This is a genomic window from Pseudomonas saudiphocaensis (assembly GCF_000756775.1).
GTDB classification, from domain to species: Bacteria; Pseudomonadota; Gammaproteobacteria; order Pseudomonadales; family Pseudomonadaceae; genus Stutzerimonas; species Stutzerimonas saudiphocaensis.
Genome location: NZ_CCSF01000001.1, coordinates 1,929,673 through 1,985,199, shown reverse-complemented (window position 1 = coordinate 1,985,199; position 55,527 = coordinate 1,929,673). Strand labels below are relative to the sequence as shown.

54 protein-coding genes and 1 pseudogene (1 of these 55 only partly in view) are annotated in these 55,527 nt (G+C 63.2%); 29 read left to right on the top strand and 26 right to left on the bottom strand.

Going from position 1 to position 55,527, the window contains the following annotated elements; translation table 11 throughout:
- The first annotated feature begins 82 nt into the window (after window positions 1-82).
- The 13 genes from BN1079_RS09275 (at window position 83) to BN1079_RS17350 (ending at window position 11,716) form a co-directional block, all read left to right on the top strand.
- Window positions 83-1,348, top strand: coding sequence for a glutamate-5-semialdehyde dehydrogenase (locus tag BN1079_RS09275; RefSeq protein ID WP_037023871.1), 1,266 nt, complete (start codon window positions 83-85; stop codon window positions 1,346-1,348).
- Entirely contained in the window at window positions 1,348-2,007 is a 660-nt protein-coding gene (nadD, locus tag BN1079_RS09270) for a nicotinate-nucleotide adenylyltransferase (RefSeq protein WP_037023870.1), read from the top strand. Before BN1079_RS09275 ends, nadD begins: the two co-directional genes overlap by 1 nt.
- A gap of 14 nt (window positions 2,008-2,021) precedes the next feature.
- A complete protein-coding gene (gene rsfS, locus BN1079_RS09265) occupies window positions 2,022-2,381 on the top strand; it encodes a ribosome silencing factor (protein ID WP_037023869.1) in 360 nt (119 codons plus the stop codon).
- A 7-nt stretch (window positions 2,382-2,388) separates the two neighbouring features.
- Window positions 2,389-2,856, top strand: a complete 468-nt coding sequence (gene rlmH / locus BN1079_RS09260) for a 23S rRNA (pseudouridine(1915)-N(3))-methyltransferase RlmH (protein ID WP_037023868.1) — start codon at window positions 2,389-2,391, stop codon at window positions 2,854-2,856.
- A gap of 18 nt (window positions 2,857-2,874) precedes the next feature.
- Window positions 2,875-4,764 (top strand): penicillin-binding protein 2, encoded by a 1,890-nt coding sequence (gene mrdA, locus BN1079_RS09255; RefSeq protein WP_037023866.1) that lies wholly within the window; start codon window positions 2,875-2,877, stop codon window positions 4,762-4,764.
- A gap of 38 nt (window positions 4,765-4,802) precedes the next feature.
- Window positions 4,803-5,906, top strand: a complete 1,104-nt coding sequence (rodA, locus tag BN1079_RS09250; protein ID WP_171819329.1) for a rod shape-determining protein RodA — start codon at window positions 4,803-4,805, stop codon at window positions 5,904-5,906.
- 81 nt (window positions 5,907-5,987) lie between these two features.
- A complete protein-coding gene (mltB, locus tag BN1079_RS09245) occupies window positions 5,988-6,926 on the top strand; it encodes a lytic murein transglycosylase B (RefSeq protein ID WP_052114526.1) in 939 nt (312 codons plus the stop codon).
- Window positions 6,923-7,915, top strand: a complete 993-nt coding sequence (locus tag BN1079_RS09240; protein WP_037023862.1) for a septal ring lytic transglycosylase RlpA family protein — start codon at window positions 6,923-6,925, stop codon at window positions 7,913-7,915. The genes mltB and BN1079_RS09240 overlap by 4 nt, the downstream gene beginning before the upstream one ends.
- A 62-nt stretch (window positions 7,916-7,977) precedes the next feature.
- Complete coding sequence (locus BN1079_RS09235) at window positions 7,978-9,138, top strand: D-alanyl-D-alanine carboxypeptidase family protein (RefSeq protein ID WP_037023860.1); 1,161 nt, start codon at window positions 7,978-7,980, stop codon at window positions 9,136-9,138.
- Window positions 9,139-9,202: 64 nt separating this feature from the next.
- Window positions 9,203-9,487 carry a DUF493 domain-containing protein gene (locus tag BN1079_RS09230; protein WP_037023857.1) on the top strand — a complete coding sequence of 95 codons (285 nt, stop codon included), beginning with the start codon at window positions 9,203-9,205 and terminating at the stop codon, window positions 9,485-9,487.
- A gap of 61 nt (window positions 9,488-9,548) precedes the next feature.
- Window positions 9,549-10,205: a lipoyl(octanoyl) transferase LipB gene (gene lipB, locus BN1079_RS09225; protein WP_037023854.1), complete on the top strand. Its 657-nt coding sequence runs from the start codon at window positions 9,549-9,551 to the stop codon at window positions 10,203-10,205.
- Window positions 10,202-11,176 carry a lipoyl synthase gene (lipA, locus tag BN1079_RS09220; protein WP_037023853.1) on the top strand — a complete coding sequence of 325 codons (975 nt, stop codon included), beginning with the start codon at window positions 10,202-10,204 and terminating at the stop codon, window positions 11,174-11,176. Before lipB ends, lipA begins: the two co-directional genes overlap by 4 nt.
- 195 nt (window positions 11,177-11,371) lie before the next feature.
- The gene (locus BN1079_RS17350) at window positions 11,372-11,716 is read left to right on the top strand and encodes a hypothetical protein (protein ID WP_074436832.1); all 345 of its coding nucleotides are present in this window, start codon (window positions 11,372-11,374) and stop codon (window positions 11,714-11,716) included.
- Between the two features lie 83 nt (window positions 11,717-11,799).
- On the opposite strand, the gene BN1079_RS09210 is transcribed toward BN1079_RS17350, so the two are convergent.
- The 5 genes from BN1079_RS09210 to leuS form a co-directional block, all read right to left on the bottom strand.
- Window positions 11,800-13,101: a lytic murein transglycosylase gene (locus tag BN1079_RS09210; RefSeq protein WP_037023851.1), complete on the bottom strand. Its 1,302-nt coding sequence runs from the start codon at window positions 13,099-13,101 to the stop codon at window positions 11,800-11,802.
- Between the two features lie 61 nt (window positions 13,102-13,162).
- The gene (gene arfA / locus BN1079_RS09205; RefSeq protein WP_037023850.1) at window positions 13,163-13,321 is read right to left on the bottom strand and encodes an alternative ribosome rescue factor ArfA; all 159 of its coding nucleotides are present in this window, start codon (window positions 13,319-13,321) and stop codon (window positions 13,163-13,165) included.
- Window positions 13,322-13,438: 117 nt separating this feature from the next.
- Window positions 13,439-14,467, bottom strand: a complete 1,029-nt coding sequence (gene holA / locus BN1079_RS09200) for a DNA polymerase III subunit delta (protein ID WP_037023849.1) — start codon at window positions 14,465-14,467, stop codon at window positions 13,439-13,441.
- 40 nt (window positions 14,468-14,507) lie between these two features.
- The gene (locus BN1079_RS09195; protein WP_037023848.1) at window positions 14,508-15,113 is read right to left on the bottom strand and encodes an LPS-assembly lipoprotein LptE; all 606 of its coding nucleotides are present in this window, start codon (window positions 15,111-15,113) and stop codon (window positions 14,508-14,510) included.
- A gap of 44 nt (window positions 15,114-15,157) precedes the next feature.
- Complete coding sequence (gene leuS, locus BN1079_RS09190; protein WP_037023845.1) at window positions 15,158-17,764, bottom strand: leucine--tRNA ligase; 2,607 nt, start codon at window positions 17,762-17,764, stop codon at window positions 15,158-15,160.
- A 241-nt stretch (window positions 17,765-18,005) separates the two neighbouring features.
- Between leuS and BN1079_RS09185 the strand changes: the two genes are divergently transcribed.
- Together BN1079_RS09185 and BN1079_RS09180 are read left to right on the top strand one after the other, a co-directional pair.
- Entirely contained in the window at window positions 18,006-18,455 is a 450-nt protein-coding gene (locus BN1079_RS09185) for a hypothetical protein (protein WP_231850774.1), read from the top strand.
- A gap of 242 nt (window positions 18,456-18,697) precedes the next feature.
- Window positions 18,698-19,468: a YdcF family protein gene (locus BN1079_RS09180; RefSeq protein WP_037023844.1), complete on the top strand. Its 771-nt coding sequence runs from the start codon at window positions 18,698-18,700 to the stop codon at window positions 19,466-19,468.
- A 300-nt stretch (window positions 19,469-19,768) separates the two neighbouring features.
- On the opposite strand, the gene lnt is transcribed toward BN1079_RS09180, so the two are convergent.
- The 10 genes from lnt to BN1079_RS09130 all read right to left on the bottom strand — a co-directional run bounded on the left by lnt (window position 19,769) and on the right by BN1079_RS09130 (window position 29,362).
- Complete coding sequence (lnt, locus tag BN1079_RS09175; protein WP_037023842.1) at window positions 19,769-21,289, bottom strand: apolipoprotein N-acyltransferase; 1,521 nt, start codon at window positions 21,287-21,289, stop codon at window positions 19,769-19,771.
- 127 nt (window positions 21,290-21,416) lie between these two features.
- Complete coding sequence (locus BN1079_RS09170) at window positions 21,417-22,265, bottom strand: HlyC/CorC family transporter (protein ID WP_037023840.1); 849 nt, start codon at window positions 22,263-22,265, stop codon at window positions 21,417-21,419.
- A gap of 39 nt (window positions 22,266-22,304) precedes the next feature.
- Window positions 22,305-22,757 (bottom strand): rRNA maturation RNase YbeY, encoded by a 453-nt coding sequence (gene ybeY / locus BN1079_RS09165; RefSeq protein ID WP_037023839.1) that lies wholly within the window; start codon window positions 22,755-22,757, stop codon window positions 22,305-22,307.
- Window positions 22,754-23,734 (bottom strand): PhoH family protein, encoded by a 981-nt coding sequence (locus BN1079_RS09160; RefSeq protein WP_037023838.1) that lies wholly within the window; start codon window positions 23,732-23,734, stop codon window positions 22,754-22,756. Before BN1079_RS09160 ends, ybeY begins: the two co-directional genes overlap by 4 nt.
- Before the next feature lie 155 nt (window positions 23,735-23,889).
- Window positions 23,890-25,218, bottom strand: a complete 1,329-nt coding sequence (gene miaB / locus BN1079_RS09155; RefSeq protein ID WP_037023836.1) for a tRNA (N6-isopentenyl adenosine(37)-C2)-methylthiotransferase MiaB — start codon at window positions 25,216-25,218, stop codon at window positions 23,890-23,892.
- A 65-nt stretch (window positions 25,219-25,283) separates the two neighbouring features.
- A complete protein-coding gene (locus BN1079_RS09150; RefSeq protein WP_037023835.1) occupies window positions 25,284-25,808 on the bottom strand; it encodes a tetratricopeptide repeat protein in 525 nt (174 codons plus the stop codon).
- Between the two features lie 119 nt (window positions 25,809-25,927).
- Window positions 25,928-26,566, bottom strand: a complete 639-nt coding sequence (locus BN1079_RS09145; RefSeq protein ID WP_037023833.1) for a hypothetical protein — start codon at window positions 26,564-26,566, stop codon at window positions 25,928-25,930.
- Window positions 26,563-27,846 carry a glutamate-1-semialdehyde 2,1-aminomutase gene (gene hemL, locus BN1079_RS09140; protein WP_037023831.1) on the bottom strand — a complete coding sequence of 428 codons (1,284 nt, stop codon included), beginning with the start codon at window positions 27,844-27,846 and terminating at the stop codon, window positions 26,563-26,565. Before hemL ends, BN1079_RS09145 begins: the two co-directional genes overlap by 4 nt.
- A gap of 66 nt (window positions 27,847-27,912) precedes the next feature.
- Window positions 27,913-28,554 (bottom strand): thiamine phosphate synthase, encoded by a 642-nt coding sequence (gene thiE, locus BN1079_RS09135; RefSeq protein WP_037023830.1) that lies wholly within the window; start codon window positions 28,552-28,554, stop codon window positions 27,913-27,915.
- A 13-nt stretch (window positions 28,555-28,567) separates the two neighbouring features.
- The gene (locus BN1079_RS09130) at window positions 28,568-29,362 is read right to left on the bottom strand and encodes a bifunctional hydroxymethylpyrimidine kinase/phosphomethylpyrimidine kinase (RefSeq protein ID WP_037023829.1); all 795 of its coding nucleotides are present in this window, start codon (window positions 29,360-29,362) and stop codon (window positions 28,568-28,570) included.
- Window positions 29,363-29,558: 196 nt separating this feature from the next.
- On the opposite strand from BN1079_RS09130, the gene BN1079_RS09125 reads away from it, so the two are divergent.
- The 3 genes from BN1079_RS09125 to amn all read left to right on the top strand — a co-directional run bounded on the left by BN1079_RS09125 (window position 29,559) and on the right by amn (window position 34,010).
- Complete coding sequence (locus BN1079_RS09125; RefSeq protein WP_037023828.1) at window positions 29,559-31,205, top strand: acyl-CoA dehydrogenase family protein; 1,647 nt, start codon at window positions 29,559-29,561, stop codon at window positions 31,203-31,205.
- Window positions 31,206-31,354: 149 nt separating this feature from the next.
- Window positions 31,355-32,452 (top strand): penta-EF hand family protein, encoded by a 1,098-nt coding sequence (locus BN1079_RS09120; protein ID WP_231850773.1) that lies wholly within the window; start codon window positions 31,355-31,357, stop codon window positions 32,450-32,452.
- A gap of 85 nt (window positions 32,453-32,537) precedes the next feature.
- A complete protein-coding gene (amn, locus tag BN1079_RS09115) occupies window positions 32,538-34,010 on the top strand; it encodes an AMP nucleosidase (protein WP_037023827.1) in 1,473 nt (490 codons plus the stop codon).
- 834 nt (window positions 34,011-34,844) lie between these two features.
- On the opposite strand, the gene BN1079_RS09110 is transcribed toward amn, so the two are convergent.
- Together BN1079_RS09110 and BN1079_RS09105 are read right to left on the bottom strand one after the other, a co-directional pair.
- On the bottom strand, window positions 34,845-35,342 hold the full coding sequence (locus BN1079_RS09110) for a GNAT family N-acetyltransferase (protein WP_037026729.1): 498 nt from the start codon (window positions 35,340-35,342) through the stop codon (window positions 34,845-34,847).
- A 105-nt stretch (window positions 35,343-35,447) separates the two neighbouring features.
- Window positions 35,448-36,185 carry a class I SAM-dependent methyltransferase gene (locus BN1079_RS09105; protein WP_037023825.1) on the bottom strand — a complete coding sequence of 246 codons (738 nt, stop codon included), beginning with the start codon at window positions 36,183-36,185 and terminating at the stop codon, window positions 35,448-35,450.
- A 141-nt stretch (window positions 36,186-36,326) separates the two neighbouring features.
- On the opposite strand from BN1079_RS09105, the gene BN1079_RS09100 reads away from it, so the two are divergent.
- The 3 genes from BN1079_RS09100 (at window position 36,327) to BN1079_RS09090 (ending at window position 39,003) form a co-directional block, all read left to right on the top strand.
- Window positions 36,327-37,193, top strand: coding sequence for a DMT family transporter (locus BN1079_RS09100; protein WP_037023823.1), 867 nt, complete (start codon window positions 36,327-36,329; stop codon window positions 37,191-37,193).
- A 100-nt stretch (window positions 37,194-37,293) separates the two neighbouring features.
- Window positions 37,294-38,157: an isocitrate lyase/PEP mutase family protein gene (locus tag BN1079_RS09095; RefSeq protein WP_037023821.1), complete on the top strand. Its 864-nt coding sequence runs from the start codon at window positions 37,294-37,296 to the stop codon at window positions 38,155-38,157.
- Window positions 38,158-38,370: 213 nt separating this feature from the next.
- Window positions 38,371-39,003, top strand: a complete 633-nt coding sequence (locus BN1079_RS09090) for a pseudouridine synthase (RefSeq protein ID WP_037023819.1) — start codon at window positions 38,371-38,373, stop codon at window positions 39,001-39,003.
- A 16-nt stretch (window positions 39,004-39,019) separates the two neighbouring features.
- Here the strand turns inward: BN1079_RS09090 and BN1079_RS09085 are convergent, their stop codons facing one another.
- The 3 genes from BN1079_RS09085 to BN1079_RS09075 form a co-directional block, all read right to left on the bottom strand.
- Window positions 39,020-39,238: a DUF2788 domain-containing protein gene (locus BN1079_RS09085; protein WP_037023817.1), complete on the bottom strand. Its 219-nt coding sequence runs from the start codon at window positions 39,236-39,238 to the stop codon at window positions 39,020-39,022.
- An 80-nt stretch (window positions 39,239-39,318) separates the two neighbouring features.
- Complete coding sequence (locus tag BN1079_RS09080; RefSeq protein WP_037023815.1) at window positions 39,319-39,690, bottom strand: globin; 372 nt, start codon at window positions 39,688-39,690, stop codon at window positions 39,319-39,321.
- Window positions 39,691-39,909: 219 nt separating this feature from the next.
- Window positions 39,910-40,389: an Lrp/AsnC family transcriptional regulator gene (locus BN1079_RS09075; RefSeq protein WP_037023813.1), complete on the bottom strand. Its 480-nt coding sequence runs from the start codon at window positions 40,387-40,389 to the stop codon at window positions 39,910-39,912.
- Window positions 40,390-40,857: 468 nt separating this feature from the next.
- Between BN1079_RS09075 and BN1079_RS09065 the strand changes: the two genes are divergently transcribed.
- Genes BN1079_RS09065 through BN1079_RS09055 form a run of 3 tightly spaced genes read left to right on the top strand, consistent with a single transcriptional unit; the run spans window position 40,858 to window position 43,954 of the window.
- The gene (locus BN1079_RS09065; RefSeq protein WP_037023809.1) at window positions 40,858-42,036 is read left to right on the top strand and encodes an efflux RND transporter periplasmic adaptor subunit; all 1,179 of its coding nucleotides are present in this window, start codon (window positions 40,858-40,860) and stop codon (window positions 42,034-42,036) included.
- A 3-nt stretch (window positions 42,037-42,039) separates the two neighbouring features.
- On the top strand, window positions 42,040-43,260 hold the full coding sequence (locus tag BN1079_RS09060; protein WP_037023808.1) for an ABC transporter permease: 1,221 nt from the start codon (window positions 42,040-42,042) through the stop codon (window positions 43,258-43,260).
- Window positions 43,253-43,954 (top strand): ABC transporter ATP-binding protein, encoded by a 702-nt coding sequence (locus BN1079_RS09055; RefSeq protein WP_037023806.1) that lies wholly within the window; start codon window positions 43,253-43,255, stop codon window positions 43,952-43,954. Before BN1079_RS09060 ends, BN1079_RS09055 begins: the two co-directional genes overlap by 8 nt.
- Window positions 43,955-43,963: 9 nt before the next feature.
- Here BN1079_RS09055 and BN1079_RS09050 read toward each other — a convergent pair whose 3' ends face one another.
- The gene (locus tag BN1079_RS09050) at window positions 43,964-44,854 is read right to left on the bottom strand and encodes a cation diffusion facilitator family transporter (protein WP_037023805.1); all 891 of its coding nucleotides are present in this window, start codon (window positions 44,852-44,854) and stop codon (window positions 43,964-43,966) included.
- A gap of 10 nt (window positions 44,855-44,864) precedes the next feature.
- Window positions 44,865-45,281, bottom strand: coding sequence for a hypothetical protein (locus BN1079_RS09045; RefSeq protein ID WP_037026727.1), 417 nt, complete (start codon window positions 45,279-45,281; stop codon window positions 44,865-44,867).
- Window positions 45,282-45,468: 187 nt separating this feature from the next.
- Here BN1079_RS09045 and hrpB point away from each other — a divergent pair, with 187 nt between their 5' ends.
- A complete protein-coding gene (gene hrpB / locus BN1079_RS09040) occupies window positions 45,469-47,976 on the top strand; it encodes an ATP-dependent helicase HrpB (protein WP_037023803.1) in 2,508 nt (835 codons plus the stop codon).
- Window positions 47,977-47,988: 12 nt separating this feature from the next.
- Here the strand turns inward: hrpB and BN1079_RS09035 are convergent, their stop codons facing one another.
- Window positions 47,989-50,331 (bottom strand): FdhF/YdeP family oxidoreductase, encoded by a 2,343-nt coding sequence (locus tag BN1079_RS09035; RefSeq protein WP_037023801.1) that lies wholly within the window; start codon window positions 50,329-50,331, stop codon window positions 47,989-47,991.
- A 114-nt stretch (window positions 50,332-50,445) separates the two neighbouring features.
- On the bottom strand, window positions 50,446-51,333 hold the full coding sequence (locus BN1079_RS09030; protein WP_037023799.1) for a LysR family transcriptional regulator: 888 nt from the start codon (window positions 51,331-51,333) through the stop codon (window positions 50,446-50,448).
- Between the two features lie 118 nt (window positions 51,334-51,451).
- Here BN1079_RS09030 and BN1079_RS09025 point away from each other — a divergent pair, with 118 nt between their 5' ends.
- Window positions 51,452-52,294, top strand: a complete 843-nt coding sequence (locus BN1079_RS09025; protein WP_037023797.1) for an SDR family oxidoreductase — start codon at window positions 51,452-51,454, stop codon at window positions 52,292-52,294.
- On the opposite strand, the pseudogene BN1079_RS09020 reads toward BN1079_RS09025, so the two are convergent.
- Window positions 52,287-52,460 (bottom strand): annotated as a pseudogene (locus BN1079_RS09020) (VOC family protein); the annotation flags it as partial. The gene BN1079_RS09025 and the pseudogene BN1079_RS09020 overlap by 8 nt on opposite strands.
- 286 nt (window positions 52,461-52,746) lie before the next feature.
- Window positions 52,747-53,421, bottom strand: a complete 675-nt coding sequence (locus BN1079_RS09015) for a membrane protein (protein WP_037023795.1) — start codon at window positions 53,419-53,421, stop codon at window positions 52,747-52,749.
- A gap of 208 nt (window positions 53,422-53,629) precedes the next feature.
- Between BN1079_RS09015 and BN1079_RS09010 the strand changes: the two genes are divergently transcribed.
- The 3 genes from BN1079_RS09010 to BN1079_RS09000 all read left to right on the top strand — a co-directional run.
- A complete protein-coding gene (locus BN1079_RS09010; protein WP_037023793.1) occupies window positions 53,630-54,106 on the top strand; it encodes a LabA-like NYN domain-containing protein in 477 nt (158 codons plus the stop codon).
- Between the two features lie 107 nt (window positions 54,107-54,213).
- Entirely contained in the window at window positions 54,214-54,618 is a 405-nt protein-coding gene (locus BN1079_RS09005; protein ID WP_037023792.1) for a DUF1330 domain-containing protein, read from the top strand.
- A gap of 77 nt (window positions 54,619-54,695) precedes the next feature.
- Window positions 54,696-55,527: the 5' portion of an RNA helicase RhlE1 gene (locus BN1079_RS09000; RefSeq protein ID WP_037023790.1), read on the top strand. Its footprint extends 497 nt past the window's final position; only the first 832 of its 1,329 coding nucleotides appear in the window; its start codon is at window positions 54,696-54,698; its stop codon lies beyond the right edge, outside the window.

Here is a 55,527-nt window from a genome sequence, read left to right as displayed (position 1 = left end):
CCGTTCGAGCGCTTCGCTGTGCGTAGGCTGCGCGGGAAGGCTATAATCTGTCGCTTTCTCTTCACTTCAGGCCAGCCAGACCATGACCGAGCCCGTACAGGACTACATGACCCGCCTCGGCCGCGCCGCGCGTGAGGCGTCACGCGTGCTTGCGCGTGCCTCTACCGCGCAGAAGAACCGCGCGCTGCATGCGGCGGCTGCTGCGCTGGATGCAGCACGCGACGAACTGCTTGCCGCCAACCAGCTGGATCTCGATGCCGGCCGTGTCAACGGCCTCGATGAGGCCATGCTCGACCGCCTAGCACTGACCCCGGCGCGTATCGACGATATGATCGAAGGCTTGCGCCAGGTCGCGACCCTGCCGGACCCGATCGGCGAGATCCGCGACATGCGCTATCTGCCTTCCGGCATCCAGGTCGGCCGCATGCGGGTACCGCTGGGCGTGGTTGGGATCATCTACGAATCGCGTCCCAACGTGACCATCGACGCCGCCAGCCTTTGCCTGAAGTCGGGCAACGCCACCATCCTGCGCGGCGGCTCCGAGGCGATCCACTCGAACCAGGCGATTGCCCGCTGCATCCAGCTGGGCCTGGCCGAGGCCGAACTGCCAGCCGCTGCCGTGCAGGTAGTCGAAACCACTGATCGTGCCGCCGTAGGGGCGCTGATCAGCATGCCCGAATTTGTCGATGTCATCGTCCCGCGCGGCGGCAAGGGCCTGATCGAGCGCATCAGCCGCGATGCCACCGTGCCGGTGATCAAGCACCTGGATGGCATCTGCCATGTCTACATCGACGTGGCCGCCGATCTGGACAAGGCCATCCGTGTCGCCGACAACGCCAAGACCCAGCGCTACGCGCCCTGCAATGCCATGGAGACGCTGCTGGTACACGCTGACATCGCGCCACGCGTGCTGCCGCCGCTGGCTGCCATCTACCGTGACAAGGGTGTGGAGCTGCGCGGCTGTCCGCGCACCCGCGAGCTGCTGGGTGCAGAGGTGCTGGTTGCCACAGAAGAAGACTGGGGCACCGAATACAACGCGCCGATCCTCTCGATCCGCGTGGTCGACTCGCTGGATGAGGCCATCGAACACATTAACCGTTACGGTTCGCAGCATACCGATGCCATCGTCAGCGAGAACTTCAGCGACGCCCGCCGCTTCATCACTGAAGTGGACTCGGCGTCGGTGATGATCAATGCTTCTACCCGCTTCGCCGATGGCTTCGAGTACGGCCTGGGTGCCGAGATCGGCATTTCCACCGACAAACTGCACGCGCGCGGCCCGGTTGGGCTGGAAGGCCTGACCAGCGAGAAGTACCTGGTCTTCGGCGACGGTCACGTGCGTACTTGATGGATTCGACTCGTACACCACGGCGCATCGGTCTGCTCGGGGGCACCTTCGACCCCGTGCATATCGGCCATTTGCGAGGTGCGCTGGAGGTGGCCGAATACCTTGGGCTGGATGAGGTTCGCCTGCTGCCCAACTTCCGCCCGCCGCATCGCGAGACGCCCAGCTGCTCGGCGCAGGATCGCCTGGCCATGGTGCGCCTGGCGGTGGAAGGCTTGCCGTTGCTGGTAGTCGATGCGCGCGAGCTGGAGCGTGACAAACCGTCCTACACCATCGACACACTGGAGTCCGTACGTGCCGAGCTGGATGCGGACGACCAGTTGTTTCTGATCGTCGGCTGGGATGCCTTCTGCGGTCTGCCCAGCTGGTATCGCTGGAGCGAGCTGCTCGATCACTGCCATATTCTGGTGATGCAGCGTCCGGACGCCGATAGCGAGGCGCCCGAGGAGCTGCGCGATCTGCAGGCGGCACGCAGCGTCAACGATCCGCTGGCCTTGACCGGCAGCGGCGGGCAGATCGCCTTCGTCTGGCAGGCACCTCTCGGGGTGTCGGCCACGCGAATCCGTCAATTTCTGGCCAGTGGTCGTTCGGTGCGTTTTCTGGTGCCCGATGCCGTACTGGCTTATATCAACGCGCACGGACTTTACCGGGCGTCGAACTGAGGTTGTTGCAACTTATGCAGAATGAAGCTTTGGTCCAGCTGGTGGTAAACGCCCTGGAAGATCTGAAAGGCACCGATATCACCACCATCGATGTGCGCGGCAAGACCAGCGTCACCGATTTCATGGTGATCGCCAGCGGTACTTCCAGTCGCCATGTGAAGGCGCTGGCCGACAACGTGCTGGAGAAGGTCAAGGAGCAGGGCGTGCGCCCGCTGGGCAGCGAAGGCCTGGAAGGCGGCGAGTGGGCGCTGCTCGATCTGGGCGATGTGGTGGTGCATGTGATGCAGGTGCCGACGCGCCAGTTCTATGACCTTGAACGCCTCTGGCAGGGTGCGGAGCAGAGCCGCGCACAGCACGCGGGCGAACAGGAATAATCGAACCGTGCGGATCAAGCTGATCGCGGTGGGTTCGAAGATGCCACGCTGGGTCGAGGACGGCTGGCACGAATATGCCCGCCGCCTGCCGTCCGAGCTGCCGTTGGAACTGCATGAAATACCACTCAACACCCGTGGCAAGAATGCCGACGTGGCACGGTTGATTCGCCAGGAAGGCGAGGCCATGCTGGCCAGGGTTCAGCCAGGTGAACGTATCGTCACCCTCGAAGTGACGGGGCGGCCCTGGAGTACCGAACAACTGGCCGCCGAGCTGGAGCGCTGGCGGCTCGACGCACGCAACGTCAACCTGATGGTGGGCGGCCCGGAAGGGTTGGCGCCAGAGGTATGCGCGCGCAGCGAGCAGCGTTGGTCATTGTCACCCCTGACCCTGCCGCATCCACTGGTGCGTATTCTCGTCGGTGAGCAGATTTATCGTGCCTGGACATTGCTGTCAGGGCACCCTTATCACAAGTGAAGTCAGTAAAAGCCCCGGATGTCCCAGCCAATAACCCTGAAAGACCATGAAAAGGATGCCCAGCTGGTGCGTCGGCGGGTCTTCGTGGGTGTTGCGATTGTGCTGGCGATGGTCGGGGTGCTTATTGCGCGGATGTACTACCTGCAGGTGGTGCAGTATGAGCACCATTCGACGCTGTCGGAGAACAACCGCGTTCATGTGCAGCCGATCCCTCCCAACCGCGGGCTGATCTTTGACCGCGATGGCCGCATCATCGCGGACAACCGGCCGAGCTTCAGCCTGACCGTGACCCGCGAGCGTGCCGGCGATTGGCGTCAGACTCTGGATACCGTGGTCGAGGTGCTGCAGCTGACCCCTGAAGACCGCGAGCTGTTCGAAAAACGCGTGCTGCAGGGGCGGCGACCCTTCGAGCCGGTACCCATCATGTATGAGCTGTCCGAGGAGCAGATCGCCCGGATTGCGGTCGATCAGTTCCGACTGCCCGGCATCGAAGTGGCGGCGCAACTGGTACGCCACTATCCGCAGGGTGAGCATTTCGCCCATTCGGTCGGCTATGTCGGACGCATCAACGAACAGGAGCTCAAGCAGCTCGACTCGGTCAATTACAGTGGCACGCACCACATCGGCAAGACTGGAGTGGAGAAGTTCTACGAGGACGTACTGCACGGTCGGGTCGGCTACGAGGAGGTCGAGACCAACGCCCGTGGTCGGGTGCTGCGGGTGCTCAAACGCACCGATCCGATTCCCGGCAAGGACCTGACACTGACCCTCGACCTTGATCTGCAGGAAGCTGCCGAGGCCGCGCTCGGCGGGCGTCGCGGCGCGGTCGTGGCCCTGCAGCCGGCTACCGGTGAGGTGCTGGCGATGGTCAGCCAGCCCAGCTTCAACCCCAACCTGTTCGTCACCGGCATCAGCTTCAAGGCCTATGGGGAATTGCGCGATTCCATCGATCGCCCGCTGTTCAACCGTGTGCTGCGCGGCTTGTACCCGCCGGGCTCGACCATCAAGCCAATGATGGCGGTAGCTGGCCTGGATACCGGGGTAATCACCGAGACGAGCAAGGTGTTCGACCCTGGCTTCTTTCAATTGCCCAACGTCAAGCACAAGTATCGCAACTGGAACCGCGGTGGCGATGGCTGGGTGGATCTGGAGCTGGCCATTGCCCGTTCCAATGACACCTACTTTTACGACATGGCCCACAAGATGGGCATCGACCGGATGCATGACTACATGACCCGCTTCGGCATCGGTCAGCGGGTGTCGCTGGACATGTTCGAGGAAACCGCCGGCCTGATGCCGTCGCGTGACTGGAAGCGCGCACGCTATCGCCAGGCCTGGTATCCGGGCGAAACGGTGATCCTCGGCATCGGCCAGGGCTACATGCAGACCACGCCTCTGCAGCTCGCCCAGGCGACGGCGCTGATGGCCACCAAGGGCAAGTGGATTCGGCCGCACCTGGCGCGTCATTTTGAGGGCGAGCTGCCGGTCGATCCGCAGCCGTTGCCAGATATCGAACTGCGCAATCCCCGTTACTGGGACGCGGCCATCAACGGCATGGAGCAGGTGATGCACGGCTCGCGCGGCACGGCGAGAAAGGTCGGCGAGTCGTCGCTGTATCGCATTGCCGGCAAGAGCGGCACGGCGCAGGTGGTGGCGATCAAGCAGGGCGAGCGCTATGACAGCGACGCGCTCAACGAGCGGCATCGTGACCATGCCCTGTTCGTGGCCTTCGCGCCTGTCGACAATCCGCAGATCGCGGTGGCGGTGATGGTGGAGAACGGTGAGTCCGGCTCCGGCGTCGCTGCCCCTATGGCCAAAATGGTCATGGACGCCTGGCTGCTCGATGAGCACGGGCAGTTGAAGGCCGAGTACGCGCCTCAACTTAGCGCCGAGGCGAGCAATCCATGAGCGGGACTTTCGATCGGACGATTTCGAACACTGATGTAATGCGCCGCCGGGCGACACTGCTGCAACGGATGCATATCGATGGCGTTCTGCTGTTGCTGTTGTTGCTGCTGGCCACAGGCAGTCTGTTCATCCTGTATTCGGCTGGTGGCAAGAACCTCGACCTGCTGCTCAAGCAAGCCACCTCTTATGGAATCGGCCTGACGGCTATGGTGGTGGTCGCCCAGTTCGAGCCGCGTTTCATGGCACGCTGGGTGCCTCTGGGTTACCTGGTAGCAATGACGCTGCTGCTCGTAGTGGAATTTTTCGGTTACACGGCAATGGGCGCGACTCGCTGGATCAATATCCCGGGGGTGATTCGCTTCCAGCCATCGGAGATCGTCAAGATCATCACACCGATGACCATTGCCTGGTACCTGTCCACCCGCGCACTGCCGCCGGGCATCAAGCATACGGCGGTGAGCCTGTGCCTGATCCTCGTGCCCTTTGTGCTGATCCTCAAGCAACCCGACCTGGGCACGGCGCTGCAGGTGGTGGTGTCCGGTGCCTTTGTGCTGTTCCTGGCTGGTCTGCGCTGGCGCTGGGTGTTCGGCGCGATAGCAGCGTTAGTCCCGGTTGCTGTGGGCATGTGGTATTTCGTGCTGCACAACTATCAGAAACAACGCGTTCTGACCTTTCTTGACCCGGAGAGCGACCCGCTGGGAACCGGCTGGAACATCATCCAGTCCAAGGCCGCGATCGGCTCGGGTGGGGTCTTTGGCAAGGGCTGGCTGATGGGTACTCAGTCACATCTGGATTTTTTGCCCGAAAGCCATACGGACTTTATCATTGCCGTTCTGGCCGAAGAGTTCGGCCTGGTCGGCGTCTGTTTGTTACTGCTGGTGTATCTCCTGTTGATTGCACGTGGCCTGATCATTACGGTTCAGGCGCAGACGCTGTTCGGCAAGCTGCTTGCCGGTGCGCTGACCATGACGTTTTCCGTTTATGTGTTCATCAATATCGGTATGGTCAGCGGGCTGCTGCCGGTCGTAGGGGTGCCGCTGCCCTTCATCAGTTATGGCGGAACGTCATTGGTAACCCTGCTGGCGGGGTTCGGGGTTTTGATGTCGGTCCACACCCATCGTAAGTGGATCGCACAGGCTTAGGTAAAGGTCTTGAAATCATCTGTTAAAGGTCGACTGGCCGCGCTCTGTGGCGCTGGAAGCTTGAGTCTGCTGCTGGCCGGCATGCCGCTGGCCAGTGCCGCCGATTACGAGGGCGAGAAAATCGCCGAGTTCGTGCGCGAAATGACCCAGGACTACGGCTTCGCCAGCGAGCAGCTGGAAGAGCTGCTGGCCCAGGCGGAGCGCAAGCAGGGCATTCTCGATGCCATTTCGCGACCAGCCGAGCGGGTCAAACCGTGGAAGGAATACCGGCCGATTTTTCTGACCGATGCGCGCGTAGCCCAGGGCGTCGATTTCTGGCGTGAAAACGAAGCAGCGCTGGCGCGTGCCGAAAGCGAATTTGGCGTGCCTGCCGAAATCATCGTGTCGATCATCGGCGTGGAAACCTTCTATGGCCGCAACACCGGCGGCCACCGGGTTATCGACGCGCTGGCCACGCTGGGATTCGATTACCCGCCGCGCCAGCCGTTTTTCCGCCAGCAGCTCAAGGAGTTTCTGCTGCTGACCCGTGAAGAGCAGGTCGATCCACTGACGTTGACCGGCTCCTACGCCGGTGCGATGGGGCTCCCGCAGTTTATGCCGGGCAGCTTTCGCGCCTATGCAGTGGACTTCGACGACGACGGGCACATCGATATCTGGAAGAACCCGGTAGACGCCATCGGCAGTGCCGCAAGCTATTTCAAACAGCACGGCTGGAGAGCCGGCGAGCCGGTCGTCGCACGCGCCACGGTAAAAGGCGAGCGCTATGCCGACGGGCTTACCCAGGGGCTTGAGCCTGTTCTCAATGCTGCCGAGCTGCGTGAGCTGGGCTGGCACAGTGAAGATGCCATCGCCGACGATACGGCGGTGACTGCTTTCCGCCTGGAAGGGGCCGAAGGCGACGAATACTGGATCGGTCTGCCAAACTTCTATGTCATCACACGCTACAATCGCAGCGTCATGTATGCCATGGCGGTGCATCAGCTGGCTGAGATGCTCGTTGAAGCCAAGGGGGCGCAATGACTCGCCTGCCACTACGATTGCTGGGGTTGACCGCCGCCATTGTGCTGGCGGTAGGCTGCTCCTCCAAACCACCGTCCACGCCGCCCGCAGTGGCGAAGAGCGGGGGCATCAGCGGCCCGGATAACTACTCGCGGCCTAGCCAGGACGGTGCGCCTTGGTGGGACGTGGATGTTTCGGCAATTCCCGATGCGGTGCCGACGCCTCATTTCGGTCCGTTCAAGGCCAGCCCCTACAAGGTCCTGGGCAAGACCTATTATCCGATGGCCGATGGGCGCAGTTATCGGGAAACCGGCACCGCGTCCTGGTATGGCACCAAGTTTCACGGTCAGCCGACCGCCAATGGTGAAAAATACGATCTGTATGGCATGAGCGCGGCGCACAAGACGCTGCCGCTGCCAAGTTACGTTCGAGTGACCAATATCGACAACGGCAAGACCGTGGTGCTGCGGGTCAATGACCGTGGCCCCTTCTACTCGGATCGCATCATCGACCTCTCCTTTGCTGCCGCGAAGAAGCTGGGTTTCGCCGAGTCGGGAACGGCCCGGGTCAAGGTCGAGGGTATCGACCCCGTGCAGTGGTGGGCCGACCGTGGCCAGCAGCCGCCGATGGTCCTGGCGCAGCCGCAGATGGCTGCTGGCAAGCCGACCAGCAGTGCGCTTGCGCAGCCGGTCGAGACCTATACGCCGCCGCCGACCCAGCATGCCGGTGCTACGCTACCGGTTGAAGTCGGCAACAGCAGTGGCGCTGGCGCCTCCGGTCTGTTCCTGCAGGTCGGCGCATTCGCCAATCCGGACGCTGCCCAGTTGCTGCGCGACAAGCTCAGCGGCATGACCGGCGCACCGGTATTCGTGAGTTCGGTGGTCCACCGCGAGCAGGTGTTGCACCGGGTTCGCCTCGGACCCATTGCCTCGGCGGCCGAGGCCGAGCAAATCGAGCAAAGCCTGCGTCTGGCCAATCTCGGCCAGCCGCGAAGGGTGCAGGGAGACTGATGCACCTACAGCTAGCTCCAGAGAAAGATACTGTTTTGCCCCTACCCACTTTCGAGAGACCAATGACTATCACCACCTTTGTGCACCGCCTGTTTCTTCTGGTTCTGCTGACGGTAGCGCCGGTTGCCCTGGCGCAGCAGTCGATCACGCCTTCCGCTCCGCAGTTGGCGGCTAAATCCTATGTGCTGATGGATGCAGCAAGCGGCAAGGTGTTGGTGGAAAATGCCGGCGACGAACGTCTGCCGCCAGCCAGCCTGACCAAACTGATGACCGCCTATATCGCCACTCTGGAAATCCAGAAGGGCAATATCGCGGAAAGCGACATGGTCACCGTCAGCGAGAAGGCCTGGCGTACCGGCGGCTCGCGGATGTTCATCCAGGTCAATACCCAGGTTTCGGTGGATGACCTGCTGCACGGCATCATCATCCAGTCCGGTAACGACGCCAGTGTGGCCATGGCTGAATACATTGCCGGCAGCGAGGAGGCCTTCGCTGACTTGATGAATGCCGCTGCGCAGCGGTTGGGCATGACCAATACCCACTTCGTCAACTCCACCGGCCTGCCGCATCCTGATCATTACTCTTCGGCGGCCGACATGGCCAAGCTTGCACGGGCGATCATCTACGAAGACCCGGAGCACTACGGCATCTACGCGCAGAAGGAATTTCTCTGGAACAACATCAAGCAGCCCAACCGCAATCTGCTGCTGTGGCGCGACAAGACGGTCGACGGCTTGAAGACCGGCCACACGGAAGAGGCGGGCTACTGCCTGGTTGCTTCGGCGGTGCGTGATGGCATGCGTCTGATCAGCGTGGTCTTCGGCACCAACAGCGAACAGTCGCGCGCAGCCGAGACGCAGAAGCTGCTGACCTACGGTTTCCGTTTCTTCGAAACGCGCACCTTCTATCAGCAGGGTACCGAGCTGGCTACCTCTCGCGTCTGGAAAGGCCAGGAGGACAAAGTCAGTGCTGGTCTGGCGAAGGATCTGACCCTGACCCTGCCGCGCGGTCAGCTGGAAAAGCTGCAAGCCGGCATGACCTTCAACCCGGAGCTGATTGCACCTATCCAGCAGGGTGATGTGATTGGTAAGGTCGAGGTCAGGCTCAACGACGAGGTACTGCACAGCAGCGACCTGATCGCTCTGCAAACGGTTGAAGAAGGTGGGCTGTTCCGCCGCTTTTGGGATAGCATTCGGCTGTTCTTCTTCAACCTCTTCAACTGACAACCCTTGCGCGCGCCCTGGCCACCCTGCCGGGACGCGCCTGCGGATCACGAGTCCGTCACACATGAACGAACAGACAAGCGATACACAGGCACCCAAGATCGAATTCCCCTGCGAGCGATACCCGATCAAGGTGATCGGTGAGGCCGGGGAGGGCTTCAGCGAGACCGTGGTCGAGGTGATACGCCGCCACGCTCCTGACTTCGATGAAACCACGCTGGTAACGCGCGATAGCCGTAACGGCCGCTTCCTCTCCGTCCAGGTGTTGATCACCGCGACTGGCGTCGAGCAGCTGCAGGCGATTCACGTCGATCTGCGGGCAACCGGGCGCGTACAAATGGTGCTCTGATGGGCGCCGTCTTTTTGCAGACCCGAGTGCATCATTTGCATCCTGCCGACGGGGCTTCTAGATGAGCAGCTCCGTGCTGGGTGTGCGCGACCTCGGTCTGATTGAATACGAGCCTGCCTGGCAGGCCATGCAGCGCTTCACCAACACTCGCGGGCCGGGTACCGACGACGAGATCTGGCTACTGCAGCACCAGCCGGTGTTCACCCAGGGCCAGGCCGGCAAGGCTGAACATCTGCTGTTGCCGGGCGATATCCCTGTGGTGCAGGCTGACCGAGGCGGCCAGGTGACTTATCACGGGCCTGGACAGCTGGTCTGCTACTTGCTGCTGGATGTGCGCCGCCTGGGTATCGGAGTGCGTGAACTGGTGAGCCGCATCGAGCAGAGCATCATCGAGGTGCTGGCGACTTATGGCGTCAACGCCGTCGCCAAACCGGATGCGCCCGGCGTGTATGTCGAGGGCGCCAAGATCGCCTCGTTGGGCCTGCGTATTCGCAATGGCCGATCGTTCCATGGCCTGGCACTGAATGTGGACATGGATCTGGAACCCTTTCGACGCATCAACCCCTGCGGTTATGCAGGGCTGCAAATGACCCAGTTGCGCGACTTGATCGGGCCGTTGGACTTCGCTGAAGTACAGGACCGGTTGCTTGCGCAACTCGTTGGACTCCTTGGCTACGCTGAACAGAAGACCCTCACGGGCGGAATCGAAAGCATATGAGTACAGTTGAAACGCAAGCCAAGCCGGCAAAAGTGGAAGCCGGGGTCAAGCTGCGCGGTGCGGACAAGGTTGCGCGGATTCCGGTGAAGATCATCCCCACCGACGTGATGCCGAAAAAGCCCGACTGGATTCGCGTGCGTATTCCCGTCTCGCCCGAGGTTGAGCAGATCAAGCAGACCCTGCGCAAGCACAAGCTGCACAGCGTATGTGAGGAAGCCTCCTGCCCGAACCTGGGCGAGTGTTTCTCCAGCGGCACCGCGACCTTCATGATCATGGGCGACATCTGCACCCGTCGCTGCCCCTTCTGCGATGTGGGCCACGGGCGGCCAAATCCGCTGGACGCCGATGAGCCGATGAACCTGGCCAAGGCCATCGCCGATATGCGCCTGAAGTATGTGGTGATCACCTCGGTAGACCGTGACGACCTGCGTGACGGCGGCGCTCAGCACTTCGCTGACTGCCTCAGGGAGATCCGCAAGTTGTCGCCGGGAATCCAGCTGGAAACCCTGGTGCCGGATTATCGCGGACGCATGGATATCGCACTGGATATCACGGCCACCGAGCCGCCGGATGTGTTCAATCACAACCTGGAAACCGTACCGCGGCTGTATCGCTCCTCCCGCCCCGGTTCGGATTTCGAGTGGTCGCTGGATCTGCTGGAGAAGTTCAAGCAGCGCGTCCCAGGCGTGCCGACCAAGTCCGGGCTGATGCTGGGTCTGGGCGAAACCGATGAGGAAGTCATCGAGGTCATGCAGCGGATGCGCGAGCACGATATCGATATGCTCACCCTCGGCCAGTACCTGCAGCCTTCACGCAACCATCTGCCCGTACAGCGCTTTGTGCATCCGGACACCTTTGCCTGGTTTGCCGAAGAAGGGGAGAAAATGGGCTTCAAGAACATTGCTTCCGGCCCGCTGGTTCGTTCGTCCTACCATGCGGATCAACAGGCGCATGGCAATAAGATCAGCTGATAAAAGCAGCTGAGCCTTCAGAAGCCGCGTATGACACCCAGTCAGCGCGGCTTTTTTGTGTCTGGCGGAAAGCGGATTAAAAAAAGGTCCGGATGAAAATAAATGGCAAGAATATTGCGCTATTTTGCCGCATACGACTTTGGTCTATAGTGGCGCCTGTCGATACCAACTTGGCCAGCAGAGGGCCACTGACAAATGAATGATCCCCAGTTACAAAACCTGCTCGATGATCTGGATGCCACTCAAGGCGAATGCGACGCGACGAGCCGTTTGGTCGTGACGCGTCTGGCCCAGAAACGAATCCCATACCGCGTGATGATGGGGCAGGTAGAGCTGGACGGTAAGGTGGCTTCGCCCCATTTTTGGGTGGAAGCGCAAGACTGCGTAATTGACTACCGGGCGCGTCAGCGTCTGGGTAGCGATCAGCGTGTACCGCATGGGGTTGTCCGCCGCAACGCCGTACAAGCTCAGTACAAGGGGCAGCAGGTCGTTATCGATCCACTGCCTGACTACATCTACGAGCTGCTTATCAAACGCTGAAATGCTCTTGTAGGTCGTCGCTAAAAATGAAAAAACCGGCATATTGCCGGTTTTTTCGTTTTGCGCTGCCGTGCCCGGTGCGCTTAGGGCCGAGCGCGTAGTTGCCCAAGCAATTGCTGGGTAGGGTGGCCGTCGGCGGGCCAGCCCAGCTGCTGCTGGAAGCTGCGGATGGCGCTGCGGGTATTGGCACCGATGATGCCGTCCGGGGTGCCGGGATCGAAGCCTCTCGCAGCCAGACGCTCTTGCAACTCCAGCCGCTCGGAGCGGCTCAGTGGCTGCTCACCCAGAGGCCAGCTGCCGCGCACTTGGCCAGCGCCGTCAAAGCGCTCGGAGAGCAGGCCGATGGCCAGCCCATAAGACGAGGAGTTGTTGTAGCGCAAGATGGTGCGGAAATTATCCAGCACGAGGAAAGCAGGGCCGCGGTGGCCGGCGGGCAGCAGCAGGCTGGCGTTCCACGACTGTTCGCCAGCGGGCAGGCCTTGCAGCCCCAGACGTCGCCATTCATCCAGCGGTTTACGAATGCTGCTATCGGCCAGGGCGTAATCAAAGCCCTTCGGCAGTACCACTTCAAAGCCCCAGGGCTGGCCTTCTTTCCACCCCGAGGATTGAAGGTAATTGGCTGCCGAAGCCAGAGCGTCGGCGGAGCTCTGCCAGATATCGCGACGACCATCGCCGTCAAAGTCTACGGCATAGCTGTTGTAAGTGGTGGGGATGAACTGCGTCTGGCCCATGGCGCCGGCCCAGGAACCGCGTAGATTCTCGGGCGAAACGTCGCCGTGCTCCAGTATGTCCAGGGCGGCCAGTAGTTGGCTCTTGGCGAAGCCGGGGCGGCGTCCTTCATGGGCCAGGGTGGCCAATGAGCGGATCACCGATTTGTCGCCCATGATATTGCCGAAGTTGCTTTCCAGACCCCAGATGGCCACCAGCGTATTGCGGTCGACGCCATAGCGCTCCTCGATGGCTGAGAGTGTGGCCTCGTGCTGACTCAGCAGTCGCCTGCCGCTGGACACGCGCTGCGCGGCAAGGGCGCCTTCGAGATATTGCCAGACCGGGCGGGTAAATTCCGGCTGGCTGCGATCGGCAGTGATGATGGAAGGGTCGGGTTCGATGCCCGCAAAGGCACGATCGAACAGCTCTGCCGGCACGTCGGCCTGCAGGGCTTCCACGCGAAAGGCGTCGCGCCACTGGGCGAAACTCTGGTGCGGCACTTCGGCTTGGCTGTCCGAGGCAGTGGTGGCGGTAGCTGGGGCCGCTACGGCATGCTCCGGTCCAGTGCTCGGCTTGGCTTGGGAATGCGGGTCGGCCGCGCAGGCAGCCATGATGCTCAGGGCTGAAGCGGCAATCAGGACTCGTGGCAGTACAACAGGGACGAAGGTGTAAAGCATGCACCACTTCTCGACAGGACATCGGTGGGTGACATTAGCACGCTTTGGAGGGCTTGGCTTTTCAAGCTGCCAGAAGGAAAGAAGCCCCCCAGTTGTCGGACTGGGAGGCTTCGCGGCGGTAGCTGCCTTTGCCTTTTTTCGGTTGTTCCTGGCGGCTGCGGAACAGGGGTTGTGCCACCAGTGACTTGGCCTTGTTTGGCCGCTTGCGACTCTTTGCCATGGGCAGACTCTCCGGGGTGGTTGTCGGGCTGCATCATAGGCATTGAACAAAAAATGTCCAGCGGGAAAGATCAAATGAGTGCGATCCCACGGAGGATGGCGCCGCAGGCCTGCTGTACTAAAGCCCGATACGCCGTCCGCTCATCTGCAGACAAAGATTGGCCAACCCAGCCCAAGGATCGCCTGGAGCCTGTCCCTTGATCTGTTCGTCGATCAGCTGTGCGCTGATCAACAGCGCTTGCCAGCCGTTGGCATCGTGGCGCTGCAGCGCCTTGCTGACCAGCGGGCGACGCTTGTCCCAAACGGGTGGGCGCGCCTGACTAAAGGCCCGATCGAGTGGGGTGCCCTGGCTGTGCAGCAGCGCGATATTGGCTAGCTGGCGTACCTCGCGGGCAAGCATGGTCATGATGAACAATGGCTCGACACCTTCACCGCGCAGGCCATCAAGCATGCGCAGCACGTGTTCGGAGTGGCCCAGCAGCACGGCATCGATGAGGCCGAAAACGTCATAGCGGGCGCTGTCGGCGACGGCAGCCTGAACGGTTGCTGCCGTGACCTGGCCTGCTTCGGCGAGAAGCTTGAGTTTTTCGATTTCCTGCGCGGCGGCCAGCAGGTTGCCTTCGACCCGGGCGGCGATCAGTTCCACCGCTTCCTGGTCGGCGGCCAGTCCGGCCTGTGACAGGCGCTGGCGAATCCACTGTGGCAACTGCGCGGCGTCCACCGGCCAGATCTGCACAAACTGCACCTGTTTGCCATCGATCAGCGCCTTGGCCCATTTGGTTTTCTGGGTGTTGCCGTCGAGTTTCGGCAGGCTGATCAGCAGCACGGTGTCTTCGGCTGGGCGGGCCAGATAGTCGATCAGCGCCGCGGCGCCCTTGTCGCCGGGTTTGCCGTTGGGGATACGCAGCTCCAGCAAGCGCCGTTCGGCAAACAGTGAAAGGCTGGCGCCGGCTTCGACGAGTTGGCCCCAGTCGAAGCCGGTTTCGACATTAAGCACCTGGCGTTCGCTGAACTCCTGCTGGCGGCACGCAGCGCGAATGGCATCGCAGGCTTCCTGGCACAACAGGTGCTCATCGCCGCTGACTACGTAGACAGGCGCGAGTGGGCCTTGCAGATGTTTGCCGAGTTGGGCGGGGGAGAGTTTCATCGTCGATTACGAAGTCGGGAGCCGTGAGGCTCCCGAAGTTTCATTGGGCCGGCTGTTCGACGGGCGACTGCTGTGGCTGCAGGGTCTGCTGCTGGCGCTGTGCTTCGATCGCTTCGGCTTCGGCGCGCTGACGGGCTTCAGCGGTCTCCTGCAACTGGTCGAGTTGCGCTGGGGTAATGCTGCTGATGCGCATGTTCAGCTGCTGCAACAGTTCGCGGCGCATTTCGCTGCGCAGCTGATTGGCCTCCTGGTCAGAGCCGATCAGGTTGCTGCTGTCATGTACGTAGACTTTCTGCACTTCGATGCTGTCTTCCAGCAGCACGGTGTTCTGCGGGCCGCGGAATTGGTAGTCGAGAATGCTGGTCAGCTCGTATTCGGCACTGCGCGCCGAGCTGGTGTAGCTGGCAGTGCGCTGACGGTTCTGCTCGCGCACCAGATCAAGGGTGTATCGCGCACCTTGATGGACCCGCACGCCGTTGTTTTCCAGCAGCTGCTCAAGCTGACGAACCGTTTCGCCATGGCTATTGCGCGCCAGCAGGTTGATTTCCTCCAGGGCGAAATCGTCCATGCCTGTGCCGCGAAGCTGGAAGCCGCAGGCGCTCAGCAGCAGAACCATGCCGGTCATCATTACAGTGCGTTTGATCATCCTGTTATCCCCTTGCCAGCCCTGGCGCCACGCGCCACGGCAAATCAGTTAGCGACGATGTTGACCAGCTTGCCCGGCACCACGATGACCTTGCGGATCGTCAGGCCTTCGGTGAAACGCAGCACGTTCTCGTTGGCACGTGCGCTGGCCTCGACTTCCTCGCGGCTGGCGCTGGCCGGCACTTCGATCTGGCCTCGCAGCTTGCCGTTGACCTGCACCACCAGGGTCAGGTTGTCTTGCACCAGTGCAGCCTGATCCACGGCCGGCCAGGGCGCATCGATGATCGCGCCTTGCTTGCCCAGCTGCTGCCAGAGCTCGTGACAGATATGTGGCGTGATCGGTGCCAGCAGCAGGGCGACCGTCTCCAGGCCTTCCTGCAGCAGCGCGCGGTCCTGTTCAGTGGCGGTCGGGGCTTTTTCCAGTACGTTCATCAGTGTCATCACCTGGGCGATGGCGGTGTTGAACTTGTGGTGCTGGCCCACGTCGATGCTGGCCTGCTTGATGGCCAGATGCGTGGCGCGGCGCACGGCCTTTTGCGCATCACTCAGGGCAGACAGATCCAGCGCGCCTGGCAGGCCGGCACTAATGTGGGCATGAGCCAGACGCCAGACGCGGCGCAGGAAGCGACTCGCACCCTCGACGCCGGCATCGGACCATTCCAGGCTCATGTCCGGCGGCGAGGCAAACATCATGAACAGGCGGCAGGTATCGGCGCCGTACTGTTCAATCATCGACTGCGGGTCGACGCCGTTGTTCTTGGACTTGGACATCTTCTCGGTGCCGCCGATTTCCACCGGCAGGCCGTCGGACTTGAGCTTGGCGCCAATGACCTTGGCCTTGGCATCACGCTCGACTTCCACATCCGCCGGGTTGAACCAGTCCTTGCCGCCATTGGGCAGCGTGCGGTAGTAGGTATCGGCGATCACCATGCCCTGGGTCAGCAGGTTCTTGAACGGCTCATTGGAGCTGACCAGACCCTCGTCGCGCATCAGCTTGTGGAAGAAGCGTGCATAGAGCAGGTGCAGGATGGCGTGCTCGATGCCGCCGATGTACTGATCAACCGGCAGCCAGTGGTTGGCAGCTTTCGGGTCGACCATGCCTTGCTCGTAGTTCGGGCTGGCGTAGCGGGCAAAATACCAGGACGACTCGACGAAAGTGTCCATGGTGTCGGTTTCGCGCCGGGCCGGCTTGCCGCAGCTCGGGCAGTTGCACTGGTAGAACTCCGGCATTTTCGCCAGCGGTGAGCCGGCGCCGTCGGGCACGACGTCTTCAGGCAGTTTGACCGGCAGCTGGTCTTCCGGCACCGGTACGTCGCCACAATCCGGGCAATGAATGATCGGGATCGGACAGCCCCAGTAACGCTGGCGGCTGATGCCCCAGTCACGCAGGCGGAACTGAGTGCGCGCCTGGCCGAGGCCTCTCTTCTGCAAGGCTACTTCCATGGCATCGAAGGCGCCGTCGAAATCCAGGCCATCGAATTCACCGGAGTTGATCAGCTCGCCGTGTTCGCCATAAGCGTCCTGCCAGGGCGCCGGTGTTTCGTCGCCAGCGCTGGTGCGCACCACCGGCTTGATCGGCAGGCCGTACTTGCTGGCAAACTCGAAGTCGCGCTCATCGTGGGCCGGCACGGCCATCACGGCGCCTTCGCCGTAGCCCATCAGCACATAATTGGCGACCCAGACCGGCAGCAGCTCGCCAGTCAGTGGATGCTGTACGCGCAGGGTTGTAGCCAGGCCTTTCTTTTCCTGGGTGGCGATATCGGCTTCAGCGACGCCGCCACGCTTGCATTCGTCGATGAATGCCTGCAGCTCGGGATTGTTCTGTGCGGCCAGCGTCGCCAACGGATGCTCGGCGGCCACGGCCACGTAGGTGGCACCCATTAGGGTATCGGGGCGGGTGGTGAAGACCTTCATCACGCCTTCGCTGCCGATGCTGGCCACGTCGTAGGGGAAGCTGATTTCCATCCCGCGCGACTTGCCGATCCAGTTGCGTTGCATGGTCTTGACCTGTTCCGGCCAGCCGTCCAGCTCGTCCAGGCTCTCCAGCAGCTCATCCGCGTAGGCGGTGATCTTGAAGTAGTACATGGGGATTTCGCGCTTTTCGATCAGCGCACCGGAGCGCCAGCCGCGGCCATCGATCACCTGTTCGTTGGCCAGTACGGTCTGGTCTACCGGGTCCCAGTTCACGGTGCCGTTCTTGCGGTAAATCACGCCCTTCTTGTACAGACGGGTGAACAGCCACTGCTCCCAGCGGTAGTAGTCAGGTTTGCAGGTGGTAACTTCGCGGGTCCAGTCCACGGCCAGGCCCAGGCTCTTCAGCTGGGTCTTCATGTACTGGATGTTTTCGTAGGTCCACTTGGCCGGCGCCACCTGGTTCTTCATGGCGGCGTTCTCCGCCGGCATGCCGAACGCATCCCAGCCCATGGGCTGCAGGACGTTCTTGCCCAGCATGCGCTGGTAGCGGGCAATTACGTCACCGATGGTGTAATTGCGCACGTGCCCCATGTGCAGCTTGCCGCTGGGGTAGGGGAACATCGACAGGCAATAGAAGGTGTCCTTGCCGGGCTGTTCGCTCACTTCAAAGGATTTCTGCGCATCCCAGTGGGATTGCGCGGCGGCTTCGATTTCACGGGGCAGATACTGTTCGTGCATGGCTACTGGCGTTGAGAGGTGACTGGCGTTCCGACGGCTCGGCGGCTGCGAAGCGGGCTTGAAAGGCAGCAGCGCAACGGGCCGAAAGCGGAAGCGTGGAAGCGTCGTAGCATACATGACCGCCGTTCACGGAGGGAAACCCGATTTGCCGTTCGCCGGGCTACGCCTTTTGTACAAGGCCGGCGCGCTGAGCCTGAACTACCCTTTGCTCAAGGGGGCGGGACGGACAAAGAGGTGAACCATGAGTGAAGAACACGGGGCGAACGAGGGAAACCTGTATGGGCGTGTGCTGCAGCGGCTGACGCTGGCCCTGGAGGAGGCTGAGCGAACGGGAAACGCTGCAGGGGACAACGGCGGGGAGCTGGAGGTGGGCGGGCTGACGCCAGCAGAGTTTGAGTTGATCCGGGCGTATCTGCAGCAGGATGCGCGCTGGCTGTCAGGCTGGCACGCGGCCGCTGAAGAGCAGGCGCAGATCGTTCGTCAGGCTACGCGACCCACGTTGCGCAGCTTGCGTCAGCATCCTGGTAAGGCGTGCAAGCAGGCTCCCCTGGCCCTGAGACAGGTGCTGACATGTGCGATCTGCAGCGCCACGGTGAGCTGGCCGGAAGGCGCCGGGCCGGCTGCCTGCGCTTCCTGTGGCTCGCAACTGCTACGCGCGAGGCAGCGGTTGCATACCTATCCCAAACACTAGGGTCTGTTGCCGTTTCAGCGCAATCCGAAGGGCCGGGCCTGTTTTTGCGCGAGGCGGCGTTCCTCGTCGCTTATTTGGAACGACCAAACTTCGCTCCTCGTGCCTTGTCTCGCACAAAAACAGGCGCCGGCGCGGACGCGATGAAACGGCAATAGACCCTGGTGGCAATCTGATTTCATTGCGGGTGTATGTGCGCTGGCTTGAAGGGTAGAGTTGCAGCTTCCGCCACGCAGGAGCCGCGCATGCCGATACGCTATTTCTTCAAGCAGTTGATCCTGCCGCCTGGCGGCCTGTTGTTGTTGCTGTTGGTCGGCTGGTGGCTTAGACGACGTGCACCACGCTTGGCGGCCTGCTGCTTTGTACTGGGTTTCGGCGGTCTCTGGCTGATGAGCCTGCCGGTTACGGTGGAATGGGCGGGGCGGGCGCTGGAAACCGAGCCTGCGCTTGAGCAGGCGCAGTGGAGCAGTGTGGGCATGCAGGCCCAGGCAATTGTGGTGCTTGGCGCTGGGCGTGAACAGGCTGATCCAGGCTGGGGGGCGGACCAGCCCAGCCATATCGCCATCGAACGGTTGCGTTATGCCTCGCGTCTGGCGAAAGCATCGGAGCTGCCGGTTCTGGCCAGCGGCGGTCTGCATTTTGGCAAGCCGCCGAGCGAAGCCCTGCTGGCGGCGGAAGCCATGCAGCGGGATTTCGATACCACCGTGCGATGGCTGGAAGAGCGTAGCCGAACCACCTGGGAGAACGCGCTGTACAGCGCTGAAATACTCAAGGCCGCAGGCGTCCGGCGGGTGGTGCTGGTGACTTCGGCTGCGCATATGCCGCGTTCACGCTGGTGCTTTGAGCAGCAGGGCCTGGAAGTCATCGCCGCGCCGGTAGGCTTTCTCGGCGTTCCCCACGGCCGGCCCTTCGGCGGCTGGCTGCCGGAGACCCGGGCCGTCTGGCAGAACGGTATGCTGCTCAATGAGGCGGCGGGGCAGCTGGTTTATCCGTTGCTATACGCAAGGTCCGAGTAAGGGCAAGCGGGCTCTGAGGGCTAGGGAGTCGGATCATGCCTCCGGTTACTCCGGGCCAGAGGTTTGTAGGGCCGAATTTATTCGGCCAGAAGGGTGCAAAAAGGCCGAACAAGTTCGGCCCTACAGGGCGGTTTTGCTCGCCAGGTTTAGCCGTTCCTTCGTCGCCACAGCGCCCAGCCCAGCACCACCGTGCATAGCACTATCAGTGGCCAGGAGCGCCATTGCAGCGCCGTAGGGTGGATGCCGCTTTTTACATCCACCACAAGCCGCGCAGTGCACGGGTGCCGGCACAGATGAAGCTCAACGCAGGGCATTTTGCCGTCGCCACAACGCCCAGCCCAGCAGCACCACGCACAGTCCGATTAATGGCCAGGAGCGCCACTGCAGGTAGGGCGTCAATCCCTGCATGGGCGTGACCTCGCCGTAGAGCACAGCCTGCTCGAACGCTGGAATCTGCTCGGTGATACGTCCCTTGGGGTCAATCAGCACGGTAACGCCATTGTTGGTCGCACGGATCATCCAGCGACCGGCTTCCAGTGCACGCATCTGGGCCATCTGCAGGTGTTGCAGGGGGCCGATGGAACGTCCGAACCAGGCGTCATTGCTGACGGTGAGGAGAATGTCGCTCTGCGCGGCCAGACTGGCAGCGAACTCGGGATATACCACTTCGTAGCAGATAAAAGGCGCGATCTTGAACCCTTTGGCCTCTAGCAGCGCCTGCCCCGGCTCGCCACGGGCGAAGTCGGACATGGGCAGGTCGAAGAATGCGATCAGCCCGCGCAACAGCTCTTGCAGCGGCACGTATTCGCCAAAGGGCACCAGCTTCTGCTTGAGGTAAGTGCCTTGAGCATCGCCGGTGCTGGTCAGTCCGTTGTAGTAGCGCAGCTCGCCTTCAGCGTTTGGTTGCCGTACCGGAACCCCAGTGATCAGCGCCGACTGCCGGTCCTCGGCGAAGCGGCCCATCATCTCCAAATAGCCTTCAGCGTGATCCTTGAGGATCGGCACCGCCGTTTCCGGCCAGACGATGAGGTCGGCAGGGCGGCTGCGGAAGGTCATATCGCGGTAGAGCAGCAGCTGCATTTCCAGCTTCTGCGGGTCCCATTTGAGGCTCTGGGCGACATTGCCCTGCATGGCCGCAACACTGATTGGGGCGGCCTTGACGCTGGTCCAGGCGTGCTGGCCGATGCCCAGTGCGCCGGCCCAGAGAGCAACCAGTGCCACCAGAGCCGTAGCCAGCGCGGCTTTTTGCGGCAGCAGGCGCGGCAGCTGGACGAGCAAGGCTGCCGTCAGGACGATCACAAAGCTCAGCAGCCAGACGCCGCCGAGCGGAGCGAGTGCTGCCAGTGGGCCTTCCAGCTGGCTGTAACCGAGGTATAACCAGGGGAAACCGGTCAATATCCACCCGCGTAGCGCGTCCAGAGCAAGCCAGAGGGCGGCGAAGGCGAGCGCGTCGAGCAGGGGCGCATTGGCAGCTTGGCGTAGCCAGCGCGCCCAGACCCAGCCCAGCAGAGCGAAGAACAAAGCCAGACCAGCGACGAAACCCAGTGTCAGTGCGCCGGCAAGCAGGGGTGGTGCCGCGCCGAAGTCATGGATGCTGACATACACCCAGCTGACCCCGGAGCTGAACAGGCCGAAGCCATAGCACCAGCCTCGACCCGCTGCCTGCTTGCCCGCAGCTTCACGTAGTCCCAGATACAGCAACCCGACCGAAACCAGAGCCAGCGGCCAGATATCAAAGGGCGCCAGGGAAAGAGTGGTCAGGGCGCCGGCGGCCAGCGCCAGCAGATTGCCCGGCCAGCCGGAGCGGGTGATCCAGTGCATCGGGACTCCTACGGGAAGAAAAAGCGCTGGAGGTGGGTTTGTTGAGGGAAACGCATTTATCGTTCCGTCGGCCGGTCGCTGTGGTGGATGTGAAAAGCGACATCCACCCCAGGTATTCAACGGACTGTCAGCGGCTTTCCGCCAAGCGCGTAATCCGCAGCATATGCACCCGGCGACTGTCTGCGTTGAGTACGCGGAAACGGAAACGCTCGATTTCTACCACCTCGTTGCGTTTTGGCAGGTGGCCAAAGGCGTTCATGACCAGACCGGCCACCGTATCGAATTCCTCATCGGGGAATTCGCTCTGAAAAAACTCGTTGAAGTTGCCGATGGGCGTCAGCGCCTTGACCAGGAAGTCACCGCTGGGCAGCGGACGAATATAGCTGTCTTCCTCGATATCGTGTTCGTCCTCGATATCGCCGACGATCTGTTCAAGCACGTCTTCGATGGTCACCAGGCCAGCCACTCCACCGTACTCGTCGATAACGATGGCCATGTGGCTGTGGTTGGCACGGAACTCGCGCAGCAGCACGTTGAGACGCTTGGACTCCGGAACGAAGGTCGCTGGCCGCAACAGGTCCTTGATGTCGAAGTTCGAGTGCGGGTCATCCTGCAGGATCAGCGGCAGCAGATCCTTGGCCAGCAGCACGCCGATAACCTCGTCGAGGCTGTCGCCAACCACGGGATAGCGCGAATGCGCAGCGGAAATGATCGCCGGCAGAAACTCCCTCGGCGACTGGTCGGCCCGGATGCTCATTACCTGCGAGCGCGGCACCATGATGTCGCGTACCTGCAGGTCGGCGACCTGAATGGCGCCCTCGACAATTGCCAGGGCTTCGGAGTCGAGCAGTTTGTTCTGGTGGGCGCCGCGCAAAACTTCCAGCAGTTCTTCGCGGTTTTTCGGCTCATGGGCAAAAGCCTGGGTGATTTTTCCAAACCACGACTTCTGCCCGTTGCTCGATCGATCTTCGCTCATGTCTTGACTCAATGGTCCTTTAATAAATACCCAAGCGGGTCATTCGTCAGCATAGGGGTCTGGATGACCCAGTTCAGCTAACAGTTGGCGTTCGAGGCTTTCCATTTCTTCGGCCTCATCGTCTTCGATGTGGTCGTAGCCCAGCAGGTGCAGGCAGCCGTGGATCACCAGATGCGCCCAATGCGCCTGCAGTGACTTGTCCTGTTCCGCCGCTTCCCGTTCGACCACCGGCACGCAGATGACCAGATCGCCGAGCAGTGGGATATCCAACAAACCGTCTGGGACATCAGCGGGAAACGACAGCACGTTGGTGGCGTAGTCCTTCTGCCGCCAGGTGCTGTTCAATTCGCGGCCTTCCGGCTCATCGACGAGACGGATGGTCAGCTCGGAGTCGGCGCTACGCTGGCGCAGCGCCAGTTCGCACCAGCGTCGCAGATCCGCCTCGGCGGGCGCCGTACCGCTGGTGGCGTATTGCAGATCAAGCTCGATCATGTGCGCGTTCCGGGCTTTTGATCTTCGAAGGCCTCGTAGGCTTCGACGATGCGCTGGACCAGCGGGTGGCGGACCACATCCTTGGGCTGGAAATGAGTGAAGCTGATGCCGTTGACGTCCTTGAGCACCTCCATCACGTGGCCCAGGCCTGACTTGGTGCCGCGCGGCAGGTCGACCTGAGTGATGTCGCCGGTGATCACTGCGGTAGAGCCGAAGCCGATCCGGGTGAGGAACATCTTCATCTGTTCCATGGTGGTGTTCTGGCTTTCGTCGAGGATGATGAAGCTGTTGTTCAGCGTCCGCCCGCGCATATAGGCCAGTGGTGCGATCTCGATAACCTGCTTCTCGATCAGCCGAGCGACGTGCTCGAAGCCGAGCATTTCGTAAAGGGCGTCGTACAGCGGGCGCAGGTAGGGGTCGATCTTCTGCGCCAGGTCGCCGGGCAGGAAACCGAGCTTCTCGCCCGCTTCGACTGCAGGGCGCACCAGCAGAATGCGGCGGACCTGTTCACGCTCCAGTGCATCGACGGCGCATGCGACAGCCAGATAGGTCTTGCCAGTGCCTGCTGGGCCGATGCCGAAGTTGATGTCGTTGTTCAGGATCGACTGCACATAGCGCTGCTGATTGGCGCCGCGTGGGCGGATGTTGCCCTTGCGGGTGCGCAGAGAAATATTCGGCGTGGTAGAGGGGTTGGCCAGCTCTTCCATGCCCGACTCCTGCAGGAACAGGTGAACCAGATCCGGTGACAGCTCGGTGTTCTTGGCTTCACGGTACAGGCGGCGCAGCAGGTGTTCGGCGGACTTGACGATATCGCTCGGGCCGACCAGTTCAAACTGATTGCCACGGTTGCGAATCTCAAGCTTCAGGCGCTGTTCTATCAGTCGCAGATGCTCGTCGAATTGGCCGCAGAGATTGGCGAAGCGGTTGGCTTCAAAGGGTTCGAGGGTAAAACGTAAAGGTTCTGTGGGGGCGTTCAAGGGCTTTTGATTGACCGTGCTCGGCAGTTAGGAAAACGAAGAATAGCGCCGTAGGCGAAAAAAAACAGCGCAATGCGAAAAAGCAGCTTAGCGGCATTGCCGTAGGGCTGAGTTTGTTAGGCAAATACAGGGCCGAACAAGTTCGGCCCTGTAGTTCAGGAGACCAGCGTCCCGCGCAACGAATGCGGCAGCGCTTCGTCGATGTGCACGTCGACGAACTGGCCGATCAGTCGCGGGTTGTCGCAGCGGAAGTTGACGATGCGGTTGTGTTCGGTACGGCCCTGGAGCATGCCGGGGTCCTTCTTGGAGTAATCCGTGACCAGGATGCGCTGAGTGGTGCCTGCCATCCGCCGGCTGTGCTCGAAGCCCTGCTGGTTGATGCGCTGCTGCAGGATTGCCAGGCGCTGCTTCTTCACCTCTTCGGGGGTCTCATCGGCCAGATCCGCCGCAGGCGTGCCGGGGCGCGAGCTGTAGACGAAGGAGTAGGAGAAGTCGAAGCCGACCTCCTCGATCAGCTTCATGGTCTGCTCGAAATCCTTGTCGGTCTCGCCGGGGAAACCGACGATGAAGTCCGAGCTGATCAGAATGTCCGGCACCGCTGCCTTGAGTTTGCGAATGCGCGACTTGTACTCCAGCGCCGTATGGTTGCGCTTCATGCCGGCCAGCACTCGGTCGGAACCGGACTGCACCGGCAGGTGCAGGTATTTCACCAGTTCCGGCACTTCGGCGTGGGCCTGGATCAGGGCGTCGGAGAATTCCAGCGGGTGGCTGGTGGTATAGCGGATGCGGTCGATGCCATCGACGGCAGCAACGACGCGAATCAGTTCGGCCAGGTCGGCGGTGCGCCCGTCATGGGTTGCGCCGCGATAGCCGTTGACGTTCTGCCCCAGCAGCGTGATTTCGCGTACGCCGTGCTCGGCCAGGTGGATCACCTCTGCCAGAACATCATCGAAGGGGCGGCTGACTTCTTCACCACGGGTGTAGGGCACCACGCAAAAGGTGCAGTACTTGCTGCAGCCTTCCATGACCGAGACATAGGCTGTCGGGCCGTCGACGCGCGGCTCAGGCAGGCGGTCGAATTTCTCGATTTCGGGGAAGGAAATGTCCACCTGAGGTTGCTGGGTGGTACGCGCTGCATCGATCATTTCCGGCAGGCGATGCAGGGTCTGCGGGCCGAATACCACGTCCACATAGGGTGCGCGGTCGCGGATCGCGGCGCCTTCCTGGCTGGCTACGCAGCCACCCACACCGATGACCAGCTCGGGGTTGTCCTGCTTCAGTTCACGCCAGCGACCCAGCTGGGAGAAGACTTTCTCCTGCGCCTTCTCGCGAATCGAGCAGGTGTTGAGCAGAATCACATCGGCCTCGGCCGGGTTGGTGGTGATTTCGAGCGGTTGCTGCTCACCCAGCAAATCCACCATGCGCGAGCTGTCGTACTCGTTCATCTGGCAGCCGTGGGTTTCGATGTAGAGCTTGCGGGTCATGTTACGGGCCGGCGTTGTGCAAAAAATGACCGGGCATTATATGGGGATGAGCAGGGCGAGAAAAGCTATTCCCCCGCTGTCTGCAATTCCATCAGATAGCCACGGAAGATCTGGCCGAGAACCTGGGTGGCAATCTCCAGCTCATCGCGACGCATTTTTGCAGAGACCCGGTCGGCGGTGTCGAGTGCTTCTTCCTCGCCATTGACCGCAGACATTTTCAGCACCACATAGGCCTGTACATTGTTCGCCGGTACACCTTCGCCACGGAAGAACATCACCCCGAGGCGATGCTGCGCCAGTGCATGGCCTTGCAATGAGGCCTGCTCGAACCAGTACAGCGCTTTAGCAAGATCGCGAGGCGCCAGCTTGCCGTCGTAGTGGTACTCGCCCAGTTCGTAACTGGCTTGCACGTCACCGGCGCTGGCGGCCTGCTCACAGGCGTCCAGGGCCTCTCGCACGGCCTCAGGGGCGGTATTTAGCGCGCAGCGGGAAGTGGCGGGGATCAGCAGCGAGTTGCCGCCCGCGAAGACTGGCAGGGAGGTGAGTAGCAGCAAGCAGCCAAAAGCCAGGCTGCGGCCGGTGCGAGTCATGAATCAAAGCGCCTCGATGATCAGGGCGGTGATTGAAATATCGGTAAAAACGAGCCGACTGTCACATTATGGATAAGCCGTTGCCTGCTTACAAAGGCTTTCATTGGTTGGCAAGATTTTTATGCCTGTTCGAGGCTTTGCTCCTTGGCGCTGAGCGGCAGTTTGAGCAGTAGCCAGGCGATAAGCGGGCAGGCCAGTGCCAGGCAAAGCTGTTGGTAGTCAGCCAGCGGATTGCTGCCAATCGCCAGTCCGGTCCAGGGCAAGGAAGCCAGTAGCAGCATGCCGCCCAGGATTCCGGCTGCGGTTTGCCTGGGTACGGGCCCTTGCAGCAGGCCGGCATAAATGATCAGTAGGCCGCTGAACAGGCCGAGCGCCAGTGCGTAGGGATCGCTCCAACCCAGTTGCCTTGCCAGCTCGAAGAAGGCGCACAAGCCGAGCACGATGCGCCCCCAGGTCGGGCGGCTCCAGCTCCAGCGCCGGGCAAATGTCAGAGCAACCAGGCCAATCAGCGGCACACCAAGCAATAGCGTCGCCCGCAGCAGCCAGCGTTCGGCCTCGAAGGTGTCGAGGCCGAGCGCCAGGCGCGCCACTGCGCAGATGCCAACGCCCGCGGCGAGCCCGAAGGCGAGCAGCGCACAGAACAGCGCGGGTTGTCGTGGTTCGTCATAACCGCGACGGGCCAGGCCAATGCGGACGGCGCTGGCTGAGGCGAAAAGCATCAGCAGCGCCGCTTGCAGCAGTTCAGGTAGCAGGCTCATTTGAGGGTGGCGAAGGCTCGTTCGGCGGCATCCAGAGTCAGTTGCAGCTCGGTTTCGCCGTGGGCGATGGAGGTGAAGCCCGCCTCGTAGGCACTTGGCGCCAGGTAGACACCCCCTTCGAGCATGGCGTGGAAGAACTGCTTGAAGCGCTCGGCATCGCTCTGCATCACGTCATCGAAGGTGACGATGTCGTCCGCTCCGCTGAAGTAGAGGCCGAACATGCCGCCCACCTGGGTGGTGACGAACGGAATGCCGGCCGCATCGGCGCGATCCTGCAGGCCTTGCAGCATGCGGCTGGTGTAGTCGGTCAGCTCGGCGTGGAAGCCGGGGCGGCTGATCAGCTTGAGCGTGGTCAGGCCGGCGGCCATCGCCAGCGGGTTGCCGGAGAGCGTGCCGGCCTGGTAGACCGGGCCGAGCGGGGCGATGCATTCCATGATGGCGCGTTTGCCACCGAAGCAGCCAACGGGCATGCCGCCGCCGATGATCTTGCCGAAGGTGGATAGATCCGGCGTGACGCCGTAGTGCGCCTGGGCGCCGCCGAGGGCGACGCGGAAGCCGGTCATCACCTCATCGAAAATCAGCACGACGCCGTGCTTGTCGCACAGGCTGCGCAAGCCTTCGAGGAAGCCCGGTGCCGGTGGCACGCAGTTCATGTTGCCAGCGACCGGCTCGACGATGATGCAGGCGATCTGCTCGCCCTTCTCGGCCAGTGTGGCTTCGACTTCGGCCAGATCGTTGTAGGTCAGGGTCAGGGTGTGCTTGGCAAAATCCGCGGGTACGCCGGCGGAGCTCGGCACGCCCTGAGTGAGAGCGCCGGAGCCAGCCTTGACCAGCAGGCTGTCGGAGTGACCGTGGTAACAGCCTTCGAACTTGATGATGCTGTCGCGGCCGGTGTAGCCGCGGGCCAGGCGGATCGCGCTCATGGTCGCCTCGGTGCCGGAGCTGACCATGCGTACCATCTCCATCGACGGCACCATGCTGCAGACCAGTTCGGCCATCTCGGTTTCCATCGCCGTCGGTGCGCCGTAGGACAGGCCGTGTTGCAGCTGGCGACGTACGGAGTCGAGCACCTCGGGATGGCTGTGACCCAGAATCATCGGGCCCCAGGAACCGACGTAATCGACGTAGCGCTTGCCGTCCTCGTCCGTTACATAGGCGCCTTCGGCATGCTTGAGAAACAGCGGCGTGCCGCCGACGCTGCGGAAGGCGCGCACAGGCGAGTTGACGCCACCGGGGATGTGGTTCTGGGCGCTGGCGAAGAGGATTTCGGAACGGGACATGTTGGGCCTCGCGGTAATAAAGGAATCAATGATGTGCTGATGCAGCCGAGACTGTCATGAGGATGGTCAGCCGGCGGCGAACAGCGAGCTGAATGCGCGCGCGCGACGTTCAACTTCACTGGCCGAATCAGCAGCGAACAAGGCGTGGACCACCGCTACCAGGCTGGCACCACTGGCGATCAGCTGTGAGGCGTTATCCAGGGTTACGCCGCCAATGGCGACGATGGGCAGGGCGACGTGTTGGCGAGCCTGCTCCAGCAGTTCAAGCGTGGCAGCGGGCGCGCCGGGTTTGGTATTGGAGTTGAAGAAGCGGCCGAAGGCGACGTAGCTGGCGCCTTCGCGGCGAGCCTGCTCTGCCAGCTCGATGCTGGCATGGCAGGTGGCACCGATGACCGCACGGCCACCCAGCAGGGCGCGGGCGGTTGCCAGCGAACCGTCTTCCTGGCCCAGATGCAGGCCCACGCCCAGCCGTGCGGCGAGCTCGGCATCGTCGTTGATGATCAGGGTGGCGCCATGGCGCTCGCACAATTCGCGCAACGCGTCGGCTTCACGCAGGCGTGTGGCAGCGCTGCCGACCTTGTCGCGGTACTGCAGCAGGCGCGCGCCGCCCTTGAGCGCCGCTTCGGCATAGGGCAGCAAGCGGCCGTCGGCCAGCAGTTTGCTGTCGGTGATGGCGTAGAGGCCACGCAGTTTGTTCACGCCCTTCATGCAGTCGCTCCTTTCAGTTCAGCTCCAGTGGCAACCGGCGCGGGATGTACTGGCCGCGCCCGGGTGCTTCGGCGTCGCGCAGGGTACGCCAGGTGTAGTCGAGAGCAGTCCTGACCGCGCTGGGAAGGGCTTCGCCCAATGCCAGGCGACCGGAGAGTGCGCTGGCCAGGGTGCAGCCGGAACCGTGATAGCTGCCGGGCAGGCGTTCGCAGAGGAATTCATGGCGACTGCCGTCGCGTGAGTACAGACGGTTGACCACCTCGGTCTCCTCGCCGTGGCCGCCGGTGATCAGCAGATGGCGCACGTAGGGCAGCAGTTTCTCGGCGCATTCGTCGGCAGTACCTTCCGGCAGTTCGGCAAGGATGCGCGCTTCGGGCAGGTTGGGTGTGGCGATGGCGGCTACTGGCATCAGTCGCTCGCGCATGGCGTAGCCGACTTCATTCTTACCCAGCGCGCCGCCACCTCCGGCGCGCAGCACCGGGTCGCACACCAGCGGAACGCCAGGCAGCTTCTGCATGATTTCCAGCACTGTTTCGACCATTTCCACCGAGCCGAGCATGCCCAGCTTGACGGCAGCAACCGGCAGGTCGGCAATCACCGCATTGGCCTGTGCCAGTACCCATTCGCGATCCAGTACGCGGAAATCGCTGACGTCCACGGTGTCCTGAACAGTCAGCGCGGTTACGGTCGGTGCTGCGTGGCAGCCCTGGGCAATCAGCGCTTCAATATCTGCCTGCAGGCCCGCGCCGCCACTCGGGTCGTGACCGGAGAGGCAGAGAACGACAGGACGAGAGCAAGGGCCGGTCATCGAAAGATCTCCGAATAAAGGGGGGTAGTGGCCGATCCGGCCAGTTTTGAGACGTGGCAGCTTATCACCATTCGTCCGGTGCGGCCCGCACGCTCCGGCTCCCTGGCGCAGGCTTTTGGCTGAAACCCCGCTTTTTATTATCTGCCTGCGTGCTTCACTTTCGTGATGCTTTTCTTCTTCGCCGAGGACGCTAGCCATGAGCCTGAATCCATACGCCGAAACCCACGAAGTAACCAATCAGGTGCCGCCGCTTGATGGCGCCAACCTGTATCGGCTCGACCTGCCGTTGCAGCAATGGGTGCACCGTTATCAGGGCGGCTGGGCCGAAACGCGGCTTGACGCCTATGGTGCGTTGGCCGGTGGCCCGCTGATGGCGGCGGGTTTTCTCGCCAATGAAAATCGGCCCGTGTTCAGAAGTCACGACCGCTACGGCCATCGTATCGACCAGGTGGACTTTCATCCCGCCTACCACGAGCTGATGCGCACAGGGATTGAACACGGGATTCCCTCGCTGCCCTGGGCTGATCCGCAACCCGGTGCCCAGGTTGCCCGAGCCGGCCTGATGTACCTGCACAACCAGGCCGAGGCGGGCAGCAGTTGCCCGTTGACCATGACCTTCGCCAGCGTTCCGGCCCTGCGCTTGCAGCCGGAAATCGCCGCCATCTGGTTGCCCAAGGTGCTCGCCACCGAATATGACCCGCGCAATGTGCCCATGGAGCAGAAGGCCGGTGTCACCATCGGCATGGCCATGACTGAAAAGCAGGGCGGCACCGACGTGCGGGCCAACACTACCCGCGCGCACCCGGTCGGCTCAGGGGGGCCGGGGCAGCTCTACGAACTGGTCGGCCACAAGTGGTTCTGCTCAGCGCCCATGTGCGATGCCTTCCTCACCCTGGCGCAGACGGACAGGGGGCTGTCGTGCTTCCTGCTGCCGCGCCATCGTCCGGACGGCACGCGCAACGCCTTCCAGATTCAGCGGCTGAAAAACAAATTGGGCAACTGGTCCAACGCTTCAAGTGAAGTCGAGTACCGGGGCGCACTGGCCTGGATGGTCGGCGAGGAAGGGCGCGGCGTACCGACCATTATCGAAATGGTCGGCATGACCCGCTTCGACTGCATGATCGGCTCCAGTTCGTTGATGCGCCAGGCGCTGACCCAGGCGCTGCATCACTGCACGCACCGCCACGTCGGCGGGCGGGCGCTGATCGAACAGCCGCTGATGCGCAATGTGCTGGCCGATCTCGCACTGGAAAGCGAGGCCGCGCTGGCGCTGACCCTGCGTATGGCCAAGGCGCTGGATAGCGCCACTGACGAGCAGGAAAGCAAGTTCGCCCGGTTGGTCACCGCCGTCGGCAAATACTGGATCTGCAAGCGCGCCCCGAACATGATCGCTGAGGCCAGCGAATGCCTCGGTGGCGCCGGCTACGTCGAGGAAACCATCCTCCCGCGGCTGTACCGCGAGGCACCGGTCAATTCCATCTGGGAGGGTTCCGGCAACGTGCAATGCCTGGATGTGTTGCGCGCCCTGTCGAAGGAGCCGGGCGTTCTCGATGCGCTGCTGGCCGAGCTCGGGGATGGGCATGGGGATGCGCGCCTCAAGGCGCACGTCGAGCGGCTGGGTATGGCACTGCGCGACACCGACGATATGCAGTACCGCGCCCGCCAGCTCACCGAAGATATCGCCGTGGCCTTGCAGGCTGGACTCTTGTTGGAGGCGGGGAACGCCGCAGTCAGTGATGCCTTTATCGCCAGTCGGTTGATGGGGGCGGGGCACGAGTACGGGACCTTGCCAAAGGGGCTGGATATTCAGGCGCTGCTGGAGCGCAGTGCGCCTATTGCGTAACCCGTGGAGAAAAGCCGGTCTCGCAAGCTTCACCTTGATGCAGAGAAGATCGAGCAGGCCGCGGCATCGGCCAGCCGCACGAACTCCCGTTCTATTGCTCAACTTTTGCTCAATGATGCCGAAATAATGTCATTGGCAGGAGGTAGGCAGTGCACATCATTTCGAGTCAACAGTTTGGGTTGAACGTCGAGCGGCAGTTCATCGCTGGACGCGAGGTCAGCGAGACGCTGGATCTGCAGCGCGGCAGCCAGCGCCTGCAACTCAGCCATCACGAGCGCAGTGAAGTACGCAGCTCCAGCCGGGCCGAGGTACAGCTTGCCGAGGCGCGCCCGGTGCTTTCCGAACGGCAACTGGAGCGCCTCGGCGAAGGTCTGCCGCAGACGGCTCCGGCAGCTGGCAGTGAGGAGGCACAAAGCTTCGACTTCACACCCGACGAGGAAAGCCTGCACAAGCTCCGCATGCTTCTGGTGGTGCTGGGGCGCAGCGCGGAAGAGATCGACGCGACGCTGGGCAAGCTGGCCGAAGGATTGTCCATGCCGGTGGCAACGGCAACTGCTGCCGGAGCTGCCGAAGCCGGCAGTGGCGACTTCCTCAACTACCAGTACAGCGTGCAGGAGTGGCGCGGCGAGTCGCTGAGCGTCACGGCCAGCGGAACCGTCAACACCGCCGACGGCCGCACCATCCAGTACGGGCTGAGTCTGGAAATGCTCAGCATGCAGTACAGCAGCGCGAATGTTTCAGTACGTGCCGGGGCGGCCCTCAAGGACCCGCTGGTACTCAACCTGGACGGCGGCCCGGTACGCCTGGAAGGCACCAAGCGCGTCGATTTCGATCTGGATGCCGATGGCAAGCGCGACAGCATGGCCGGTCTCGCCTCCGGCAGCGCCTTCCTGGCGCTGGACCGTAACGGCAATGGCCGCATCGACGATGGCCGCGAGCTGTTCGGCGCCCTCTCCGGTGACGGCTTCGCCGACCTGAGCACCTATGACGAAGACGGCAACGGCTTTATCGACGAAGGTGACAGCATCTTCGAACAGCTGCGTTTGTGGCGCCCGGATGCCCAGGGCAAGGGCGAACTGGTGGACCTGCTCACCGCCGGCGTCGGCGCCATCGGTCTCGCCCGTGCCTATGGCGACTTCGACCTGATCGCCCAGCAGCAATTGGAAGGGCGGGTGAGGAGCACCGGATTCTTCCTTTTCGAGAATGGTCAGGCGGGAAGCGTGCAGCAGATCGATCTGGCGATCTGATGGCAGCAGGGTTTGCCAGCGGACATGTCATTGCCATCAAAACGAGGCAAGATGACCGCAAGCAATGCAATCAGGAGCCCAATTCGTGACCAGCGATTCTTCTACTTTTGTTACCGCTCCGACCGCCGAAGCCGCAGTGGATCGGCTTGCCGAGCTGCATCAGCAAGCCTCTTCGGCCCTACATGATGCGCTTAAGCGTTATGTGGCTACACGCACCGAGCCGAGTGCCGCCGAGCGTGCGCTGTTCCGTTATCCCGAGTTGCGCCTGACCTATGCCTGTCAGGGTGAGGTGCCGACGTCCACCCGTGCCTATGCCAAGGTGCAGGCGCCGGGTGTGTACAGTGTGGCGGTGACGCATCCGGCGGCGTTTCGCGGTTATCTGCTCGACCAGCTGAAGCCGCTGATTGAGGATTTCAACGTCAAGCTGGAAGTCGGCATCAGCGATCGCAACATCCCCTATCCCTACGTGATCGAGCAGGGCGACGAGCTGTCCGGTAGCGGCGTGACGGCGGCGGAGCTGGCGCGGGTATTTCCCAGTACCGACCTGTCTGCGGCGACCGACGATATCGCCGATGGGCTCTATGACTGGGAGAACGCCGATCCCTATCCGCTGGCACTGTTCCATGCTGCGCGGGTGGACTTTTCCCTGCGGCGGCTGGTGCATTACACCGGCAGCGACTGGCGTCACGTGCAGCCCTGGATCCTGCTGACCAACTATCACCGCTATGTCGACCAGTTCATTCGTCATGGCCTGGACATGCTGCGCGACGACAGCCGTTTCGTGCGCATGGTGTTGCCGGGCAACGTGATCATTGAGCGCGGCATGGAGGAGGGCGAGGCCCAGGCGATCATCGGCAGCGTGCTCTGGCACCGTTTTCAGATGCCTGCCTACCACCTGATCAGCGAGGATGGTCACGGCGTCACTCTGGTGAATATCGGTGTCGGCCCGTCCAATGCCAAGAACATCACCGACCACCTGGCTGTGCTGCGCCCGCATTGCTGGTTGATGATCGGACACTGCGGCGGGCTGCGGCAGTCGCAGTCCATCGGCGACTACGTGCTGGCCCACGCCTATATGCGTCGCGACGGCATTCTCGATCGGGTGTTGCCGCCCAATATTCCGCTGCCGGCACTGGCCGAGGTGCAGCAGGCATTGCAGGAGGCGGCCGCACTAGTCACCGGCGACAAGGGTGAGGCGCTGAAGAAACGCCTGCGCACCGGCACGGTACTGACCTACGACGACCGCAACTGGGAATTGCGCTGGGCGCAGGAACGGCCGCTGATCAACCTGTCGCGCGCGGTGGCGGTGGATATGGAAAGCGGCACCATCGCCGCCCAGGGATACCGGTTGCGGGTGCCTTACGGCACGTTGTTGTGCGTTTCGGACAAGCCCCTGCACAGCGAGATCAAGCTGCCCGGTTCGGCCAATGCCTTCTACGAGCGAGCCGTGACCCAGCATCTGAAGATCGGCATCGCCGCCCTGGATCTGCTGCGTTGCCAGCTCAACTCGCTGCACTCGCGCAAGCTGAGGAGCTTCGACGAGCCGCCGTTCCGTTAAGCGTTTGGCTTGATCAAGGCACAGGGTGGACGTCGCGCAGCACGTCCACGCGTTTGGTGTGGTTCGACAAAGACGCGTGGAAGATGCTTCGCAGTCTTCCACCCTACGGCCGTCTCCCGCTCCGGTGCTTACAGTTTCGTAGGATGGACGTCGCGCAGCACGTCCACGCGTTTGGTGTGGTCCGACGCAGGCGCGTGGAAGATGCTTCGCAGTCTTCCACCCTACGGCCGTCTCCCGCTCCGGTGCTTACAGTTTCGTAGGGTGGACGCCGCGGAGCACGTCCACGCGTTTGGTGTGGTCCGACACAGGCGCGTGGAAGGTGCTTCGCAGTCTTCCACCCTACGGCCATCTCCCGCTCCGGTGCTTACAGTTTCGTAGGTGGACGTCGCGGAGCACGTCCACGCGTTTGGTGTGGTTCGACAAAGACGCGTGGAAGATGCTTCGCAGTCTTCCACCCTACGGCCGTCTCCCGCTCCGGTGCTTACAGTTTCGTAGGGTGGACGTCGCGGAGCACGTCCACGCGTTTGGTGTGGTTCGACACAGACGCGTGGAAGATGCTTCGCAGTCTTCCACCCTACGGCCGTCTCCCGCTCCGGTGCTTACAGTTTCGTAGGGTGGACGTCGCGCAGCACGTCCACGCGTTTGGTGTGGTCCGATGCAGGCGCGTGGAAGATGCTTCGCAGTCTTTCACCCTACGCCATCTCCCGCTCCGGTGCTTACAGTTTCGTAGGGTGGACGTCGCGGAGCACGTCTACGCGTTTGGTGTGTCCGACGCAGATGCGTGGAAGATGCTTTGCAGTCTTCCACCCTACGTCGGTATCCCGCTCCGGTGTTTTATGCGCTTGCCAGCGTATCGAGGCTGCGCACCATGTATACGGCGGGAATGCGGTAGCTGGCCAGGTTGCTGGCCTGTGGCGCCGAGAGTTTTTCCTCAGGCTCGAAGCCCAGGCGTGACCAGAAACCCTGGGAGTCCTGCACCGAGACCAGTGCCGAGTAGCGCAGCTTTGCCGCCCCGGCTCGTTGCAGCTTGTGCCTTACCAGTGCCGGGCCGATGCCGCGACCGGCGGCGCGGCTGGCTACGGCCAGATCGTGCAGGTAGAGACAGTCGGCTTCGGCAAGGGGCTGGAAGTCACCATCCAGCGGCGTTACCTGGCCGAGTCTTGAGGGGTAGGCGAACAGATAGGCGCAGACACCGTCGGCATCCTCGGCCACCCAGGCCTGCTGCGGGCAGGCCGCCAGGCGGGCGCGTATGACGGCTTCTTCTTCATGCAGCTGTGGGGCGTAAACCTGTTCCTGAATCGACATCACGGCAGGGATATCACTCGCCTGCATCGTCCTGAAACTGAACATTTCACCACTCTCGAACGGCATCGGGCCGGCAAGCGACCCGCAAAAAAGCGCCGATCATACGCTATCGGCAGACACCGAAGGCAAAGATCAGACCGAGGGAGAGCGGAAGCGACAGGTCAGGTAGCGATTGCTGAAACCGTAGCGCAGCATCGAGGCAAGCCGGCGCAGCAGGTATAGCGGGTTCTTGCGGTAGTAGGCCAGCACCGCATTGCCGACGCCTTCGGAGCGATGCAGTTTGCTGGGGCGGCGCTGAAACAGACCCTTGAACTGCCACCACTGGATCTGTTCGTAGCGTTCCTGCGGCAGTAACCCGTAGGGGCGGAACAGGGCGAAGAAGCTGCGAGTACTGAAATCGTGGAGGTGATGCGGGTTGCCGTCCAGCGTCGGGGTGACGGGCACCGAGGCAATGATCTGACCGCCATCGGCGAGCAGGGCGGCGCAGTTTTCGATCAGCTGGCGCGGGCGCGGCAGGTGTTCGATGGTTTCCAGGCTGACGATGCAGTCGAATTTTTCTTCGCTGCGAAAGCTTTCGGCATCGGCGCAGATATAAGTGAGGTTGGGCCGCTGGTAATGCGCCTGGGCGAAGGCGATTGCGGCCGGGTCGATATCCACGCCGACTATCGTCTTGTCCGGGTTCAGCTCAGCTAGGCGATCGCTGCCGTAACCGCAGCCGCAGGCCATGTCCAACACCCGTGCGCCGGTCAATCGGGTAGCGGCAAAATCGTAGCGTTCCAGATGGATGCGCAGCGTCTCTCGGTCGTCCTCGTTGTTGGCATCCAGTTGCGGTGGGTAGATGCGTTCGAGGGTCAGCGAGGGTGTATGCATGAGTGCAAGATCCGGGACTGGGCGGCGGCGACTATAAAACAGTCATGGCATCTTGCCCATCCGTGCCACTGGCCGGCCCCTGACGAAAGCCGCATTTTCTGGCACAATACTTAGGATGCTAATTAAGTCCCTAGCCCTTTTATGAACAACTCCAACAAGCCTTTGCTTGGAGTTCTGCTCATCCTGGGGGCGTGTCTGTTGTTGGCGACCCATGATGGATTGTCCAAGCAGCTGACTCAGTTCTATCCGGTACTGGTGATCATCTGGGCGCGCTACCTGGCGCAAACCGTCCTGATGGCAGGCCTGTTTGCACCGCGCATGGGGCGGCGGGTGGTCCGTACAAAGCGGCCTGGGCTGCAATTGTTCCGCGGGCTGAGCCAGGTGGGCATCAGCATTCTGTTTATCAGTGGCTTGCGTTACATCCCCTTGGCCGAGGCCACGGCAGTAATCTTCCTGACACCGTTATTGGTGACCATTGCCTCGGCGATGCTGGGCGAGACGGTCAGCCGTAGCCAGTGGTTGGCAGTGGGTTGTGGCCTGCTGGGGGTGATGATCATAGTGCGTCCCGGTGGCGCGCTGTTTACCCCGGCGATTCTGCTGCCCTTTGGGGCGGCGGTGTGTTTCACCCTCTATCAGTTGCTGACACGACGGCTCGCTGGCACCGAGCATCCGGTGACCAGCAATTTCCTCAGCAGCCTGGTGGGCACTCTGGTGACCAGCGCGCTGGTGCTGCTGGAATGGCGTACGCCGACCCTGGCGGATGCTGCGCTGATGGCTGCGCTGGGCGCCATGGCGATGACCGGCCACCTGCTGCTGACCAATGCCTTCCGCTTTGCCAGTGCAGCGATGCTGGCGCCCTTCACCTACGCGCAGATCATCTTTGCCGGTGTGGTGGGGCTAATCCTGTTCAGTCACGCGCCGGACGCCGGTGCGATGCTGGGCATGGCCATCATCATCGCCAGCGGTTTTGCCGTGGCCTGTGTGCAGAGCAGGCGCGTAAGTGATTGAAATAATGACAATGTGCCCTCAGGTCATTAATCCAGCTTCCAAACCCTTATCGAACAAGGGCGATTCGACCCTTGCGTGTGCTTATTCAGGTAAATAACAAATGCAGCGAGTTTCTCATCACACCTTGCGCAGCGATTTCCGCAAGCTTCTGGCTTCGGATGGCTGTTACCACACTGCTTCGGTTTTCGATCCGATGTCGGCACGTATTGCTGCCGATCTCGAGTTCGAGGTGGGCATTCTCGGCGGCTCGATCGCCTCGTTGCAGGTACTGGCAGCGCCGGACTTTGCATTGATCACACTCAGCGAATTCGTCGAACAGGCCACCCGCATTGGGCGCGTAACCCGGCTGCCGATCATCGCTGACGCCGACCACGGCTACGGCAACGCGCTGAACGTGATGCGCACCGTGATCGAGCTGGAGCGTGCCGGCATCGCTGCGCTGACCATTGAAGATACCCTGCTGCCGGCCAAGTTCGGCCGCAAGTCCACCGACCTGATCGGCATGTTCGAGGCAGTGGGCAAGATCCGCGCGGCGCTGGAGGCTCGGGTCGATCCCGAGATGTGCATCATCGCTCGAACCAACGCCGGGGTGATCGGGCTGGAAGAAGTGATTGCCCGCGCCCAGGCCTACGAGAAGGCCGGTGCCGACGCGATCTGTCTGGTGGGCATCGAAGATTTCGAGCAGCTCGAACAGGTTTCTGCCGCACTCAGCGTGCCGCTGATGCTGGTCACCTACGGCAACCCGAACCTGCGCGACAACGCCCGACTGGCGTCGCTGGGTGTGCGCATCGTTGTCAACGGCCATGCCGCCTACTTCGCCGCGATCAAGGCGACCTACGACTGCCTGCGTGAGCAGCGCCAGATCGACGCCTCCGACCTCAGCGCTTCCGAGCTGTCGGTCAAGTACTCGACGGCCGAGGAATACATGGTCTGGGCCGAGGAATATATGCAGGTCAAGGAATAAGCGAACCGGCGGCCTCGACGCCCCGAGGGAGGCATTGCGGGCAGGCCTGTGGCCTGCTTCGCCGCGGGTTTGCTGTGGTGGCCGGCTTCTGCGGGAGCCGCACCCTCGGGCTCGTTTGAATGCCCGGTTTTACTCTTTCGACCGGCCTTGCGACTGGACGCCAGGCCCTGGCGGCCTCCAGACTTGCGGCTTTCTCTGTAGAAACGACGTGCCATGCCTCGCCCACCTCGTCCCCGTCCATCCCGACCGTCTCGCTCTGGCGCAAAGCCGCAGCGCCGGCAGTCCAGTGCTGTGCCTGCCGAACCGCGTCTGTTGCTGCTGAACAAGCCCTTCGACGTGCTGACGCAGTTCAATGATGCCGATGGGCGCACCACCTTGAAGGCCTTTGTTCCGGTGCCGGGCGTGTATCCCGCTGGCCGGCTGGACCGCGATAGCGAAGGCCTGCTGTTGCTGACCAATAATGGCCGGCTGCAGGCGCGCATTGCCGACCCCAAGCACAAGCTGCCCAAAACTTACTGGGTACAGGTGGAGGGCGAGGCGAGCGAGGAGCAGTTGCAGCGCCTGCGTGAGGGAGTCGAACTCAACGATGGTCCGACCCTGCCCGCCGAGGTGCGGCTGCTGGACGAGCCAGAGCTATGGCCGCGCAACCCGCCGGTGCGCTTTCGCAAGAGCGTGCCGACCTGCTGGCTGGAACTGGTTATCCGGGAGGGGCGCAATCGTCAGGTGCGGCGCATGACCGCCGCGGTCGGGTTGCCGACCCTGCGCCTGGTGCGTGTGCGCATCGGCCCTTGGTCGCTAGACGGCCTGCAGCCAGGCGAATGGCGCGAAGTGCCGGCGAGCCTGTAGCCGGCCAGCGCTATGGTCAGTGTGGAATACCCTGAGTCGCTTCGATGATGTAGCCGATGATCGGCTTGGCCAGAAAGGCGAACAGGCACAGGCCCAATCCCAGAAAGAGGATGGCGGTACCGAGCCGGCCGGCTTTCGATTTTTTCGCCAGGTCCCAGATGATGAAGGCCATGAAAGACATCAGGCCTCCGACCAGCAGAATCATCATCCATTTTTCAAAAACATCAGGATCCATCGAGCGCTCCGTAGGGCTAGATCGCAAAGGCGGTGATTATACGCCAGCGGCGGACTCTGCTGCATGAGCGGACAGCTGCCTCAGTAGTACGACTTGATGACATCGATGCCCTTGTTCAGGACGTCACGCCAGGCTTTCTGGTCTTCCGGGCTCAAGTTGGGATCGTGCGCAATGATTGTTTGCCGCAGAGCCTGGAGCCAAAGGTCATAGAGTTCCGGCTGAATGTTCAGCCCGGACCGCGAGTGGCTCTGGCCCAAGGCCTTGAGCTTGGTGTCCGGCATGCCGCGGGCGTACAGCACCAGGTTGAGAATTCCCGCGCGTAGCAGATTCTTCTGTGAGGTCATGTCGGTGTTGGTGAACATGTCTCTGATCACTGGGGAAGTGGCGCGGAAGTTGACATAAAAGTCATCGAAAAAGTGTTCGTTGCGGCAGCAACGACCGAAGCTCTGCATGACGCGATCTGTGTCTGCGCAGCTTGTAAATGACGGTTTCGGGATGGCTGCAACGCAGCCGGAAACGGTTGGTCTCGGCTATGACGGCGGCAAATGCTTTATGCGAGCGGAAGCTCTTTTTATGAGGATGCGCGCGGGGGCATAGCAAGGCGGCGCGCATTCTACATCCTGCCTAAGATGCGCGGGGCAGGTATAGGCAGCAGTTCTTGAACTTGGTTATCAACTTTTCAAATGGCCCAGCGGCAGCTCGGTACTGGACGCTACCTGACGCAGCACAAAGCTGGAGCGCACACTGGAGACGCCTTCGATGCGGGTCAGGGTGCCCAGCAGGAAGGCCTGATAATGGTCCATGTCCGGCACAATCACCTTGAGCTGATAGTCGGCGTCCATGCCAGTGACCAGGCTGCACTCCAGCACTTCCGGGCACTTGCCGATCACTTTCTCGAAATGCTCGAAGCGCTCGGGCGTGTGCCTGTCCATGCCGATCAGCACATGGGCGGTTAGTGTCAGGCCAAGCTTCTTGCGGTCCAGCAGGGCCACCTGGCGGGCGATATAACCATCGTCTTCCAGCTGCTTGACCCGCCGAGAACAGGGTGAGGGCGACAGGCCGATGCGCTCGGCCAGTTCCTGGTTGGAAATCCGTGCATCGTGTTGCAGTTCAGCCAGAATGCGCAGATCAAAGCGGTCAAGTTTGCTCATGGTTGCTACCTTGTTGCCTGTAGGTTGCGTTTCTATCGGTTTAGGTTGGTACTGATTGCGCAAGGCTGCTTCTTTCGAGCAATCTTCGCAAACATTATTCGTCGGGTAGGCGTAAGCTTTACCTCAACTTCCGCTTCCGGCAGAAGAGATGAGGCCAACCAGCTTCTACCTCATCGCTGAGTTTATCCAGCTTGGCGATCCGGAGCCGCAGCGCTCACAAGGCGTGATGTTCGAAGAAGCCGCTACCCGCAGCCAGCCAGATGAGAAAAAGGCCATGCCCATGCATGGCCTTTTTCGTTTCTGCGTCCAGCGCTCTGCAAGGCGGTCCGGCTGCTCCTCGTGCACCCTTTAAGAGGTGTTTATAGCGAGTCGCGGCGCTTCGATAAACGCCAGTGTGCAAACATCAATGTCGCTGTGTAGGCTAGCGCTGTCGGCGCCCGTCGCGCCGGGTTCAGGAGTTGTTTCCTCGTGCGGATTGCCCCCAAGACGCTGCTGCGCCTGTTGCTTGCCCTGTTTCTATTGGCGCTGCTGCTCTGGTTCTGGCGACCGTGGCAGGGGCCGCTGCTGACCGGCTATACGCTCGAGGAGCGACCGTTGGTGCAGCGCGTGGTGGCCAGTGGCGAGGTGTCCAGCAAGTCTCTGGCGCGGGTGGGCAGTGAGCTGACCGGGGTGGTCAAGACTCGTCACGTGCGCGAAGGCGATCGTGTTGATGCGGGTGATCTGCTGATCGAGTTGCGTGATGACGAACAGCAGGCCCGGCTGCGCGAAGCCGAGGCCGCGCTGCAACAACTGATCGACTCCAGCCGGCCCCAGGCCGAGGCGCAGCTGCGCGATGCCCAAAGCCGGCTGGAACAGGCCTCCCGCGAACTCGAACGGCGCCAGGCGGTGCATGCGCGCGGGCTGCTCTCCGCCGAGGCGCTGGAGCAGGCCCGCCAGAGCGAAATCAGTGCTCGCGCCACTCGCGACCGCGCCCGCTTGCAGCGCGATGCGCTGGCCGCTGGCGGCAGCGAGGAACAGCAGCTGCGTCAGCGGCTGACGCAGGCGCAGGTCAACCTGGCGCGCACCCTGATCCACGCCGCCCATTCCGGCACGGTACAGACCCGCAACGTCGAGCCCGGCGACCTGGTGCGTCCCGGCGACGTGCTGCTGGAAATCGCCCGCGACGACAGCCGCGAGATCCTGCTGCCGCTGGATGAGAAAAACCTTGGTGCGGTCGCCCTCGACCAGCCGGCCTGGGTAGTGCCCGATGCCTGGCCCGAGCGCGTGCTCAAGGCGCGGGTCAGTTACCTGGCACCGGCGGTCAACCCGGCCCAGGGCACGCTGGACGTGCATCTGGAACTGCTCGACGAGGCGGACTTCCTGCGCCAGGGTATGAGCGTTTCGGTGAACATCGAGACTGCTCGCCTGGAGCGCGCGCTGGTCATCGGCAACGATGCGCTGCTGGCCCGTGACGGAGTTCAGGCGCAGGTTTTGCGGTTGCGCGGGGACGACACCGTGGAGCGGGTGCCGGTGCGCCTGGGCCTGCGCAGCGATGGCCTGAGCGAGGTGCGCGAGGGCCTGGCGGCGGGCGAACGGGTGCTCAATGCGCCTGCCGAGCCCGGCCAGCAGGTTCGCTTCCGGGCGCTGCCATTGCCGGGCACGAACTGACCCATGCGCTGGCTGAACGCCCTCTGGCTCGAATGGAAGATCGCCCTGGCCTTCCTCTTCGACAACCGTCTGCAAACGCTGCTGATCATGGTGGGCATCGGCGTCGGCTCGGCGGTGATCGTCTTTATTACTGCCTTGATTGGTGGCCTGCAGGCCAACGTCATCGAGCGCACCCTGGGCACCCAGGCACATCTGAAGATCGAGATGCCCGATGAGGTCAACCGCGTACTGCCGGCGCCCGATGGCACTGTCGCTCTGGTGCTGCACAGCCCGCGCGCCCAGCGGCTGCGTTCGCTGAGCAACTGGCAGGCACTGCGTGACCTGCTCGATGGCCAGCCCGGTGTGCTGGCGGTGTCGCCGCTGGCCACCGGGCCGGCGATTGCCCGCCGTGGCCAGGCGCGCGCCTCGATCGCGCTGATGGGCATCGATCCGGAGCGCTATCAGCGCATCGTGCCGGTGGCGCGGGATCTGGTGGCCGGGCGCTTCGTGATCGAGGGTGATCAGGTCGCATTGGGCACCGAGCTGGCTCGCGAGCTGGGGTTGTCGGTCGGCGACAAGCTGCGTCTGGACGGTGGCGAAGGGCGCGAACGCGTGGTGCGGGTGGCCGGTATCTTCGAACTGGGCGTGCGCGAGCTGGACGCCCGCTACGTCTATCTGGACCTGCGCCAGGCGCAGATCCTCCTCGACCTGCCCGGCGGGGTGACCCAGATCGACCTCACCGTCGATGACATCTTTTCCGCGGATCGGGTCGCCGAGCGCCTGGCGCGCCTCACCGGCATGCAGGCCGAAAGCTGGATGGCCACCAACGGCCAGCTGCTCAACGCGCTGCGTTCGCAAAGCATGACCACAGAGATGATTCGTGTGTTCGTCGGGCTGTCGGTGGCTTTCGGCATTGCCAGCGTGCTGGCCGTGAGCGTGGTGCAGCGCACCCGCGAGATCGGCATCCTGCGCGCCATGGGCAGCCCGCGCGGACAGGTCATGCGCGTCTTCCTGCTGCAGGGCGGGTTACTGGGGCTGGCCGGCTCGGCCATTGGCGCGCTGGTGGGTTGGGCGCTGATCCAGGTCTTCAATCTGTTCGGCCCGCGGCTGTTCACCGCCGAGGTGGCCCCGGGGCTGGTGCTTTCGGCCATGGCAGTGGCGACCCTGGCCGGCGTGCTTTCGGCAGTGGCGCCGGCCCGGCGTGCGGCCCGTTACGATCCGGCGGTGGCCATCCGTTATGTCTGATCCGGTATTGCGCCTGGAAGGGCTGCGCAAGGTCTACAACCCGGGCACGCCCCAGGAGCAAGAGGTGTTGCGGGGCATCAATCTGAGTCTGGCCCGTGGCGAGCTGACCGCACTGATCGGCCCCAGCGGCTCTGGCAAGAGCACGCTGCTGAATGTCATCGGCCTGCTCGACTCGCCCAGTGCTGGCGAGCTGTACCTGATGGGCCGTCCGACCCGCGACCTGAACGACGAAGCCCGCACGCGCCTGCGCAACGAGGCCATCGGTTTCGTCTTCCAGTTCCATCACCTGATCTCGGCGTTCAGCGTGCTCGACAACGTGCTGATGCCGCTGATGATTCGCCACGGCAAGCCGAGCACTGCTGACGTACGCCTGGCCGAACAGCTGCTGGCTCAGGTCGGGCTTGAGGGCTACGCCGGCAAGCGCGCCGGCCAGCTGTCCGGCGGCCAGCAACAGCGGGTGGCCATTGCCCGCGCGCTGATCACCCGGCCGCCCTTGCTGCTGGCCGACGAGCCCACCGGCAACCTGGATACCCGTACGGCCGAGCAGGTGTTCGAGCTGTTCCGCGAGATCAATCGGGAGTTCGGCTGCGCGGTGCTGGTGGTGACCCACGACCCCCGTCTTTCGGCCAACTGCCGGCGCAGCATCGAGCTGGTCGACGGCCACATTGTGCGGGATACCGGGACGACCCCTTAGCGGTGCCGATCAGCCGCGCTTGGGCGCCACTTCCAGCGGGTCGGCATGCACCAGCACTTCGGCATGGGGATAGCGGTCGTGGATGGCGTGCTCCACCGCCACGCACAGATCGTGGGCGCGTGACAGCGGCAGTTCGCCGGGCAGCTCCAGGTGCATCTGCACGAACCAGCGCGTGCCGGAGATGCGCGTGCGAAAATCGTGGCAGCCGTGCACGCCGGGCACTTCGCACACCAGCTGCTGCATATGCTCGCTGATTTCCGGCGACAGCTCGGTATCCATCAGCACCGCGCCGGCCTCGCGGACGATGCTGATCGCGCTCCAGAGAATGTAGAGCGCGATGGCTATGCCGAACAGCGCATCGAGCCGTTCCCAGCCGAAGCCGGCGAGGACTAGCGCCAGCAGGATGCTGGCGTTGAGCAGCAGGTCGGAGCGGTAGTGCAGCGAATCGGCGCGGATCGCCGTGGAGTGGGTGACCTTCACCACATGGCGCTGATAAGCCAGCAGCAGCGCCGTCATCAGCAGCGACAGCAGCATCACTGCGATGCCGATGGCCTGCGCGCCCAAGGGTTGGGGATGCAGCAGGCGGTCAACGCCCTGCACGCCGACCAGAATCGCGCTGATGCAGATGAACGCGGCCTGGCCCAGCCCGGCCAGCGCCTCGGCCTTGCCGTGGCCGTAGCGGTGGTCGTCATCTGCCGGGCGCAGCGAGTAGTGTACCGCCAGCAGATTGAGCAGCGAGGCGGCGCCGTCCAACAGCGAGTCGGTCAGGCCGGCCAGCAGGCTCACCGAGCCGCTCAGCCACCAGGCCACCGCCTTGCACAGCGCGAGGAGGATGGCGGTGGCCAGTGCCGCGCGGGTGGCGCGGCGCAGCAGCCTGGCGTGCTCGGCGTTGATGCTCACGGGAAGTCGGTCAGGCCGCCGGGCGCAGGCCGAAGGCTGCCAGCTGCTCGAGGCTGCCGCTGTGCTGGATCAGACGCGGGTCGTCCAGCGGCAGGCTGCGGCCGGTCTCCTGCTCGACGATGGCCTTCAGGCGCAGAGTGTCGATCTGGCCGTCAGCACCGATGGCTTCCTGCAGTTTCTCCGGTGCCATGCTGTAGTTTTCGTCGGGGAAGTAGATGGCTCCGGTGGCGAAGTCGATACCGAAGGCGATCAACCCGGGAATGACGTAGAACAGCAGGCCGATAGCGTTGAGCGCGGCAATTGCCGGGTCGATCTTGCCGTCGATTTGCCCGCGCCGATCCGGGTAGAACACCGTGCCGCAGGCGCTCAGTTGGGTGAACAGGGAAACGGCCAACACGCCGCCGATGAGTCGGTTACGAGTACGCATAGGGACCTCCTGAAAATTGTCGCAACTATACAAGGGCCGGATGAAAAGCAGCAGCGGCTCAAGCGGCAAGTAGGCGTAGCCGCGACCTTCTGCTAGGTAAAAGTTGCGGCTGCGCTTATAGACCGGCAAAAACCGCCGAGCGCTCGCCGCTGCCTTACAATCCGCCGCCTGAACGCGGAGTACACCCATGATCCCCCTTCCCATCGACGAAGCCCTGCCGGCGCTGCGCCAGGCCCTGCAGTCCCGTGACGAGGTCGTGCTGGAAGCGCCGCCCGGCGCCGGCAAGACCACCCGAGTGCCGCTGACGCTGCTGGATGAGGCCTGGCTGGACGGGCAGTCGATCGTCATGCTCGAACCGCGGCGGCTGGCTGCCCGTGCGGCGGCGGAAAGGCTGGCCAGCGAGCTGGGCGAGAAGGTCGGCGAAACGGTGGGCTACCGCATCCGCCTGGACAGCAAGGTTGGGCCGAAGACGCGCATCGAGGTGGTCACCGAAGGCATTCTGGCGCGCCGGCTGCAGGACGATCCGGCGCTGGAGGGCGTCGGGCTGGTGATCTTCGATGAGTTCCACGAGCGCAGCCTGGATGCCGATCTGGCCCTGGCGCTGACCCTCAATGCCCGCGACCTGCTGCGCGATGAGCCGCTCAAGGTGTTGCTGATGTCGGCCACGTTGGAAGGCGAGCGGCTGTCGGCGTTGCTGGATAAGGCGCCGGTGGTGCGCAGCGAAGGCCGCATGCATCCGGTGGCGCTGCGCTGGGGCCGGCCTTATCAGCCAGGGGAGCGCATCGAAACGCGGGTGGTACAGGCGGTGCTGCAGGCGCTGGACGAGGAGGGCGGTAGCCTGCTGGTGTTCCTGCCGGGGCAGGCGGAAATTCGCCGGGTCAACGAGGCGCTGGCCGAACAGCTGGCGGGTCGCGAAGACATCCTGCTTTGTCCGCTGCATGGCGAACTGGAGCTGACGGCCCAGCGCGCCGCCATCGACCCCGCGCCAGCCGGCCGGCGCAAGGTGGTGCTGGCCACCAATATCGCCGAGACCAGCCTGACCATCGAAGGTGTGCGCGTGGTTGTCGATGCCGGATTGGCGCGGGTGCCGCGCTTCGATCCCGGCAGCGGCATGACCCGCCTGGTAACCCGGCGCATTTCCCGCGCCTCGGCCACTCAACGCGCCGGGCGCGCCGGGCGGTTGGAACCGGGCGTCTGCTATCGGCTGTGGTCGGAGGAGCAGCACGCGCAACTGAGTGCTTACAGCGAAGCGGAGATTCTTCAGGCTGATCTCGCCGCTGTCGCCCTGCAGCTGGCGCGCTGGGGCGTCGAGCCCGATGAACTGAGCTGGCTGGATCGTCCACCGGCCGCCGCCTATGCCCAGGCTCAGGCGTTGCTGGAGCGACTCGGCGCCTTGCAGCGTAATGCCCACGGCGGCTGGCAGCTGACTGCCGAGGGCCAGGCCATGGCCGAACTGCCGACCCATCCGCGTCTGGCGCATATGCTGTTGCGCGGCCAGACGCTGGGCGTCGCAGCACTGGCGGCAGATGTCGCAGCGTTGCTGGCCGAGCGCGACATCCTGCGCGATGCCGGGGCCGATTTGAGCCTGCGCCTGCAGCAACTGGCGACGGGCCGCGGTAGCGCTGTGCAGCGGGTTCGGCAGTTGTCGCGGCAGTTTCGCGGCCTGCTGCGTGACCGCACCGCTGCGACTGCGCTGGACGAGTCCCAGGCCCTCGCCGCACTGCTGGCCTTCGCCTATCCCGACCGAGTGGCACGCCAGCGCCGTGAGGGCAGTGGTGAGTACCGTCTGGCCAATGGCCGTGCGGCGCAGTTTAGTGAGCCGGATGCGTTGATGAAGGAACCATGGCTGGTAATCGCCGAGCTGGGCAGCCAGCAGGGGCGGCGCGAGGAGCGCATCTACCGCGCGGTGGCGCTGGACCCGGCACTGTTCGACGGCGTGCTGGCCGAGCAGGTGGTCCTGCGTGACGAGCTGGAGTTGGACGAACGCGAAGGCGTACTGCGCGCCGAACGCCAGTGCCGGGTTGGCGAGCTGGTGCTCAGTAGCGAGGCGCTGCCGGGGCTGGACGAGGCAGCGCGTAGCCAGGCGCTGCTCGGTCTGGTGCGGCGCAAGGGGCTTGAGCTGCTGCCCTGGACGCCCGAGCTGCGCCAGTGGCAGGCGCGTATCGCCTTGTTGCGGCAGCTGGATCTCGACAAGGACGGGCGCAGTGACTGGCCGGACGTCAGTGACGCAGCGCTGCTGGAGCGCCTGGAAGAGTGGCTGCTGCCCTATATCGGCAAGGTCTCGCGGTTGGCGCATTTCGCCCAGCTGGACCTGGCAGCGATGCTCGCTACTCTGTTGCCCTGGCCGCTGCCGCAGCGTCTGGACGAGCTGGCGCCAGTCGCCATTGCGGTGCCCTCCGGCTCACGGATTCGCCTGGATTACAGCGAGCAGCCGCCGGTGCTGGCGGTGCGGCTGCAGGAGCTCTTCGGCCTGGCCGACACCCCGCGCATCGCCGGGGGGCGGCAGATCGTCAAGCTGCATCTGCTGTCGCCAGCGCGGCGTCCGGTGCAGGTGACGCAGGATCTGGCGAGTTTCTGGGCCAACACCTACGCCGAGGTGAAGAAGGATTTGAAGGGCAGGTACCCCAAGCACTACTGGCCCGATGACCCGCTGATCGCCGAACCCACCGCCCGGGCCAAGCCGCGAAACAGGTAAGGTTTTGCTTGATCAAACGCTTGCCAGGGCTATCGCAGCCTGAGCGCCGCTGGTGGGCATGATCTTCACGGCGATCGATTTGGACGTGGGCGTGTAGCTCTGCAACCCGGTACTTTCCAGAGGCACCAGGGGATTGGTTTCCGGGTAGTAGGCCGCCGCCTGGCCGGGTGGCGTGTCATAGGCGAGAACGGTGAAGCCGCTTACGCGCCGCTCGATACCGTCATCCCAGAGTGAAACCAGGTCCACCTGCTGCCCGGCTGCAAGGCCCAGGCGGCGAATGTCATCGGGGTTGACGAAGACCACCTTGCGCATGCCCCTGACCCCGCGGTAGCGGTCATCCAGGCCGTACAGCGTTGTGTTGTACTGATCATGGGAGCGCATCGTCTGCAGGATCAGGTCGGGGCTGCCGGACCTGCGAGCCCGTGCCGGCAGCACATCGGCCGGCAGCGGGTGCGCCTTGAATTCGGCGCGCCCGCTCGGTGTTTTCCACTCCCGGCGCGCTGCTGCGTTGCCCAGGTAGAAACCGCCGGGTTGCTGCAATCGCTGGTTGAAGTCGGCGAAGCCGGGGATAGTCGCGGCGATCAGGTCGCGGATGCGGGCGTAATCTTGCGCCAGCCACAGCCAGTCCACCGGGCGCGTGCCCAGGGTCGCCGCAGCCATGCCGGCGACAATGGCCGGTTCCGAGCGCATCAAGGCGGAAAGCGGCTCCAGTTGGCCCCAGGAGGCGTGGATCATGCTGAACGAATCTTCCACAGTTACCGCCTGCGGGCCGCTCGCCTGACGGTCGATATCGGTGCGGCCGAGACACGGCAGGATCAGGGCTTCGCGCCCTGGGGCCAGGTGGCTGCGGTTGAGCTTGGTGCTGATCTGCACGGTCAGGTCGCAGTTGCGCAGCGCCTGATGCGTGCGTGGGCTGTCCGGCGTGGCCTGGGCGAAATTGCCGCCCAGGCCGATAAATACCTTCACCTGACCGGTGAGCATGGCCTGGATGCATTCCACGGTGTTGTGCCCGTTTCGACGAGGCATCGGCAGGTCGAACTGGCGCTCCAGGGCATCGAGCAGCGCCACCGGCGGGCGCTCGTTGATACCCATGGTGCGATCACCCTGCACATTGCTGTGGCCGCGTACCGGGCAGGCACCGGCGCCGAGCTTGCCAAGGTTGCCGCGTAGCATCAGCAGGTTGCTGATTTCCTGGATGGTGGCCACCGAATGGTGGTGCTGGGTGATGCCCATGGCCCAGCAGACGATGGTGCGTCCGGCGTTGCGATAGACCTCAGCGGCCGGGCGAATGGCCTCGCGCGTCAGCCCCGACTGCTGTTCGATCTGCTCCCAGGGCATGGCGTCGACCGCGGCCAGGTAGTCGTCCAGGCCGTGGCTGTGCTCGGTAATAAACGCGTGATCGAACACTGCCGGTGCGCCGCTGGCCTGGGCTTCGCGCTCCCATTGCAGCAGGTACTTGGCCATGCCGCGCAGCACGGCGAGGTCGCCGCCGAGGTTGGGGCGCAGGTACAGGCTGTGGGTTGGGGCGTCCTGATTGGCGAGCATCTCGATGGGCTTTTGCGGGTGCTGGAAACGTTCCAGCCCGCGCTCGCGCAGCGGGTTGAAGCAGACCACCTGGGCACCGCGCTCCAGCGCCTGGCGCAGCGGTTCGAGCATGCGCGGGTGGTTGGTGCCGGGGTTCTGGCCGAGGACGAAGATGGCGTCGGCGTGGTCGAAATCTTCCAGCGTCACCGTGCCTTTGCCGACACCGATGGTTTCGCCGAGGGCCACGCCGCTGGCTTCGTGGCACATGTTCGAGCAGTCGGGAAAATTGTTGGTGCCGAAGCTGCGCACGAACAGCTGGTAGACGAATGCGGCCTCATTGCTGGTGCGGCCGGACGTGTAGAAGGCCGCCTGGTCGGGACTGGCCAGCCCGTTCAGGTGTTTGGCAATCAGGGTGAAGGCGTCATCCCAGCTGATCGGCAGGTAACGGTTGCTGGCGCTGTCGTAGCGCATGGGTTCCGTAAGCCGGCCCTGGTACTCAAGCCAATAGTCGCTTTGTTCGCGCAGCTGACTGAGGCTGTGGCGGGCGAAAAATGCTGCATCCACGCGGCGCCGGGTGGCTTCCCAGTTCACCGCCTTGGCGCCGTTCTCGCAGAACTTCACCGCGCCGGCTTCGGGCGAATCGCCCCAGGCGCATCCGGGGCAGTCGAAGCCGCCGTTCTGGTTGGTGCGCAGCATGGCGCGAATGTTCTTCAACGCATTGCCGCTGCCGATCCAGGCGCTGGCCACACTGCGCAGCGCACCCCAGCCGCCGGCAGGGCCGGTGTAAGGGCGAAAGCGGGTGGCAGGGTGGAAGCGGGAGGTGCGGCTCATGTTGGGCATCCATTCTGGCGCTGCGACAAGTGGTCGCATTTAGCCTAGGGTGGCCGGTCATGAGCGTCCAATCGCTATCCCTGATGGCCTCATCGACCGCGTCGATGGGCTTGCTCAGCGCAGGTCGAGCAGCTCGCGGGCTTCGTTGAAGCAGGTCTCGCCAAGGGCCGAGCGCGGCAGGCCGCTACGCATGATCAGCCCCAGCGGCGCCAGCGTTTCGGCCTGTTCGATGGGAGTCAGGGTCAGGCGTTCGTCCAGGCTGTCGAGGCCGCTTTCCAGCGGCATGATCGCGCAGCACAGGCCGGCGCCAACGGCTTGTAGCAGGTGATGCACGGCGTCGGTTTGCACGCGTGGCGTGAGCACCAGGCCACGACTGCGTAGCGCATGATCGATGGACTGGCGGAAGTGCATGCCGCCGGTAAGCAGGCCGAGCGGCAGGCTGGCCAGCGCTTCCCAGCTCAGGGACGGCGTATCGAAGCGGAAGTGGCGCTCGTCGTGCAACAGGCCCATGCGGGTCGGCCCCAGGGGCAGACTGACGAAGCTCGATTCGTCGTAGCCCTCCAGGTACGACAGCCCCAAGTCCAGCAGATTGCGCCCCAGGCGCTCGAAGATCTGTTCGCTGCTCAGGGCGAACAGCTCGAAGCGCAAGTGCGGGTGACGCTCGCCGAAGGCGCGTACCAGCTGCATCAGGTCGAAGCCGGCCAGGGGCACCACGCCCAGGCGCAGGGTGCCGACCAGCTGACCGCGACAGGACGCCGCCTCGGCCAGCAGCCCATCCTGCGCCGCCAGCACGCTGCGTGCCCAGGCGAGGATGCGTTCACCTTCCGGGGTGAAGCCTTCGAAGCGCTGATCGCGGATTACCAATTGCAGGCCCAGTTCGTCTTCAAGGCTGCGCAGGCGCATCGACAGCGTCGGCTGGGTGACATGGCAGCGTGCCGCCGCCTGGCCGAAGTGCCGGGTTTCATCGAGGGCCACGAGAAACTTCAACTGCTTGATATCCATGGGTCCGCCATTCAGGGATTGGTGCCCGCCCTAGTTAACCTCATTCGCTGCCAGTGCGCCCGCGTCGAGGCATAGGGGCTATGCTTGATTGCAGTGAGCAGCGGGTAGGGAGAGGGGCATGCGGCGCAAGGTATTTGTCAGCAAGGTCTTCGAGCGCAAGGTCGTGGTGATTACCGGCGGCTGCGCGGGTATCGGTCGTGCGCTGGCCGAACGTATGGCCCAGGCGGGTGCGCGTCTGGTGATCTTCGATCTGGAGCAGAACGCCCTCGATGCCTTGGTTCAGCACCTGGCGGACCGGCACAACGCCGATGCGCTGGGGTTGCGCTGCGACGTATCGGATGCGACGGCGGTACAGCAGGCCATTGCGCTGGTAGTGGACCGCTTCGGCGGCATCGACATGCTGGTCAACAACGCCGGCATCACCCATCGCAGCCGTGTGGCCGACACCAGCCTGAAAGTGTTCGAGCGGATCATGGCGGTCAACTTCTACGGCGCGCTGCACTGCACCCAGGCGGCGCTGCCAAGCCTGATCGCCCGCGAGGGACAGATCATCGTGCTCAGCTCGCTTTCGCAGTATGCGCCGGTGCCAGATCGTGCGGCCTACAACGCCAGCAAGCATGCGCTGCACGGCCTGTTCGAAACCCTGCGCGGCGAGCTGGATGGCACCAGGGTCAACGTGATGCTGGTCTGCCCCGGCTACACCGCCACCGATCTGCGCAAGAACGTGCTGGTGGGCGATGGCTCCACAGCGCCGCAGCCGGCGCTGGCAGTCGGGCGTGTCGCTTCACCGCAGGACGTGGCCGAATCCATTTTCCAGGGCGCGCTCAAGCGCCGGCAGCTTCTGGTGCTGTCCAACCTCGACTGGCGTGCACGCCTGGTGGCGCGCTGTTTCCCGCGCCTTTTCGACAGCGTGCTGCTGCCGCGGCTGGCCGGCACGCGGGTGAGCCAGGATCTCAGCTAGGCGAGCCGGCCTCGCCGTAGAGTTGCTGCATCAAGGCTACGTCCCAGTAGGCCGCCTCGATCTTGTGGCCGTCCAGGTCGCGGACGAAGCAGCCGTAATAGGGCGCGCCGTATTCCTCGCGAGGGCCGGGTGCGCCTTCATCCGTGGCGCCTGCGCTTAACGCGGCACGGGGACCGCATGGTAGAAAGCCGCAGCTTCGTCGAAGCGGTTGCTGCCCAGGGAAACGTGGGAAAGGATGCTGGGGTTCTGGTCGGCCATGGCGGTGTTCTCGCAGAAATGAACAAGCCTAGCAGGCCGTTGAAAAACTACCTGCGTTGGCAATACTGCGTTAAAAACAGACTCGGAAAGCTCATTTAGAACTCCTAAACTCCGCTTCCTCACCTGTTTTTGCCTTGTCTTGCCTGCCTCGCCTACGTTTTTCAACGGCCTGCTAGCCGGTCAAAACTTGTTCGCTAGCTCCGCTCATCCAGTGCCGGCGTGCTGCTCAGCATATAGCAGCGAAAAACCACCACCGTAGCCAGCAGCTGAAACAGCCCGACGACGCCATCGACCAGAATCGCCAGCCCGGCGGGCGGGTTTTCTTCGCCCCAGAGCTGGCTGGCGAGGCCGATTTCCAGCAGCCACACCGGCAGCAGCACGGCCATCATGCAGCCGAGGATCGGCAGGAAATATCCGCGTGTCTGCGCAAAGCTTTCCTTCAGCGCCTGCAGCGGGCTCATGCCGCGCAGCACCAGCAGGTATTCGGCGAAGGCGATCTTCACCATCACCCATAGCGCCGGCAGCACAAACAGCGAAGCGCCAAGCACGATCAACAGCGTGGCCAGCGCTGCAAGAACCGCCAGCGCCGGCCACAGCGGCAGCATTCGCGCCCATACCTGACGCACGCCCGGATCATGCCCGCGGGTGCGCGCATCGAGATAGAGGATCAGCGAGCCGATATAGAGGGGATAGAACAGAATGCCTGTCAGTAGCTCCTGCGCCGGCAATGCATTCTTGCCCAGCGAGTGCTCGATCAGCAGACGCACGCAGCTCTCCAGCACGATCAGCGGCAGGCAGAGCGGGATGATGGTGCGCAGGTTGTTTGAGTAGAAGAACCAGGCTTCGCGGAGAATGGAAAAAACGTTCACGTCGGTACCGATCCCAAAAAACAGGCGCGCACTTTAACAGGCCTCTGCAAAACTGCCCGGGTTGGCAATACCTGGTTAAAGACAGCCTTCCCGCCGGCCCGGATTCCTCCAGCAGATTGCGTGAACCGCGGTTTTGAGCTGTCGCAGCGCAGGACAGCCGCCGGTTTGCCGTCCATACTGGACGCCCTTTTCTGACCCAGGCTGCCGCGTGAAGAAGATCGCCCTGTTTGCCGATGTGCAGAACCTCTACTACACGGTTCGCCAGATCCACGGTTGCCATTTCAATTATGGGGCGCTGTGGAGCGAGGTTAGCGCGCGCGGCGAGATCGTCGAGGCCTATGCCTATGCAATCGAGCGCGGCGATGCGAAGCAGCAGCAGTTCCAGCAGATCCTGCGCAATCTCGGCTTCACCGTGAAGCTCAAACCCTATATCCAGCGCAGCGACGGCTCGGCCAAGGGCGACTGGGATGTGGGCATCACCATCGATGTGCTGGGCGCCGCCGCGCGGGTCGATGAAGTGGTGCTGGCCTCGGGCGATGGCGATTTCGACCTGCTGCTGGAGCGCGTTCGCGCCGGCGGTGCCGAAGCTTGCGTCTACGGCGTACCGGGGCTGACCGCGCAATCGCTGATCCGCGCCGCCACGCGCTATGTGCCTATTGAAGGTTCGTTGCTGCTGCGCGGCTAGCCAGCCTACGCCTGACTTATGGGCGGTGATCGGCGAAGCGCATGGCTGTCGCTGCGTTGCAGCGAGCATGGGAGCATTCCGCGTGCAGCCATTCTCGAGGAAACGTAATGCCGAGTCTGAACCCAAGCGCCGAACAGCTGGCCCACTTCATCGAGGCGATGCCCGCTGGCGTGCCGATCACCATGCTCAACCTGCTGCGCTTCAACGAGCAGGCGCAGTATCCCGCCGGCAGCGAACACAGCCCATGCAGCGGTCGCCAGGCTTATGCGCGCTACAGCCGTATTGCCGTGGCCCGGGTTCAGGCCGCTGGCGGTGCTGTGGAGTTCGCCGCCCGAGCGCATGCCGCGCTGATCGCACCGGCCGATGAGCAGTGGGACGAATTGCTGCTGGTCCGTTACCCGTCCAAGGAAGCCTTTCTCGAGATGATCGGCGATGAGCAGTACCTGGCGGCGGCTGAGCACCGCACGGCAGCGCTGGCGGATTCGCGGCTGATCGGCACCACCGCGCGCTGAACCCGGCGCGCAGAGGTGGGCGCGCGGCGGCGGCCTTGGGATAAACTGCCGCCTCTGTTTTTCTCGGTTGCCTCGCCATGACTTTCGCCACCCTGGGCCTGATCGATCCGCTGCTGCGCACGCTCGAATCCCTCGACTACACCACGCCGACGCCGGTCCAGGCCAAGGCCATTCCCGCCGTGCTCAAGGGCCGCGACCTGATGGCAGCGGCACAGACCGGCACCGGCAAGACCGCCGGTTTCGCCCTGCCGCTGCTACAGCGCCTGACCATGGAAGGCGCGCAGGTGGCGAGCAACTCGGTGCGCGCGCTGGTACTGGTGCCGACCCGTGAACTGGCCGAGCAGGTGCACGAGAGCTTTCGCGTCTACGGGCAACATCTGCCGCTGCGCACTTACGCGGTATACGGCGGCGTCAGCATCAACCCGCAGATGATGGCGCTGCGCAAGGGCGTCGACGTGCTGGTTGCGACCCCCGGCCGGTTGCTCGACCTGTACCGGCAGAACGCGGTGAAGTTCTCCCAGGTGCAGGCGCTGGTGCTGGACGAGGCCGACCGCATGCTCGACCTAGGCTTCTCCGAGGAGCTGGACGACCTGTTCTGCGCCTTGCCGCGCAAACGTCAGACCCTCCTGTTCTCCGCGACCTTTTCCGAAGCCATCCGCCAGATGGCCCGTGAGCTGCTGCGCGACCCGCTGAGCATTGAGGTCAGCCCGCGCAACGCGGCGGCCAAGACGGTCAAGCAGTGGCTGGTGCCGGTGGACAAGAAGCGCAAGAGCGAACTCTTCCTGCACCTGCTGGCGGAAAAACGCTGGGGGCAGGTGCTGGTGTTCGTCAAGACGCGCAAGGGCGTCGACGAGCTGGTGGTGCAGTTGCAGGCCCAGGGTATTGCCAGCGATGCGATCCACGGCGACC

Excerpts from the sequence above, each read along its gene's own strand:
- BN1079_RS09150 (WP_037023835.1), bottom strand. The coding sequence starts at position 25,808 with ATGACTCGCACCGGCCGCAGCCTGGCTTTTGGCTGCTTGCTGCTACTC.
- BN1079_RS09095 (WP_037023821.1), top strand. The coding sequence starts at position 37,294 with ATGCAGCGAGTTTCTCATCACACCTTGCGCAGCGATTTCCGCAAGCTT.
- BN1079_RS09075 (WP_037023813.1), bottom strand. The coding sequence starts at position 40,389 with ATGAGCAAACTTGACCGCTTTGATCTGCGCATTCTGGCTGAACTGCAA.
- BN1079_RS09235 (WP_037023860.1), top strand. The coding sequence starts at position 7,978 with ATGACTATCACCACCTTTGTGCACCGCCTGTTTCTTCTGGTTCTGCTG.
- ybeY (WP_037023839.1), bottom strand. The coding sequence starts at position 22,757 with ATGATCGAGCTTGATCTGCAATACGCCACCAGCGGTACGGCGCCCGCC.
- BN1079_RS09060 (WP_037023808.1), top strand. The coding sequence starts at position 42,040 with ATGCGCTGGCTGAACGCCCTCTGGCTCGAATGGAAGATCGCCCTGGCC.
- BN1079_RS09100 (WP_037023823.1), top strand. The coding sequence starts at position 36,327 with ATGAACAACTCCAACAAGCCTTTGCTTGGAGTTCTGCTCATCCTGGGG.
- BN1079_RS09005 (WP_037023792.1), top strand. The coding sequence starts at position 54,214 with ATGCCGAGTCTGAACCCAAGCGCCGAACAGCTGGCCCACTTCATCGAG.
- BN1079_RS09185 (WP_231850774.1), top strand. The coding sequence starts at position 18,006 with ATGAGTGAAGAACACGGGGCGAACGAGGGAAACCTGTATGGGCGTGTG.
- BN1079_RS17350 (WP_074436832.1), top strand. The coding sequence starts at position 11,372 with ATGAATGATCCCCAGTTACAAAACCTGCTCGATGATCTGGATGCCACT.
- rsfS (WP_037023869.1), top strand. The coding sequence starts at position 2,022 with ATGCAGAATGAAGCTTTGGTCCAGCTGGTGGTAAACGCCCTGGAAGAT.
- BN1079_RS09210 (WP_037023851.1), bottom strand. The coding sequence starts at position 13,101 with ATGCTTTACACCTTCGTCCCTGTTGTACTGCCACGAGTCCTGATTGCC.
- BN1079_RS09230 (WP_037023857.1), top strand. The coding sequence starts at position 9,203 with ATGAACGAACAGACAAGCGATACACAGGCACCCAAGATCGAATTCCCC.
- holA (WP_037023849.1), bottom strand. The coding sequence starts at position 14,467 with ATGAAACTCTCCCCCGCCCAACTCGGCAAACATCTGCAAGGCCCACTC.
- arfA (WP_037023850.1), bottom strand. The coding sequence starts at position 13,321 with ATGGCAAAGAGTCGCAAGCGGCCAAACAAGGCCAAGTCACTGGTGGCA.
- BN1079_RS09080 (WP_037023815.1), bottom strand. The coding sequence starts at position 39,690 with ATGCAGAGCTTCGGTCGTTGCTGCCGCAACGAACACTTTTTCGATGAC.
- BN1079_RS09035 (WP_037023801.1), bottom strand. The coding sequence starts at position 50,331 with ATGAGCCGCACCTCCCGCTTCCACCCTGCCACCCGCTTTCGCCCTTAC.
- BN1079_RS09275 (WP_037023871.1), top strand. The coding sequence starts at position 83 with ATGACCGAGCCCGTACAGGACTACATGACCCGCCTCGGCCGCGCCGCG.
- BN1079_RS09145 (WP_037023833.1), bottom strand. The coding sequence starts at position 26,566 with ATGAGCCTGCTACCTGAACTGCTGCAAGCGGCGCTGCTGATGCTTTTC.
- BN1079_RS09195 (WP_037023848.1), bottom strand. The coding sequence starts at position 15,113 with ATGATCAAACGCACTGTAATGATGACCGGCATGGTTCTGCTGCTGAGC.
- lnt (WP_037023842.1), bottom strand. The coding sequence starts at position 21,289 with ATGCACTGGATCACCCGCTCCGGCTGGCCGGGCAATCTGCTGGCGCTG.
- thiE (WP_037023830.1), bottom strand. The coding sequence starts at position 28,554 with ATGAAGGGCGTGAACAAACTGCGTGGCCTCTACGCCATCACCGACAGC.
- miaB (WP_037023836.1), bottom strand. The coding sequence starts at position 25,218 with ATGACCCGCAAGCTCTACATCGAAACCCACGGCTGCCAGATGAACGAG.
- BN1079_RS09105 (WP_037023825.1), bottom strand. The coding sequence starts at position 36,185 with ATGCATACACCCTCGCTGACCCTCGAACGCATCTACCCACCGCAACTG.
- BN1079_RS09125 (WP_037023828.1), top strand. The coding sequence starts at position 29,559 with ATGAGCCTGAATCCATACGCCGAAACCCACGAAGTAACCAATCAGGTG.
- nadD (WP_037023870.1), top strand. The coding sequence starts at position 1,348 with ATGGATTCGACTCGTACACCACGGCGCATCGGTCTGCTCGGGGGCACC.
- hrpB (WP_037023803.1), top strand. The coding sequence starts at position 45,469 with ATGATCCCCCTTCCCATCGACGAAGCCCTGCCGGCGCTGCGCCAGGCC.
- BN1079_RS09240 (WP_037023862.1), top strand. The coding sequence starts at position 6,923 with ATGACTCGCCTGCCACTACGATTGCTGGGGTTGACCGCCGCCATTGTG.
- leuS (WP_037023845.1), bottom strand. The coding sequence starts at position 17,764 with ATGCACGAACAGTATCTGCCCCGTGAAATCGAAGCCGCCGCGCAATCC.
- mltB (WP_052114526.1), top strand. The coding sequence starts at position 5,988 with ATGCCGCTGGCCAGTGCCGCCGATTACGAGGGCGAGAAAATCGCCGAG.
- BN1079_RS09085 (WP_037023817.1), bottom strand. The coding sequence starts at position 39,238 with ATGGATCCTGATGTTTTTGAAAAATGGATGATGATTCTGCTGGTCGGA.
- BN1079_RS09045 (WP_037026727.1), bottom strand. The coding sequence starts at position 45,281 with ATGCGTACTCGTAACCGACTCATCGGCGGCGTGTTGGCCGTTTCCCTG.
- BN1079_RS09090 (WP_037023819.1), top strand. The coding sequence starts at position 38,371 with ATGCCTCGCCCACCTCGTCCCCGTCCATCCCGACCGTCTCGCTCTGGC.
- rodA (WP_171819329.1), top strand. The coding sequence starts at position 4,803 with ATGCGCCGCCGGGCGACACTGCTGCAACGGATGCATATCGATGGCGTT.
- BN1079_RS09030 (WP_037023799.1), bottom strand. The coding sequence starts at position 51,333 with ATGGATATCAAGCAGTTGAAGTTTCTCGTGGCCCTCGATGAAACCCGG.
- BN1079_RS09055 (WP_037023806.1), top strand. The coding sequence starts at position 43,253 with ATGTCTGATCCGGTATTGCGCCTGGAAGGGCTGCGCAAGGTCTACAAC.
- BN1079_RS09170 (WP_037023840.1), bottom strand. The coding sequence starts at position 22,265 with ATGAGCGAAGATCGATCGAGCAACGGGCAGAAGTCGTGGTTTGGAAAA.
- mrdA (WP_037023866.1), top strand. The coding sequence starts at position 2,875 with ATGTCCCAGCCAATAACCCTGAAAGACCATGAAAAGGATGCCCAGCTG.
- hemL (WP_037023831.1), bottom strand. The coding sequence starts at position 27,846 with ATGTCCCGTTCCGAAATCCTCTTCGCCAGCGCCCAGAACCACATCCCC.
- BN1079_RS09180 (WP_037023844.1), top strand. The coding sequence starts at position 18,698 with ATGCCGATACGCTATTTCTTCAAGCAGTTGATCCTGCCGCCTGGCGGC.
- lipA (WP_037023853.1), top strand. The coding sequence starts at position 10,202 with ATGAGTACAGTTGAAACGCAAGCCAAGCCGGCAAAAGTGGAAGCCGGG.
- BN1079_RS09025 (WP_037023797.1), top strand. The coding sequence starts at position 51,452 with ATGCGGCGCAAGGTATTTGTCAGCAAGGTCTTCGAGCGCAAGGTCGTG.
- BN1079_RS09130 (WP_037023829.1), bottom strand. The coding sequence starts at position 29,362 with ATGACCGGCCCTTGCTCTCGTCCTGTCGTTCTCTGCCTCTCCGGTCAC.
- lipB (WP_037023854.1), top strand. The coding sequence starts at position 9,549 with ATGAGCAGCTCCGTGCTGGGTGTGCGCGACCTCGGTCTGATTGAATAC.
- BN1079_RS09110 (WP_037026729.1), bottom strand. The coding sequence starts at position 35,342 with ATGCAGGCGAGTGATATCCCTGCCGTGATGTCGATTCAGGAACAGGTT.